The sequence below is a fragment of the Cellulomonas carbonis genome (assembly GCF_014636275.1).
Classification (GTDB): Bacteria; Actinomycetota; Actinomycetes; order Actinomycetales; family Cellulomonadaceae; genus Actinotalea; species Actinotalea carbonis.
Map to the genome: position 1 here is coordinate 1 of NZ_BMEB01000006.1, position 56,658 is coordinate 56,658.

General features: G+C 75.2%; 54 protein-coding genes (1 of these 54 only partly in view). 19 read left to right on the top strand and 35 right to left on the bottom strand.

Going from position 1 to position 56,658, the window contains the following annotated elements; translation table 11 throughout:
* The first annotated feature begins 247 nt into the window (after nt 1-247).
* The 6 genes from IEV86_RS15095 (at nt 248) to IEV86_RS15125 (ending at nt 6,428) form a co-directional block, all read left to right on the top strand.
* On the top strand, nt 248-787 hold the full coding sequence (locus IEV86_RS15095) for a PadR family transcriptional regulator (RefSeq protein ID WP_043610427.1): 540 nt from the start codon (nt 248-250) through the stop codon (nt 785-787).
* Nucleotides 784-1,077 carry a hypothetical protein gene (locus IEV86_RS15100; protein WP_052426589.1) on the top strand — a complete coding sequence of 98 codons (294 nt, stop codon included), beginning with the start codon at nt 784-786 and terminating at the stop codon, nt 1,075-1,077. Before IEV86_RS15095 ends, IEV86_RS15100 begins: the two co-directional genes overlap by 4 nt.
* 52 nt (nt 1,078-1,129) lie before the next feature.
* Nucleotides 1,130-1,786 carry a Maf family protein gene (locus tag IEV86_RS15105; RefSeq protein ID WP_043610426.1) on the top strand — a complete coding sequence of 219 codons (657 nt, stop codon included), beginning with the start codon at nt 1,130-1,132 and terminating at the stop codon, nt 1,784-1,786.
* 153 nt (nt 1,787-1,939) lie between these two features.
* Complete coding sequence (locus IEV86_RS15110; RefSeq protein WP_188484741.1) at nt 1,940-3,751, top strand: acetyl/propionyl/methylcrotonyl-CoA carboxylase subunit alpha; 1,812 nt, start codon at nt 1,940-1,942, stop codon at nt 3,749-3,751.
* Nucleotides 3,748-4,236 carry an NUDIX domain-containing protein gene (locus IEV86_RS15115; protein ID WP_043610710.1) on the top strand — a complete coding sequence of 163 codons (489 nt, stop codon included), beginning with the start codon at nt 3,748-3,750 and terminating at the stop codon, nt 4,234-4,236. Before IEV86_RS15110 ends, IEV86_RS15115 begins: the two co-directional genes overlap by 4 nt.
* Nucleotides 4,233-6,428, top strand: a complete 2,196-nt coding sequence (locus IEV86_RS15125; RefSeq protein ID WP_229734684.1) for an endonuclease/exonuclease/phosphatase family protein — start codon at nt 4,233-4,235, stop codon at nt 6,426-6,428. Before IEV86_RS15115 ends, IEV86_RS15125 begins: the two co-directional genes overlap by 4 nt.
* 40 nt (nt 6,429-6,468) lie before the next feature.
* Here the strand turns inward: IEV86_RS15125 and IEV86_RS15130 are convergent, their stop codons facing one another.
* On the bottom strand, nt 6,469-7,110 hold the full coding sequence (locus IEV86_RS15130; protein ID WP_229734685.1) for an MBL fold metallo-hydrolase: 642 nt from the start codon (nt 7,108-7,110) through the stop codon (nt 6,469-6,471).
* Nucleotides 7,111-7,222: 112 nt separating this feature from the next.
* Complete coding sequence (locus IEV86_RS15135) at nt 7,223-8,746, bottom strand: NAD(P)H-quinone dehydrogenase (RefSeq protein ID WP_229734686.1); 1,524 nt, start codon at nt 8,744-8,746, stop codon at nt 7,223-7,225.
* 81 nt (nt 8,747-8,827) lie between these two features.
* Between IEV86_RS15135 and IEV86_RS15140 the strand changes: the two genes are divergently transcribed.
* The 4 genes from IEV86_RS15140 to IEV86_RS15155 are packed head-to-tail and all read left to right on the top strand — an operon-like array spanning nt 8,828 to nt 12,937.
* The gene (locus IEV86_RS15140; RefSeq protein ID WP_043608076.1) at nt 8,828-9,673 is read left to right on the top strand and encodes a purine-nucleoside phosphorylase; all 846 of its coding nucleotides are present in this window, start codon (nt 8,828-8,830) and stop codon (nt 9,671-9,673) included.
* Nucleotides 9,673-11,496 (top strand): phospho-sugar mutase, encoded by a 1,824-nt coding sequence (locus tag IEV86_RS15145; protein WP_043608075.1) that lies wholly within the window; start codon nt 9,673-9,675, stop codon nt 11,494-11,496. Before IEV86_RS15140 ends, IEV86_RS15145 begins: the two co-directional genes overlap by 1 nt.
* A 1-nt stretch (nt 11,497) precedes the next feature.
* Nucleotides 11,498-12,337 (top strand): SDR family oxidoreductase, encoded by an 840-nt coding sequence (locus IEV86_RS15150; protein ID WP_043608074.1) that lies wholly within the window; start codon nt 11,498-11,500, stop codon nt 12,335-12,337.
* A 54-nt stretch (nt 12,338-12,391) separates the two neighbouring features.
* Nucleotides 12,392-12,937, top strand: a complete 546-nt coding sequence (locus IEV86_RS15155; protein WP_052426372.1) for a DUF8738 domain-containing protein — start codon at nt 12,392-12,394, stop codon at nt 12,935-12,937.
* Between the two features lie 142 nt (nt 12,938-13,079).
* On the opposite strand, the gene IEV86_RS15160 is transcribed toward IEV86_RS15155, so the two are convergent.
* Together IEV86_RS15160 and IEV86_RS15165 are read right to left on the bottom strand one after the other, a co-directional pair.
* Nucleotides 13,080-16,196, bottom strand: coding sequence for a S8 family serine peptidase (locus IEV86_RS15160; RefSeq protein WP_152605696.1), 3,117 nt, complete (start codon nt 16,194-16,196; stop codon nt 13,080-13,082).
* Nucleotides 16,197-16,368: 172 nt separating this feature from the next.
* A complete protein-coding gene (locus IEV86_RS15165) occupies nt 16,369-16,743 on the bottom strand; it encodes a DUF5997 family protein (RefSeq protein ID WP_043608080.1) in 375 nt (124 codons plus the stop codon).
* Nucleotides 16,744-16,887: 144 nt separating this feature from the next.
* Here IEV86_RS15165 and IEV86_RS15170 point away from each other — a divergent pair, with 144 nt between their 5' ends.
* Nucleotides 16,888-17,727, top strand: coding sequence for a LysR substrate-binding domain-containing protein (locus IEV86_RS15170; RefSeq protein WP_043608072.1), 840 nt, complete (start codon nt 16,888-16,890; stop codon nt 17,725-17,727).
* Nucleotides 17,728-17,825: 98 nt separating this feature from the next.
* Here IEV86_RS15170 and deoC read toward each other — a convergent pair whose 3' ends face one another.
* The 12 genes from deoC to IEV86_RS15230 all read right to left on the bottom strand — a co-directional run bounded on the left by deoC (nt 17,826) and on the right by IEV86_RS15230 (nt 30,854).
* Entirely contained in the window at nt 17,826-18,533 is a 708-nt protein-coding gene (gene deoC, locus IEV86_RS15175; protein WP_043608071.1) for a deoxyribose-phosphate aldolase, read from the bottom strand.
* Complete coding sequence (locus IEV86_RS15180; RefSeq protein WP_043608070.1) at nt 18,530-19,657, bottom strand: adenosine deaminase; 1,128 nt, start codon at nt 19,655-19,657, stop codon at nt 18,530-18,532. The genes deoC and IEV86_RS15180 overlap by 4 nt, the downstream gene beginning before the upstream one ends.
* A 79-nt stretch (nt 19,658-19,736) precedes the next feature.
* A complete protein-coding gene (locus IEV86_RS15185) occupies nt 19,737-20,045 on the bottom strand; it encodes an Rv3202a family protein (protein ID WP_043608067.1) in 309 nt (102 codons plus the stop codon).
* Nucleotides 20,046-20,162: 117 nt separating this feature from the next.
* Complete coding sequence (locus IEV86_RS15190; protein WP_188484744.1) at nt 20,163-21,023, bottom strand: hypothetical protein; 861 nt, start codon at nt 21,021-21,023, stop codon at nt 20,163-20,165.
* Between the two features lies 1 nt (nt 21,024).
* The gene (locus IEV86_RS15195; protein ID WP_043609616.1) at nt 21,025-22,329 is read right to left on the bottom strand and encodes a thymidine phosphorylase; all 1,305 of its coding nucleotides are present in this window, start codon (nt 22,327-22,329) and stop codon (nt 21,025-21,027) included.
* Nucleotides 22,330-22,338: 9 nt separating this feature from the next.
* Complete coding sequence (locus IEV86_RS15200; protein WP_438501610.1) at nt 22,339-22,743, bottom strand: cytidine deaminase; 405 nt, start codon at nt 22,741-22,743, stop codon at nt 22,339-22,341.
* A gap of 2 nt (nt 22,744-22,745) precedes the next feature.
* On the bottom strand, nt 22,746-24,038 hold the full coding sequence (locus IEV86_RS15205) for an ABC transporter permease (protein WP_043609618.1): 1,293 nt from the start codon (nt 24,036-24,038) through the stop codon (nt 22,746-22,748).
* Entirely contained in the window at nt 24,035-25,399 is a 1,365-nt protein-coding gene (locus IEV86_RS15210; RefSeq protein WP_043609619.1) for an ABC transporter permease, read from the bottom strand. Before IEV86_RS15210 ends, IEV86_RS15205 begins: the two co-directional genes overlap by 4 nt.
* Nucleotides 25,396-26,910, bottom strand: a complete 1,515-nt coding sequence (locus tag IEV86_RS15215) for an ABC transporter ATP-binding protein (RefSeq protein WP_043609623.1) — start codon at nt 26,908-26,910, stop codon at nt 25,396-25,398. The genes IEV86_RS15210 and IEV86_RS15215 overlap by 4 nt, the downstream gene beginning before the upstream one ends.
* Before the next feature lie 90 nt (nt 26,911-27,000).
* Nucleotides 27,001-28,098, bottom strand: coding sequence for a BMP family lipoprotein (locus IEV86_RS15220; protein ID WP_043609625.1), 1,098 nt, complete (start codon nt 28,096-28,098; stop codon nt 27,001-27,003).
* Between the two features lie 163 nt (nt 28,099-28,261).
* Nucleotides 28,262-29,599 carry an amidohydrolase gene (locus IEV86_RS15225; protein ID WP_188484745.1) on the bottom strand — a complete coding sequence of 446 codons (1,338 nt, stop codon included), beginning with the start codon at nt 29,597-29,599 and terminating at the stop codon, nt 28,262-28,264.
* A gap of 79 nt (nt 29,600-29,678) precedes the next feature.
* Nucleotides 29,679-30,854, bottom strand: a complete 1,176-nt coding sequence (locus IEV86_RS15230; protein ID WP_081978898.1) for a mannose-1-phosphate guanylyltransferase — start codon at nt 30,852-30,854, stop codon at nt 29,679-29,681.
* A gap of 239 nt (nt 30,855-31,093) precedes the next feature.
* Here IEV86_RS15230 and sdhC point away from each other — a divergent pair, with 239 nt between their 5' ends.
* Genes sdhC through IEV86_RS15250 form a run of 4 tightly spaced genes read left to right on the top strand, consistent with a single transcriptional unit; the run spans nt 31,094 to nt 34,533 of the window.
* Nucleotides 31,094-31,474, top strand: a complete 381-nt coding sequence (gene sdhC, locus IEV86_RS15235; RefSeq protein ID WP_043609193.1) for a succinate dehydrogenase, cytochrome b556 subunit — start codon at nt 31,094-31,096, stop codon at nt 31,472-31,474.
* A complete protein-coding gene (gene sdhD, locus IEV86_RS15240; RefSeq protein WP_043609194.1) occupies nt 31,474-31,929 on the top strand; it encodes a succinate dehydrogenase, hydrophobic membrane anchor protein in 456 nt (151 codons plus the stop codon). Before sdhC ends, sdhD begins: the two co-directional genes overlap by 1 nt.
* A 55-nt stretch (nt 31,930-31,984) precedes the next feature.
* The gene (gene sdhA / locus IEV86_RS15245) at nt 31,985-33,766 is read left to right on the top strand and encodes a succinate dehydrogenase flavoprotein subunit (protein WP_043609196.1); all 1,782 of its coding nucleotides are present in this window, start codon (nt 31,985-31,987) and stop codon (nt 33,764-33,766) included.
* On the top strand, nt 33,766-34,533 hold the full coding sequence (locus IEV86_RS15250; protein WP_043609199.1) for a succinate dehydrogenase iron-sulfur subunit: 768 nt from the start codon (nt 33,766-33,768) through the stop codon (nt 34,531-34,533). Before sdhA ends, IEV86_RS15250 begins: the two co-directional genes overlap by 1 nt.
* A gap of 58 nt (nt 34,534-34,591) precedes the next feature.
* Here the strand turns inward: IEV86_RS15250 and IEV86_RS15255 are convergent, their stop codons facing one another.
* The 6 genes from IEV86_RS15255 to sigE all read right to left on the bottom strand — a co-directional run bounded on the left by IEV86_RS15255 (nt 34,592) and on the right by sigE (nt 39,788).
* Nucleotides 34,592-35,131, bottom strand: a complete 540-nt coding sequence (locus tag IEV86_RS15255; protein ID WP_043609202.1) for a 2'-5' RNA ligase family protein — start codon at nt 35,129-35,131, stop codon at nt 34,592-34,594.
* The gene (gene trpS / locus IEV86_RS15260) at nt 35,128-36,144 is read right to left on the bottom strand and encodes a tryptophan--tRNA ligase (protein WP_043609211.1); all 1,017 of its coding nucleotides are present in this window, start codon (nt 36,142-36,144) and stop codon (nt 35,128-35,130) included. Before trpS ends, IEV86_RS15255 begins: the two co-directional genes overlap by 4 nt.
* Nucleotides 36,145-36,175: 31 nt before the next feature.
* Nucleotides 36,176-36,598, bottom strand: coding sequence for a twin-arginine translocase TatA/TatE family subunit (locus IEV86_RS15265; RefSeq protein ID WP_043609204.1), 423 nt, complete (start codon nt 36,596-36,598; stop codon nt 36,176-36,178).
* 78 nt (nt 36,599-36,676) lie between these two features.
* Nucleotides 36,677-38,152, bottom strand: coding sequence for a S1C family serine protease (locus IEV86_RS15270; protein WP_229734687.1), 1,476 nt, complete (start codon nt 38,150-38,152; stop codon nt 36,677-36,679).
* Nucleotides 38,149-39,168 carry an anti-sigma factor gene (locus IEV86_RS15275; protein WP_043602515.1) on the bottom strand — a complete coding sequence of 340 codons (1,020 nt, stop codon included), beginning with the start codon at nt 39,166-39,168 and terminating at the stop codon, nt 38,149-38,151. The genes IEV86_RS15270 and IEV86_RS15275 overlap by 4 nt, the downstream gene beginning before the upstream one ends.
* Entirely contained in the window at nt 39,165-39,788 is a 624-nt protein-coding gene (gene sigE / locus IEV86_RS18295) for an RNA polymerase sigma factor SigE (protein ID WP_043602576.1), read from the bottom strand. Before sigE ends, IEV86_RS15275 begins: the two co-directional genes overlap by 4 nt.
* Nucleotides 39,789-40,146: 358 nt before the next feature.
* Between sigE and IEV86_RS15285 the strand changes: the two genes are divergently transcribed.
* Nucleotides 40,147-40,779 carry an O-methyltransferase gene (locus IEV86_RS15285; RefSeq protein WP_043602577.1) on the top strand — a complete coding sequence of 211 codons (633 nt, stop codon included), beginning with the start codon at nt 40,147-40,149 and terminating at the stop codon, nt 40,777-40,779.
* Nucleotides 40,780-40,797: 18 nt separating this feature from the next.
* Here IEV86_RS15285 and IEV86_RS15290 read toward each other — a convergent pair whose 3' ends face one another.
* The 6 genes from IEV86_RS15290 to dapE all read right to left on the bottom strand — a co-directional run bounded on the left by IEV86_RS15290 (nt 40,798) and on the right by dapE (nt 46,851).
* Nucleotides 40,798-42,363, bottom strand: coding sequence for a leucyl aminopeptidase family protein (locus IEV86_RS15290; protein WP_043602517.1), 1,566 nt, complete (start codon nt 42,361-42,363; stop codon nt 40,798-40,800).
* Between the two features lie 80 nt (nt 42,364-42,443).
* Entirely contained in the window at nt 42,444-42,611 is a 168-nt protein-coding gene (locus IEV86_RS15295) for a DUF3117 domain-containing protein (protein ID WP_081802811.1), read from the bottom strand.
* Between the two features lie 140 nt (nt 42,612-42,751).
* On the bottom strand, nt 42,752-43,984 hold the full coding sequence (locus tag IEV86_RS15300; protein ID WP_052425809.1) for a hypothetical protein: 1,233 nt from the start codon (nt 43,982-43,984) through the stop codon (nt 42,752-42,754).
* 8 nt (nt 43,985-43,992) lie between these two features.
* Nucleotides 43,993-44,925: a dihydropteroate synthase gene (gene folP, locus IEV86_RS15305; protein WP_043602519.1), complete on the bottom strand. Its 933-nt coding sequence runs from the start codon at nt 44,923-44,925 to the stop codon at nt 43,993-43,995.
* The gene (locus IEV86_RS15310; protein ID WP_043602520.1) at nt 44,922-45,758 is read right to left on the bottom strand and encodes an LOG family protein; all 837 of its coding nucleotides are present in this window, start codon (nt 45,756-45,758) and stop codon (nt 44,922-44,924) included. The genes folP and IEV86_RS15310 overlap by 4 nt, the downstream gene beginning before the upstream one ends.
* 10 nt (nt 45,759-45,768) lie before the next feature.
* The gene (dapE, locus tag IEV86_RS15315) at nt 45,769-46,851 is read right to left on the bottom strand and encodes a succinyl-diaminopimelate desuccinylase (protein ID WP_043602521.1); all 1,083 of its coding nucleotides are present in this window, start codon (nt 46,849-46,851) and stop codon (nt 45,769-45,771) included.
* A 52-nt stretch (nt 46,852-46,903) separates the two neighbouring features.
* Between dapE and dapD the strand changes: the two genes are divergently transcribed.
* Both dapD and IEV86_RS15325 read left to right on the top strand, forming a co-directional pair.
* Nucleotides 46,904-47,899 carry a 2,3,4,5-tetrahydropyridine-2,6-dicarboxylate N-succinyltransferase gene (gene dapD, locus IEV86_RS15320; protein ID WP_043602522.1) on the top strand — a complete coding sequence of 332 codons (996 nt, stop codon included), beginning with the start codon at nt 46,904-46,906 and terminating at the stop codon, nt 47,897-47,899.
* A gap of 5 nt (nt 47,900-47,904) precedes the next feature.
* Nucleotides 47,905-48,789 (top strand): hypothetical protein, encoded by an 885-nt coding sequence (locus IEV86_RS15325; protein WP_043602523.1) that lies wholly within the window; start codon nt 47,905-47,907, stop codon nt 48,787-48,789.
* 100 nt (nt 48,790-48,889) lie between these two features.
* Here the strand turns inward: IEV86_RS15325 and IEV86_RS15330 are convergent, their stop codons facing one another.
* The 3 genes from IEV86_RS15330 to fdxA form a co-directional block, all read right to left on the bottom strand.
* Entirely contained in the window at nt 48,890-50,191 is a 1,302-nt protein-coding gene (locus tag IEV86_RS15330; protein WP_043602524.1) for a citrate synthase, read from the bottom strand.
* A gap of 343 nt (nt 50,192-50,534) precedes the next feature.
* Nucleotides 50,535-51,662 (bottom strand): succinyldiaminopimelate transaminase, encoded by a 1,128-nt coding sequence (dapC, locus tag IEV86_RS15335; RefSeq protein WP_043602525.1) that lies wholly within the window; start codon nt 51,660-51,662, stop codon nt 50,535-50,537.
* 37 nt (nt 51,663-51,699) lie between these two features.
* On the bottom strand, nt 51,700-52,026 hold the full coding sequence (fdxA, locus tag IEV86_RS15340) for a ferredoxin (RefSeq protein ID WP_043602527.1): 327 nt from the start codon (nt 52,024-52,026) through the stop codon (nt 51,700-51,702).
* Between the two features lie 83 nt (nt 52,027-52,109).
* On the opposite strand from fdxA, the gene IEV86_RS15345 reads away from it, so the two are divergent.
* Entirely contained in the window at nt 52,110-52,361 is a 252-nt protein-coding gene (locus tag IEV86_RS15345) for a putative acetyltransferase (RefSeq protein WP_043602529.1), read from the top strand.
* Nucleotides 52,362-52,458: 97 nt separating this feature from the next.
* On the opposite strand, the gene IEV86_RS15350 is transcribed toward IEV86_RS15345, so the two are convergent.
* The 4 genes from IEV86_RS15350 to IEV86_RS15365 form a co-directional block, all read right to left on the bottom strand.
* The gene (locus IEV86_RS15350) at nt 52,459-54,798 is read right to left on the bottom strand and encodes a VanW family protein (RefSeq protein ID WP_052425810.1); all 2,340 of its coding nucleotides are present in this window, start codon (nt 54,796-54,798) and stop codon (nt 52,459-52,461) included.
* 64 nt (nt 54,799-54,862) lie between these two features.
* Nucleotides 54,863-55,267 (bottom strand): DUF6113 family protein, encoded by a 405-nt coding sequence (locus tag IEV86_RS15355; protein ID WP_152605531.1) that lies wholly within the window; start codon nt 55,265-55,267, stop codon nt 54,863-54,865.
* A gap of 5 nt (nt 55,268-55,272) precedes the next feature.
* Nucleotides 55,273-56,160, bottom strand: coding sequence for an N-acetyl-1-D-myo-inositol-2-amino-2-deoxy-alpha-D-glucopyranoside deacetylase (gene mshB / locus IEV86_RS15360; protein WP_043602581.1), 888 nt, complete (start codon nt 56,158-56,160; stop codon nt 55,273-55,275).
* A gap of 40 nt (nt 56,161-56,200) precedes the next feature.
* Nucleotides 56,201-56,658: the 3' portion of a BCCT family transporter gene (locus IEV86_RS15365; protein WP_081978443.1), read on the bottom strand. The gene runs 1,264 nt beyond the window's last position; the window shows 458 of its 1,722 coding nt (coding positions 1,265-1,722); its start codon lies beyond the right edge, outside the window; the stop codon is at nt 56,201-56,203.

Genomic DNA, 56,658 nt, shown 5'->3' on the forward strand with positions numbered 1-56,658 from the left:
CCTGGCACACCGTCACCGGCACCGCCACCACCACCAGCACCCCCACCACCCTCACCGCCGAAGAAGCCCCCACCCGCCTCGTCGCCGACCGCTGACCCTGATCGACCACCGACCACCGACCACCGACGACCGACCACCGACGACGGGCGCATGGGGAACCGACGGACCAGTGCCCCTGCTGCTGACGTGCCGCTTCCCCGCACGCGCCCCCTTGCGCGCGTATATCTGCCAGATACATGCTGTCGTCATGGCGAAAGAGGCGACGACCCGGTACGCCGTCCTGGGGATGCTCACGCTCGAGCCCATGACCGGGTACGGGCTGCGTGAGGCGATCGCGCGGACCATCGGGCACTTCTGGCACGAGAGCTTCGGCCAGCTGTACCCGACCCTGCGCGCGCTCGAGGCCGAGGGGCTCGTCCGCACGCACCCGCTCGGGCCACGCAGCCGCGAGCACCGGATCACCGACCGCGGTCGGGACGAGCTGCGCAGATGGCTCGGCACGCCGCCGTCGTCGTCGGCGGCGCACCGCAGCGAGCTCCTGCTCAAGGTCTTCTTCGCACGGCACGCCGAGCCGGGCGCCGTCGCGGGGCTCGTCCGCGCGCACCGCGACACCCTCGTCGCGGCGCGCGAGCGGTACGGCGGTCTCGAGCAGGAGATCGCCGCGGACCAGTCACCGGACCGCCCCCACTGGCTCGCGACCGTGCGGCACGGCATCGCGATGGTCGACGCGGGGATCGCGTGGTCCGAGGAGACCCTGCGCACGCTGACCGACGAGGACTCCCGGTGAGCGCGGACGTCGCCGACCGGCACGCGCTGCGACGGCGTCGGCTCGGCGCCGCGGGTGCCGTGGTCGCCAGCGGGGCGGCCGCGCTGTGGACCGTCGTCGTCCCCGAGCGGGCCGAGACGGCGACGGGCCTGCGGGAGGTCGCGATCCGCTACGGGCACCCGGTGTGCTGGGGACTGCTGGCCGTCGTCGGGCTCCTCGTGGCGCTCGACGCGCCCAAGCGGGTGCGTGATGCCGTCGCCTACGCGGCGGGTGCGTCGTACGCGGCGTTCCTCCTCGCACTCGTCACCTGAGACCACCGGCCCCCGACGCGATCCGCCCGGCCCCGCGGGCTACCCTGCGCCGGTGACCGCTCTCCTGCTCGCCTCCGCCTCGCCCGCACGGCTCGCCACGCTCCGCTCGGCCGGGATCGAGCCGAGCGTGCGCGTCTCGGGCGTCGACGAGGACGCCGTGCTGGCGGCCGCCGAGCAGCGGCACGGTGCGCTCGACCCGGTCGACGCGGTCCTCGTGCTCGCCCAGGCCAAGGCCGACGACGTCGCGACGGCGCTCCTCGACGAGCCGGACGGGTCGGCGGCGGCGCTGCCGGACGACCTGCTCGTGCTCGGCTGCGACTCGTTGCTCGACCTCGACGGCCAGGCGCTCGGCAAGCCGCGCGACGCCGACGACGCCGTGGAGCGGTGGCGCCGCATGCGCGGACGCTCCGGCCTGCTCCACACGGGCCACTGGCTCGTCGACCTGCGCGCCGACCGCCCCGCGGCCACCCTCGGGGCGACGTCGACGACCGTCGTGCACTTCGCGGACGTGACCGACGCCGAGATCGCGGCGTACGTCGCCACGGGTGAGCCGCTCGCCGTCGCGGGCGCGTTCACGGTCGACGGGCGGGGCGGACCGTTCGTCCGCGGGATCGAGGGCGACCACCACGGCGTCGTCGGCCTCAGCCTGCCGGTGCTGCGCGACCTGCTCCGTCAGGTCGACGTGAGCATCACCGACCTGTGGGCCTGAGCGACCCGAGCGCCCACCCCGGGGGGCCGAGGCGCCGCGCGGCCCTCATCGATCCCGACAAACGCCCTCGGGCGCGTTGTGCGATCCCCACAGTCTTGGCGCGGCTCGGGTGCGGCGGGTGAACGGTGCGGGTGGCTGACGTTACGGTGAGCCGTGCCCGACATCCACAAGGTCCTCATCGCCAACCGCGGTGAGATCGCGGTCCGCATCACCCGGGCCTGCGCGGACGCCCGCATCGGCAGCGTCGCCGTCTACGCCGACCCCGACCGTGAGGCCCTCCACGTGCGCCTCGCCGACGAGGCGTTCGCGCTCGGCGGCTCGCGCGCCGCCGAGACCTACCTCGACATCGGCAAGCTGCTCGACGTCGCGCGCCGCAGCGGGGCTGACGCCGTCCACCCCGGCTACGGGTTCCTCGCCGAGAACGCCGACTTCGCGCGCGCCGTCATCGGCGAGGGCCTCACCTGGATCGGCCCGCCGCCCGGCGCGATCGAGGCGCTCGGGGACAAGGTCAGCGCGCGGCACATCGCCCAGCGCGCGGGCGCGCCGCTCGTCGCGGGCACACCCGACCCCGTGACCGACGTCGCCGAGGTCCACGCGTTCGCCGCCGAGCACGGCCTGCCCATCGCCATCAAGGCCGCCTTCGGCGGCGGCGGGCGCGGCCTCAAGGTCGCCCGCACCGCCGACGAGATCACCGAGCAGTACGAGTCCGCGGTGCGCGAGGCCACCGCGGCGTTCGGCCGCGGCGAGTGCTTCGTCGAGCGCTACCTCGACGCTCCGCGGCACGTCGAGACCCAGTGCCTCGCGGACGAGCACGGCACCGTCGTCGTCGTCTCGACGCGCGACTGCTCGCTGCAGCGGCGGCACCAGAAGCTCGTCGAGGAGGCGCCCGCGCCGTTCCTCACCGACGCGCAGGAGCGCACGCTCCTGGAGTCGTCGGTCGCGATCCTGCGCGAGGCCGGCTACGTCGGCGCGGGGACCTGCGAGTTCCTCGTGGGCCGCGACGGCACCGTCTCCTTCCTCGAGGTCAACACGCGCCTGCAGGTCGAGCACCCCGTGACCGAGGAGGTCACGGGCGTCGACCTCGTGCGCGAGCAGCTGCGCGTCGCGGCCGGCGAGCCGCTCGGCTACACGTCCCTCCCGGTGCGCGGCCACTCGATCGAGTTCCGCATCAACGGCGAGGACCCCGCCGCGGGCTTCCTGCCCGCCCCGGGCCGCATCTCGCGCCTGCGCATGCCCGCAGGTCCGGGCGTCCGCGTCGACAGCGGCGTCGTCGAGGGCGACACCGTGTCCGGCGCGTTCGACTCGATGATCGCCAAGCTGATCGTCACGGGCGCGACCCGCGCCCAGGCCGTGGAGCGGGCCCGCCGCGCGCTCGCGGAGCTCGAGGTCGAGGGCATCCCCACGGTGGTCCCGTTCCACCGCGCCGTGCTCGACTCGACGGACTTCGTGCCCACGGACCCCACCGAGCCGTTCCGCGTCCACACGCGCTGGATCGAGACCGAGTTCGCCGACCGGCTCGCCGACCTGCGCCCCGGCACGCCCGCGGTGCCGGCGGCCGAGGAGGACGAGTCCGCGACCGAGCGCGTCGTCGTCGAGGTGGGCGGCAAGCGCATCGAGGTCGTCCTCCCCGCCGGGCTCGGCGGGCTGGGCGGCGGTGCCCGCGGCCGGGTCGCGGGCCGCGGGGCACGGCCTCGCCGGGCCGGCGGCACGCGCGCGGGGGCGCCGACGACGAACGGCGCGTCCCTGACGTCGCCCATGCAGGGCACGATCGTCAAGGTCGCGGTCGAGGACGGCGCCGCCGTCGCGCAGGGCGACCTCGTCGTCGTGCTCGAGGCGATGAAGATGGAGCAGCCGCTCGTGGCGCACCGCGGCGGCGTGGTCCGCAGCCTCTCCGCCGCCGTCGGGACGAGCGTCAGCGCAGGGACCGCGATCTGCGAGATCGTCGACGCGGACGACGCCGGATGACGACCCGGCCGACCGGGCTGCACCGTCAGCCCGGGGACGGCTGGGTCGAGTGCCCGTGCGGCTCGCGGCACTGGGGGCTGCACGGCGCGGCGGGGCTCCTGCTCGCCCGCACCGACGCGTCGGGTCGCGCGACGCACGTCGTGCTCCAGCACCGGGCGGTCTGGAGCGACCACGGTGGCACGTGGGGCGTGCCCGGCGGCGCACTGGCCCCGGGCGAGGACCCGCTGACCGGCGCCGTCCGTGAGGCGGCCGAGGAGGCCGGCATCGACCCGGGTGCGGTCGCGGCGGTCGCCGAGCACGTGCTCGACCACGGCGCGTGGCGCTACACGACCGTGGTCGCCCGCGCGACCGCCGCGCACGACCCCCGGGCGACCGACCCGGAGAGCCTCGAGGTGCGCTGGGTCGGCGTCGACGACGTCGCGGGGCTCCAGCTCCTCCCCGCGTTCGCCACCGCGTGGCCCCACCTGCGGACCCTCCTGCCGTGAGGCACCCGCTCGGGCTGCTCGTCGTCGTCCTGACGGCGGCCACGCTCGAGCTCGTGCGGGCGAGCGGGCCGCTGCTCGACCTCGCGTTCGCGCAGGGCGTCGTGACCGCGGCCGGTGCGGCCCTCGCGACATACGCCCTGCCCGGACCTGCCGCCGTCGGCCTGCTCGTCGCGACCCGCCGGACGCCACGCGGTGCACGAGCAGCGGGGGCAGCGGGGGCAGCGGGGGAAGCGGGGGCTGCCCGGACGGCGGGGGCTGTTCGGACGGCGAGGGCTGTTCGGACGGCGAGGGCTGTTCGGACGGCGAGGGCTGTTCGGACGGCGGGGGCTGCCCGGACGGCGCGGGCTGCCGCGACGGGGGCGGTCGTCGTCGCGTGCCTGCGCGTCGCGCTCCCCCCGCTCGACGGCGGCGCCCGCTTCGTCGTCGGCCTCGCCGCGGTAGCGCTGGCGATCGCCGCGACGACCCTCGCGGTCTCGGCCCTCGCCGCCCGCGCGGGTGGCGACGGGGCCGCGCGGTGCGTCGCCGTCGGGCTGGCGCTCGCGGTGGCGCTCCAGCTCGCGCTCGGCACGTGGGACGCCGTCTGGCGCACCGACGTGGTGGGTTGGACGGTCACCGTCGCGATCGCGGCCGCGCTCGTCGGCGCGGCCCTGCGGGCGCTCCGCGGCCCGGCCGCCGACCCCGGCGACGGTGGTCGCGTGATGGGTGGCGGCGGTGCCACGGGTGCCACGGGTGCCACCGGTGCCACGGGTGCCACCGGTGCCGCCGGCGTGGCCGCGCTCGGCCCCGTTCTCGCACTGTCCGCCGCGGTCCTCGCGAACCCGGGCTACGTCGCTTCCCAGACCGGGGTCCCGCCTGCACCGGCAGGCGCCGTGGTGGTGGTCGGCCTGCTCGCCGCCGCCCCGCTCACGCGACGGCTCGGTGGACGACGTGCCGCCGCGGTCGACGCCGTCGGGGTCGCGGCGGCACTCGCCCTGGTGGTGCTCTCCCCCGCCCCCGGCCTGGTCGCGGCCGTGCCCGTGGTGACGGTGCTCGCGGTCCGCTCGCTCGCCCGGGGCGTACGGCCCGCCGCCCGGCCCGGAGGGACCGCTCGCACGGCCGCCGCCGCGAGCGCGGTCGGGATGGGCACGATCGTCCCGCTCCTCGTCTACCAGCTCGACTACGACGTCCCGCTGGGGGTGCCGAACGGGCTGGTGCTCGTCGCCACGGCGGTGGTCCTGGGCATCGCCGGTGTCGTCGCCGCCCGCAGGCGCACCGACGCCGCGCGCGAGGCGAGGGCCGAGTCGGCGGAGACGCCCGGCCCGACCCCGCAGGTCCCCGCCGTGACCCAGCACGTCCTCGCCGGGCCGCGCGCGACCTCGAGCGTCCTCGCCGGACCCCGCCGGACCTCGCGCCTCCTCGCCGTGCGCCGCGCGACCCCGCAGGTCGTCCTCGCGGTCGTCGTCGTCCTCACGACCGTGGGTGTGGTGCGCGTGGCCGCCGACCGCCCCGGAGCCGCCTCGCCCTCCGGGCCGCCGACGGTCCTGTCGTGGAACCTGCACTACGGCGTCAGTCCCGCGGGGCGCGTCGAGCTCGAGCAGGTCGCGCGGACCGTCGAGCAGACCGGCGCGTGCGTCGTGCTGCTCCAGGAGGTCTCGCGCGGCTGGGTGATGGGCGGCGGTGCCGACATGGCGACGTGGCTCGCCCACCGGCTCGACATGCACGTCGCGTTCGCGCCCGCGGCCGACCGTCAGTTCGGCAACGCCGTGCTCGCGTGCGCACCGCTGGACGACGTCGTCGTGCACGAGCTGCCGTTCGGTCAGGGACCCCAGCGCAGGTCGGCGCTGTCCGCGACCGTCGAGCTCGACGACGGGCCGCGCCGTTTCACCACGGTCCACCTCCAGCACCGCGAGTCCGCGACCCCGACGAGGCTCGAACAGCTCGACGTGCTGCTCCGCGCCGACGACCTCGGCGTGCTCGCGGGCGACCTCAACGCCGAGCCGGGCTGGCCCGAGCTCGAGCGCCTCGCCGGAGCCGGGTTCGTCAGCGCGCAGGACGCCGTCGGCGACCCGTCCGCGCTCACGAGCCCGAGCGTCGACCCGCAGCACCGCATCGACTGGGTGCTCGGCCCCGCGTGGGGTCCCGGTGACCGGCTCGAGGTGCTGCCCCTGACGTGGTCGGACCACCGGCCGCTGCTGCTCACGCCCGGGCGCTGACCGCCGGGCGCACCGCGGTCGTCCGGACGCGCGTCGCCGCTCAGCCCACCGCGAGGCTCTCCCCCGGCGCGAGACGGCGGTACTCGGCACCGCCGAGCGAGCCGACGATCCGGTCCGCGAGCCCTCGGCCCGCGTCGCTCAGCACCGCGTCGTGGATCGGCACGGCGGTCCGCGGCCCGACCGCGCGCACGAGGTCGACGGCGTCCGCGACCCGCAGCCACGGCCCGCCGACCGGGACCAGCAGCACGTCGACGCCCGGGTGCGCGGTGAACGAGTCGCCCGGGTGCAGCACCGCGCCGCCGATCACGTAGGCCAGGTTCGTCGCCCGGGGCAGGTCGGGGTGCACGACCGCGTGCTCCCCACCCAGCGCCTCGACGGACGTGCCGGCCGCCCGCCACGCGTCGCCCGGCGCAGCGGCGTGGACGCGGTCCGCCGGGGCCTCCGCCGCGGTGAGGGCCTCCACGACGCTGCGCGGGCCCCACAGCTCGAGCGCGGGCCGGTCCGCGAGCGCCGCGACCACCCGGTCGACGGCGAGGTGGTCGGGGTGGTCGTGCGTGACGAGGACCGCGTCCGCCCCGGCGAGCGCATCCAGGTCGCTCCACCCTCCGGGGTCGACGACGATCGTGCCGCCGTCACCGGCGAGGCTGACGCACGCGTGGCCGTGCGAGGTGAGGGTCATCATGACCCCAGCATGCCGAGCCGCGCCGCGGCGGGCACCCCCGCGCTCGGCCGGGCGCGAGCGTGGCGGTCCGCGACGACGCGCGGGCCCGGAGCGGCGCGTCGGACCGCGGACGTCAGACCGCGCGGTTGTGCAGCGTGCGCGCGACCTCGGCGATCGACCCCGACAGCGACGGGTACACCGTGAACGACTGCGCGACGTCGTCGGCGGTCAGGCGCTGGGACACCGCGAGCGTGAGCGGGAAGACGAGCTCGCCCGCGCGCGGCGCGACCACGACGCCGCCGAGCACGATGCCGGTCGTCGCGTGCGCGAAGAGCTTGACGAAGCCGTCCTTCATCCCGAGCATCTTCGCGCGCGGGTTGCGGGCCAGGTCCAGGCGGCTCGTGACGTAGCGGACGCCGACCTCGTCGAGCGAGCGCTGCGAGGCCCCGACGGTCGCGATCTCCGGTGCGGTGAACACGTTGGACGCGACGACCTGGAGGTCCAGCGGGACGACGGCGTCGCCGAGCGCGTGCGCCATCGCGATCCGGCCCTGCATCGCCGCGACCGACGCGAGCGGCAGCACCCCGGTGCAGTCGCCGGCCGCGTAGACCCCGCGGGCGCTGGTCCGCGAGACCCGGTCGACCTCGATGTGGCCGCTGCGCGTGGTGCGCACCCCGGCCGACTCGAGACCGAGGCCCTGCGTCGACGGCACGGACCCGACGGCCATGAGGCAGTGCGACCCCGTGACGACCCGGCCGTCGGCGAGCGTGACCTCGACCCCGTCGTCGGTGCGCCGCACCGAGGCGGCCCGCGAGCGCGAGAGCACCTCCATGCCGCGCTCGCGGAAGACCTGCTCGATGACCTCGGCCGCGTCCGCGTCCTCGCCCGGCAGCACGTGGTCGCGCGACGAGACGAGCACGACCTCGGCGCCGAGCGACCGGTAGGCGCCCGCGAACTCGGCGCCCGTGACGCCGGAGCCGACCACGACGAGCCTGCGGGGCAGGTCCTCGAGCCCGTACAGCTGCGTCCAGGACAGGATGCGCTCACCGTCGGGCATCGCCTCGGGGAGCTCGCGCGGCGTGGCACCCGTCGCGAGGAGCACCACGTCGGCCTCGAGCGTGCGCGACGCCCCGCCCGCCTCGTCGACGACGACGCGCTGCGGCCCGTCGAGCCGGCCGCTGCCGACGACGACCTCGACGCCCTCGTCCCGCAGCCGCGTCGCGATGTCCTGCGACTGCGCCGCGGCGAGCTCGACGACGCGGCGGTTGACGGCGCCCAGGTCGACGACGTGCCCGCGCGCGGGGCCGTCGGGCGGAGGCACGGCGGTGCTCCGGATGCCGAGCTCGGGCGCCCGGTCCGCGATGGTCATCCACTCCGCGGTCGCGATGAGGGTCTTCGAGGGGACGACGTCCGTGAGGACGGCCGCACCCCCGAGGCCGGTCCGCTCGACGAGCGTCACGCGCGCGCCCGCGCGCCGCGCGACGAGCGCCGCCTCGTACCCGCCGGGCCCGCCGCCGACGACGACGACGTGCGCCGTGGGCGCCGTGGGCGCAGCGGGCGCGTCGGACGCGCCCGTGCCGCCGGGGGCCGCGCCCGGCGTGCTGGTCGAGGTGCTGCTCGGGCCGGGCTCGGCGATGCCGGGGGTCGTCGCGGTCACCCCCGCATTGTGCCGTGCGTCGCAGACGCGGGCAGCACGACCTGCGAGCGCCGCACGGGTGCTGCCCGATAGCCTCCCGGCATGACCAGCCAGACCGGTGACGCCGGCGTCCCCACCCTCGACGACCCCGCGACCGACCCCTTCGACGTGGCCCGCCAGGCCGCCGCAGCGCTGCGCGAGAGGACGGGTGTCGAGCGCCACGACGTCGCGCTCGTCCTCGGCTCGGGCTGGGGTGCCGCCGCCGACCTCCTCGGCGAGGAGGTCGCGTCCGTCCCGAGCCACGAGCTGCCCGGCTTCAGCGCGCCGGCCGTCGCCGGCCACGTCGCCACGACGCGCTCGATCCGCCTCCCCGACGGCCGCCACGCGCTCGTCCTCGGGTCGCGCACGCACCTGTACGAGGGTCGCGGGGTGCGGCGCGTCGTCCACGGCGTCCGCACGGCCGCCGCGGCCGGGGCGACGACGGTCGTCCTGACCAACGGCTGCGGGGGTCTGGACCGGTCCTGGCGGCCGGGCACGCCCGTCCTCATCCGCGACCACCTCAACCTCACCGCGACGTCCCCGCTCGAGGGCGCGACGTTCGTCGACCTCACCGACCTGTACTCGCAGCGCCTGCGCGACGTCGCCCACGCGGTCGACCCGAGCCTCCCGGAGGGCGTGTACGCGCAGTTCCGCGGGCCGCACTACGAGACGCCCGCCGAGGTGACGATGGCCGGCCGCCTTGGTGCCGACCTCGTCGGCATGTCGACCACGCTCGAGGCGATCGCGGCACGCCACGCCGGTCTCGAGGTGCTCGGCATCTCGCTCGTCACGAACCTCGCAGCGGGGATCAGCGACGAGGCGCTCTCGCACGAGGAGGTCCTCGAGGCCGGGCGCGAGGCCGGCCCGCGCATCAGCCGCCTGCTCGCCGACATCGTGGGGAGGATCTGATGACCACGTCCGCGAAGCCCGCCCCCCTGCCCGACGACCTCGTGCAGGCCGTCCGGGCGTGGGTCGACGACGACCCCGACCCGACCACGTCGGCGCACCTCGCCCGGCTCCTCGAGATCGCGCAGGACGAGGACGGCACGGACGACGAGCTGCGTGACGCGGCCCGCGTCGAGCTCGCCGACCGGTTCCGCGGCACGCTCGAGTTCGGCACCGCGGGCCTGCGCGGCGCGCTCGGCGGCGGGCCGAACCGCATGAACCGGGCCGTCGTGATCCGCGCGGCGGCGGGGCTCGTCCGCTACCTCGTCGAGCGGCTCGGTGAGCTGCACGACGAGGGCGCCTCCACCGTCGAGGGCCCGCGCGTGGTCATCGGGTACGACGCGCGGCACAACTCCGACGTCTTCGCGCGCGACACCGCGGCCGTCGTCACGGCTGCGGGCGGCCACGCGCTGCTCCTCCCCGAGCCGCTGCCGACGCCCGTCCTGGCGTTCGCGGTCCGTCACCTCGGCGCCGACGCCGGCGTCATGGTGACCGCGAGCCACAACCCGCCGCAGGACAACGGCTACAAGGTGTACCTCGGCGGACGCGTCGTCACCGACTCGGGGCAGGGCGCGCAGATCGTGCCGCCGTACGACGCAGGGATCGCCGCGCACATCGCCGCCGTCCCGTCCGTGCGCTCGGTGCGCCGCAGCGAGGGCGGGTGGACGGTGCTCGGCGAGGAGGTGCTCGAGGCGTACCTCACGAGCCTCGCTGCGCTGCGCCGCGACGTCCCGACCGACCTGCGCGTCGTCCTGACGCCGCTGCACGGCGTCGGCGGACCCACCGCCGAGCGCGTCCTGCGCGGCGCGGGTTTCGAGGACCTGCACGTCGTCCCCGAGCAGGCGCTGCCCGACCCCGAGTTCCCGACCGTCGCGTTCCCGAACCCCGAGGAGCCGGGCGCGATCGACCTCGCCCTCGCGCTCGCCGAGGTGGTGGGTGCCGACCTGGTCGTCGCGAACGACCCCGACGCCGACCGGTGCGCGCTGGCCGTGCGCGACGCGCGGCACGCGCACGCGTCCTCGACGTCCGGGCCGCCCACCGCCGCGGCGAGCGGCTGGCGCATGCTGCACGGCGACGAGGTCGGCGCGCTCCTCGGGCAGGACGTCGCGCGGCGCAGCACCGCGACCGGCGGCGTGCTCGCGAGCTCGATCGTCTCCTCACGCCTCCTCGCCCGGATCGCGGCCGACCACGGCATGTCGCACCGCTCGACGCTCACGGGGTTCAAGTGGATCTCGCGCGTCGAGGGCCTCGTCTTCGGCTACGAGGAGGCCCTCGGCTACTGCGTCGACCCCGCCCACGTGCGCGACAAGGACGGCCTGAGCGCCGCGCTGCTCCTCGTCCAGCTCGCCGCCGAGCTCCACGCGCAGGGCAGGACGCTCGTCGACGAGCTCGACGACCTCGCCCGGCGCCACGGGCTGCACCTCACCGACCAGCTCTCCGCGCGGTTCGCCGACCTCGACCAGATCCCCGCGACCATGGCGCGCGTGCGCACCGACCCGCCGCGCGAGCTCGCCGGGTCGCGCGTGGTGGAGGTCACCGACCTGTCGACCGGTGCCGACGGGCTCCCGCCGACCGACGGCCTGCGGCTGGTGGCCGAGGACGGCACGCGTGTGATCGTCCGGCCGAGCGGTACCGAGCCCAAGGTCAAGTGCTACCTCGAGGTGATCGTCCCCGTCCCCGTTCCCGCGGACGCCGACGCCGACCCCGTCGGCGAGGCGCGGCGCACGGCGCGCGAGCGCCTCGACGCCGTCCGCGCCGACGTCGCCGCAGCGCTCGGGCTCGCCTGACGTGGCACGCGGTACCGCCCTGGCCGGCGCCCGCGTCCTCGTCACGGGCGGCGGCAGCGGCCTCGGACGCCGCACGGCCCTCCTCGCGGCGGAGCGCGGGGCGCACGTCGTCGTGTGGGACGTGTCGGCCGCGCGCGGCGACGCCGTCCGCGACGAGGTGCTGGCGACGGGCGGTTCGGTGGAGGTGCACCGCGTCGACGTCACCGACGCCGACGCGGTGCGCACGGCCGCGGACCGGGTCGGCGACGTGGACGTCGTCGTCAACAACGCCGGGGTGGTGAGCGGACGGCGGCTCCTCGACACGACCGACGACGCGGTCGAGCGGACCATGGCCGTCAACGTCCTCGCGCTGTACTGGGTCACGCGGGCGTTCCTTCCCGGCATGGTCCGGCGGCGCCGCGGCACGGTCGTCACGGTCTCGAGCGCCGCGGGCCTCGTCGGCGTCGCGCGGCAGACCGACTACGCGGCGAGCAAGTGGGCCGCGGCGGGCTTCGCCGAGTCGCTCCGTGCCGAGATGCGCGCCGAGCGCACCGGGGTCCGGACCCTCGTCGTGCACCCGTACTACATCGACACGGGCATGTTCGACGGCGTGCGCACCCGGTTCCCGCGGCTGCTGCCCATCCTCGCCGAGGCCGACGTCGCGACGGCGGTGCTCGACGCGGTCGAGTCCGGCCGAGAGAGGCTCGTGCTGCCGCCCCTCGTGCGCGTGCTCCCGGTCGCCCGCGCGCTGCCCGTCCCGGTGTTCGACCGGCTCATGGACGTGCTGGGCGTCAACCGCACGATGGACCACTTCACGGGGCGGCGCGACGACGTCGTCGGCGGGCCCACGACGTCCGTCTGAGAGCCGGGTGCTGCCTGCCTGGCCCGCGGCGGGACCGCGGGCGAGGATGGGGAGATGACCCTGGACGTCCGTCGGCGTGGCGCGCGCCGCTCCGGCGTGCGGCACCCGGCCGCCGCCGCGGCCGCGCTGCTCGTCGCGGTCGCGCTCGTCGGGTGCGGGCCGCAGGCACCCTCCTCGCCCTCGGGACCCGCGACCGACGCCACGACGGGCCCCGGACCCACCACCAGCAGGGAGCCGCTCGTGACGACCGAGCCCTCGCAGGAGCCCACCCGTCCAGCCGAGCCGCCCACCGGCACGGCACCGCCCACCACCACGCCGCCCACCGCGGGCACCCCCGCGGCGGTCGCGGTCGCGGACCTCGCGGCGCGCCTCGACGTCGCCCCCGAGCAGGTGACGGTCGTCCGGGCCGACGCGGTCACCTGGCGCGACGGCTCGATGGGCTGCCCACGACCGGGGATGTCGTACACGCAGGCCCTCGTCGAGGGCACGCTCGTGGTGCTCGAGGTCGACGGGCGCCGCTACGAGTACCACTCGGGAGGACGGCGGGCACCGTTCCTCTGCGAGAGCCCCGAGGCCCCCGTCGGCGGCGACGTCAGCTGACCCGGTCCGGGCACCGCGCCCCGGACCGGGCACGGTGGTCCCGCGCGGCGCCGTGCCCCCGGCCGGCACCCTGCCCGACGCACCGCGGGGACGCCCGTCCGGACGTCCCCGCGGTGCGCCGACGCGTCGGCGTGACGCGCGCTCAGCTGCGCGGCGCCTCCGGTGCCTCGCCGTCGGCACCCGTGGTCACCTCGACGAGCGTGAGACCGAGCCGCTCGCCCTCGCGCAGGTGCGAGACGGCGCCGAGGTACTCGGCGTCGGCGTCGAGGCCGCTCCATCCGACGACGACCTCACCGGTCGCGCCGATGGCCGCGGCGTCGGGCGCCTGCTCGACCGTGAGGGTCGTCGCCTCGAGCGGGACGACCCAGCTCGTCAGGTCGTACGGCGCGGAGCCGCCGGGGACCTGCCAGCCGTGCACGAACAGCGTGTACGTGCCGTCGGCCGGGACCTCGAGCGTGATCTCCTCGTCCGTGCCGCCGTTCGTGCTCGCGGCGACGATCTCGCCGTCGGGCCCGGCCAGGAAGAGGTCGAGGTCGAGCTCCTCCGACGGGTCGACCACACGCCACCGCGCGACCGCGGTCGCCGTGAGGTCGAACGCGTGCGCGACGAGACCCGCACCGTCGTCGGCGGTGAACGCCGTCTGGTCCGGGTCCTGCGCGACGGTCCCCGGGTCGACCTGCGCGGGCGCGAGCCCGTGCGGGGCGGCCGCGTACGGGCCGTCGTAGCCGAACACGAGCGGGATCGTCGCCGTGCCCTCGGTCCCGGTGCCGCTGACCGACCCCGGCGTGTCGAGGGCGACGCCCCGGACGGCGATCGGGCTGCGGACCTCGTAGCCGCCGTTGCGGTCACGTCCGTAGCCGTGGCCGCGACCGTTGCCGTGCTGAGGACCCTTGCCCCAGCGGTTGCCGTGCCGCGACTCCCACGTGAGCGAACCGAAGGACCACTCACCGAGCTCGGCACCCGCCGTCGTCGTGACGGTGATGGCGACCGTCGCCGACTCACCCGGACCCAGGCGCAGCGTCGACGGCTCGACCGTGACGGTGTAGCCCTCGGGCGCGTCGACCTTCGCCCGGTAGGCGACCCGCTCGTGCGCGACGCTCGTCACGGTGCGCGTGAGGGTCTGCGTGCCCGCGAGCTCGGCGATGCCGATCGACGCGAGGTTGAGGTCGCTCGGATCGGTCGGGACGCCGGCCTCCTCGAGTGCGGCGCACGTCGCCGCCGGGTCGCCGAACACCGAGTCGTCGGCGCCGCAGAGGAACCCGAGGTAGTCCTCGAAGCCCGCGTCGTAGACGAGGCCCGGCTGGAACGTCGAGCCCTTCGTGATCCGCCCGCCCGGGTCGATGTGACCCGCACCCATGTCGAACGGGTCGGCCGGGGTCGTCCCGTCCTCCTTGGTGACGTCCTGCCGCGCCGTCGTCATGATCGCCGACTTGGCCGCGGCCGGGCTCCACTCGGGGTGCGCCTGCTTGAGCAGCGCGTACACGCCCGCGACGTGCGGCGACGACATCGACGTCCCGCTGATGGACTGGAACAGCTGCCCGGGCGCCCCGAGCGCCGGGGTGGGCGTGTGGCCGGCGAGGATGTTGACGCCCGGTGCCGTCACGTCGGGGACGATGACGTCCGGGGCCACGGCGTTCGGGCCGCGCGAGGAGAAGTCCGCCATGACGGACCCCTGCGCGCGCACCTTGCGCCCGCCCTCGATGCTCGCGGTCGGCTCCTCGGTCGCGGCGACGTACGCCTTGATCGCGAGGCCGTCGCTGAGCGTGACGTGCACCGACGGGACCCAGTGGTTGTCCGTCACGAGGCTCGCCTCGTCGGAGACGTCGTAGAGCACCATGCCGGCGCCGCCGGCCTCGTGCACCGCCTGGCTCTTCTCCACCCGGGCGGTCTCACCACGCTTGCACAGCACGATCGCGTCCGTGACGTCACCGGTGAAGCCGCCCACGAGGCACAGCTCGTTGCCGACGTCGGCGGCGTCGACGAGCCGCTTGGACGACACGCCGGCGGTCACCGAGGCGCCCGTGAAGCGCGACCCGTCACCGAGGACGACGGCGCCCTCGAACGCACGGTCCTGCGTCGAGGCGCCGACGCTCGTGACCCACGGGTACACCGCGGGGCTGCCCACGGTCCCCGCGCCGGGGCCGTCGTTGCCGGCCGACGTCGCGACGAACACGCCGGCGTCGTTGGCGAACAGGAACGCGAGGTCGTCGATCGAGATCGCACCCGCCCCGCCGCCGATCGAGTAGTTGATGACGTCGACGCCGTCGGCGACGGCCTGGTCGATGGCGTCGGCGAGGTCCGCCGTGAAGCAGCCCTCGTTGCCGCACGCCTTGTACGCGACGAGCTGCGCGCGCGGCGCGACGCCCGTGACGCGGCCGAACGAGCTGCCGAAGATCTGGGCGTCCACGCGGGCGTTGCCGACCGCGGTCGACGCGGTGTGCGTCCCGTGGCCGTCCTCGTCGCGCGCCGAGTCGTAGAGCTCGGGGCCGACCAGGGCGTTGTACTGCGTGCGCATGTCGCGCGCGCCGATGAGCTTGTTGTTGCACTCGAACGCCGCGTCGTCGGGGTTGCCGGGCGTCGTGCCGAACTCGCACGGGATGTCGTCGGCGACACCCGTCGGCTCGGGGTAGCTGCCGTCGTCCGCGAACGACGCGTGCTCGGGCCAGATGCCCGTGTCGATGACGCCGACGACGACGCCCTCACCCGTGTACCCGCGCGACCACGGACCACCGCGCGCGTCGAGGTCGAGGAACTCGCCCGAGTTGTCGGTCTGCGGCTGGCGCAGCTCCTCGGGGCGCACCGAGAGCACGCCCTCCTGCTTCGCGAGGCGCTTGGCCTCGTCCTCGCTGAGCTCGGCCGCGAAGCCGTTCACCGCGAAGGCGTACTCGACCGTCACGGCGTCCTCGTCGACCCCGGCCGCGTCGAGCACCTCCTTGCGCTCCTCGGCGAGGTGGTCCACGTACTCCTGGACCTCGGGTGCGGCGCTGTCGACCGCCTCACCCTCGGTCGGTGCCGTCGCGGCGAGACCCGCGACGTCGCCCTCGTACGCGACGACCGGCTCGGACTCCAGGACGACGACGTAGCGTCCCTGGACGAGCTGCGCCTCGCGCTCGGGCGTGACCGGTGCGACGTCGATGTCGGTGGGCGTCGTCGTCACCGCTGGTCCGGCGGCCACGCCGGTCTGCGCCGCCGCGGGCACCGTTGCCCCGACGATCGCCACGGAGGCCGCGAGCGCGACCACCACTCCCCTACGTGCCATGTGTATCCCCCAGGCGAATAGCCCTGTGACGGCCGCCACAGGTGGGGGCATTCGACCACCGATGTCCGGTTCGCGGAAGAGGCAGCGTGTCCCGGCACCGGTGACGGCGGGGTCGGTGTCCGTCAGCCGGTCGGCGCGTCCCGCCCTGCGGACGGTGGCGAAGGGCGCGTCGTCAGGCCTGCGGGCCCTCGGCGGGCTTCCGTCGCGCGTCGCGCTCGCGGATCCGCTCCTCCTCGCGCTGGACCTGGGCGAACGTCTCGCGCTCGCGCACGAGCCACTCGGGCGGGTCGTCGCGCAGGGCGTGGATCTGCTCGGTCGTGAGCGCGTCGGTCACGCCCGCGCGGGCGAGCCCGCTCGTGGAGACCCGCAGGCGCGACGCGACGACCTGCCGCGGGTGGGGGCCGTCGCGACGCAGGTCGACGAGCCACTGCGGAGGGTCGTTGCGCAGCCGCTCGAGCTCGTCGCGCGTCACCGTGCCCCGCTGGAACTCCTCGGGCGTCGCGGGCAGGTACACGCCCAGCTTCGCGGCCGCCGTCGCGGCCTTCATCGTCTGGGAGTCGCGCCTGCGCGGGGCGGGGGTGTCCGTCACCGCGCCAGGATACGGTCGTCGCCGGCGGCCCGTGCGCGCGGGACGCGGGACGTGCGCGTCGGCCCCTCGCCGCGCGCCATCGCGGAGCCTGGAGGAGACACCGTGCCCGAGGACAGCACCGCCCCGTTCCGGCTCCTCGTCGTCCCGGGGACCACGCCGGCCCGGTGGGTCGCGACCTGGGTGGCGCGGCGTCCGGGCACCCGGCTCGAGCTCGTCCACGCCACCGTGCGGGAGCAGCTCGCCGTCCTCGAGGAGGGCCGCGCCGACCTCGGCCTCGTCCGGCTCGACGCGCGCCCCGACGGGTGGAGCGCCATCCCGCTCTACACCGAGACGACCGTCGTCGTCGTGCCCAAGGACCACGTCCTCACGGCGCTCGACGAGGTCGAGCCGCACGACCTCGCGGACGAGACGCTCCTCGTGCCGGACGACGACGTCATCGGCTGGACGTCCCCGCCCGGGGAGGCGAGCCTGCTCCCGCCTCCGCCGACGACGGAGGCCGCGCTCGAGCTCGTCGCGGCCGGCGTCGGTCTCGTCGTCGTGCCGCAGTCGCTCGCGCGCCTGCACCACCGACGCGACCTGACGTACCGCACGCTCGTCGGCGCGCCGGCGTCCACGGTCCACCTCGCGTGGCGCCAGGACCGCACGACGCCCGACGTCGAGACGTTCGTCGGCATCGTGCGCGGCCGGACGGAGAACAGCTCACGCGGCGCCTCGGCCCCGTCGGGCGCATCCGCCGACGACGCCTCGCAGAGCACCGGCCGGTCGGGCGGGCGGAGCGGGTCGGGCGGCGTGGACGCCGGGCGGACCGGGGGCACCGGTGGTCGCGGGCGGGCCGGTGGGCGGACCGCCACGGGCGGTGGCCGAGGCACGGGCGGAGGCAGGGGCGCCGGGGGCGGCGCGGGACGCGGCTCCAAGGGCAGGCCCCGGGGTCCACGACGCTGACGTCGGGACCCGCGGCACGCGGGCGCGGCCAGAGGTCGACGACGCTGACGTCGGTAGCCGCGGCCCCCGGGCGAGGCCCGGGAGCCGCGACGCCGGCGTCAGTAGCCGGAGGTCGCCCCCGCGGCCTCGCCGCCGTCGAGGGTGTCGAGCACCGCCGCGGTCCCGGAGAGCCCGAGCCGGGTCGCACCGGCCGCGATCATCTCGCGCGCGGCCTGGCCCGTGCGGATGCCGCCCGACGCCTTGACGCCGAGGCGACCGCCGACCGTCTCGGCCATGAGGCGCACCGCGTGCGCCGACGCGCCGCCCGCCGGGTGGAAGCCCGTCGACGTCTTGACGAAGTCCGCGCCCGCCTCCTCGGACGCCCGGCAGCAGCCGACGATCTCGTCGTCGGTCAGCGCCGCCGACTCGATGATGACCTTGAGGACCGTCGGCGCGGGCACCGCCGCGCGCACCGCGGCCACGTCCGCGCGGACCGCGTCGAAGTCGCCGGCCTTCGCCGCGCCCAGGTCGATCACCATGTCGACCTCGTGCGCGCCGTCGGCGACCGCGCGCGCGGCCTCGGCGGCCTTGACGTCGCTGTGGTGCTTGCCCGACGGGAACCCGCACACCGTCGCCACGAGGACGTCGCCCGCGTCCACGGGGAGCATCGAGGGCGACACGCAGATCGAGTAGACGCCGAGGGCCTGGGCCTCGGCGACGAGCGCCTCGACGTCAGCGCGCGTGGCCTCGGGCTTGAGGAGCGTGTGGTCGACCATGCGGGCGACGCCCTCGCGGGTCAGCGGGGCGGGGGTGCTGTCGGTGGTCATGCGCGGTGCCGTCCGTTCGAGCGCTCGGTGAATCCGGGGATGATGACGTCCTCGACGAGCTCTGCGCGCTCGTCGTGGTGGATGAAGCCGTTCCAGGCCGCCGTGAGGGTCACGTCGCGCAGGTCGTCGCGGGTCCAGCCCGCGTGCTCGACGAGCGCCGCGAGCTCCTGCGTGAGCGACGTGCCCGACATCAGGCGGTTGTCCGTGTTGACCGTGACCGCGAAGCCGAGGCGGAGCAGCGGTGTCACGGGGTGCTGCGCGATCGACGGCGTCGCACCCGTGTGGACGTTCGACGTCGGGCACACCTCGAGCGGGACCTGCTGGTCGCGGACCCAGTGCGCGATGTCCCCGAAGCGCGCCTTCTCGACGCCCCACGGGTCGTCCTCGGTGGGCTCCCCGAGGACGACGTCGTCGATGACGTGCACGCCGTGGCCGATCCGGATGGCCCCGGCGATGTGCAGGGCCTCCGCGACCGAGCCGGCGCCGGCCGCCTCGCCCGCGTGCACGGTGACGGGGAAGCTCGCGTAGCGCAGCGTGCGGAACGCGGCGGCGTGGCGCGACGGCGGGTGGCCCGCCTCGGCGCCCGCGAGGTCGAAGCCGAGCACGCCGCGCAGGCGGTTCTCGAGCGCGAGCCGCGCCACGTCGGCCGCGTTGCCGCCCGTGCGCATCGCGGTCAGCACCTGTGCGACGCGGATCCGCCGGCCTGCCCCGGCGGCCGCGGCGACGCCCTCCTCGACTCCCTCGGTCACCGCGTCGACGACCTGCTGCGGCTCGAGCCCACCGGAGACGTGGAGCTCGGGCGCGTAGCGCTGCTCGGCGTACACGACGCCGTCGGCGGCGAGGTCCTCGACGGCCTCGCGCGCGATGCGGCGCAGCGCGTCGGCCGACTGCATCACCGCGAGCGTCCGGTCGAACGTCGCGAGGTAGGCCTCGAGCGAGCCCGCGGCCGCGCTGGTCACGAACCACGAGGCGAGGCCCTCGGCGTCGTCCGCGGGGAGGACGAGACCCTGCGCGTCGGACAGCTCGAGGAGGGTGCTCGGACGCACTCCCCCGTCGAGGTGGTCGTGCAGGAGGACCTTCGGCAGCTCGGCGATCGTCCCTGCGTCCAGCGGCTGCCCGGTCATGCCGCCAACGCTACTGCCCGCCGACGGCTGACCCGCCCGTCCGAGGGCCCGGACGGGCGGGTCGAGGAGGAGACGGACGTCACGGCGCCCGGTAGTCGTCGGTCCCGTCGTCGGGCACCTCGATGGCCTGCTCGAGGACGTCGCCCTCCGCCGCGTCGTCCCGGGCGGCCGACGGCGGCAGCCGGTCACCGGTGTCGCCGTCCGCGTCCTGCGCCTGCTCGAGCGCGTCGCCCTCCGAGGCCTCCTCGAGGAGGTCGGGCTTCGGCGCGCGCGGGAGGTCGTCGGGGTCGACGGGGGTCGTCGTGCGCTCCGAGCCCGGGACCGCCGAGCTGTCGGGGGGCACCAGACCGGCGTCCGCCCACGTGCTGTCTCCGGGTGTCGTGCTCATCGGCTCACCTCTCGCTGGTCGGGCGTGCCTCCCCATCCTCACCCGCACCGTGTGGGCCCGCGACCCTGGGACGCGCGGCGGTGACGCCCGGACGGGCGACGACCTCGCGACGGTGCGTCAGGACGGCTCGCGCGGCGCGCCGTCGTGCGCGACGGGCAGGACCGCCCAGACGACGTGCTCCCAGCCGCCCAGCCCCGGGTGGGGACCCGCGCGCCCCGCCAGCGCCTCGGGCTCCGTCGGGACGACGCGGCCGCGCGACGGCTCCCAGACGTCCAGCCCGCCGTCCGGTCGGTCCGCGACCGCGAGGACGACGTGGCGCGGGACCGCCGTCGACCAGCCGCGCGCGGTGTCCCCGCCCGTGTAGAGAGGGACCGGCACACCGGCCGCGAGCCATGCACGGACGGTCCCGAGCACCCGGTCGAGGTGCGACCGGTCGGTGTCGTCGACCGGCAGGTGCGCGTAGCGGACCCCCGGGAAGCGCGCGACACGAGCGGCGCCCCACGGCGGCGTGCCGAGGGACTCGGGCCACGGCAGCCCGAGCGCGGCACGCGCATTCGTGCGCCGCTTGAGGATCCGCTGCAGCACGGCCGCGCGGTCCTCGACGCGGGCGCCCGCGAGGCGGCGCAACGCGCTCTCGGGCGCGTCCCGCAGCTCGGGCGGACGGACGTCCGGCACGTGACCCGTCGCGAGCCACGTCACGAGTCCGTCGTCCCCGCACGCCGCCAGCATCGTCAGGACGGCCGAGCCGCACGTCGTGCCGTCGGCCTGGCGCAGGCCCCGTGCGAGGCGGCGCACCGTGGCGCGGACCTCGCGCGGCGTCGGGCCGACGGCGTCCGGCGTGGGGCCGCCGACGGGGCCGCTCAGCCCCGCCGCGCCGCTCGACCCGACGGGGGCGACCGCCGCCGCACGTGCGAGCGCCCCGCCCCACACCCCCGCGCGGTGCAGGAGCGTGCTGAGCCGGGCGCCGCGCGCGGACACGTCAGCCCGCGGCGACCCGGTCGATGACGAGCGGCTGCTCGGGAGGGCGCGAGCCCTCGGGCGCGATCGTCACGGCGTCGGCGAGCGCGTCGAGCGCCCGCGCGAACCGGTCGGGGGTGTCGGTGTGCAGCGTCATGATCGGCTCACCCGCGCGCACGACGGCGCCCGGCTTGGCGTGCAGCTCGACGCCCGCACCGGCCTGCACGACGTCCTCCTTGCGGGCCCGGCCCGCGCCGAGCCGCCACGCGGCGACGCCGACCGCGAGCGCGTCGAGGCCCACGAGCACGCCGTCCGCGGGGGCCAGCACCTGCTCCGTCTCGCGCGCGACGGGCAACGCCGCGTCGGGGTCGCCGCCCTGGGCCGCGATCATGCGCCGCCACGCGTCCATCGCGCGACCGTCGGCGAGAGCGTCCGCCGGGTCGACGTCGTCCTTGCCCGCTCCCGCGAGCATCTCGCGCGCGAGGGCGAGCGTGAGCTCGACGACGTCCTGCGGCCCGCCGCCGGCGAGCACCTCGACGGACTCCCGCACCTCGAGCGCGTTGCCCGCCGTCAGGCCCAGGGGCGTCGACATGTCGGTGAGGAGCGCGACGGTGCGCACGCCCGCGTCCGTCCCGAGGTCGACCATCGTCCGGGCGAGCTCGCGGGCCGCGTCGACGTCCTTCATGAACGCGCCGCTGCCCACCTTGACGTCGAGGACGAGAGCGCCCGTGCCCTCCGCGATCTTCTTGCTCATGATCGACGACGCGATGAGCGGGATCGCCTCGACCGTGCCCGTCACGTCGCGCAGCGCGTAGAGCTTGCGGTCGGCCGGCGCGAGCCCGCTGCCCGCCTGGCAGATGACGGCGCCGACGTCCTCGAGCTGGCGCAGCATCTCCTCGTTGGACAACGCCGCGCGCCACCCGGGGATGGCCTCGAGCTTGTCGAGCGTGCCGCCCGTGTGGCCCAGCCCGCGCCCCGACAGCTGCGGTACCGCGACGCCGCACGCGGCGACCAGCGGCGCGAGCGGCAGCGTGATCTTGTCCCCCACACCCCCGGTCGAGTGCTTGTCCGCGGTCGGCCGCGAGAGGGACGAGAAGTCCATCCGCTCACCCGAGGCGATCATCGCCGCCGTCCACCGCGCGATCTCGGCACGCTCCATGCCGTTGAGCAGGATCGCCATCGCGAGCGCCGACATCTGCTCGTCCGCGACGACGCCGCGCGTGTAGGCGTCGAGCACCCAGTCGATCTGCTCGTCGGGCAGGCGACCGCCGTCGCGCTTGGTCCGGATGACGTCGACGGCGTCGAAGGGCTCGGTCCGGTCGGTCACTGGTGCTCCTCAGGCTCGCTCGACGAGGTCGTCCGGGCCGAAGGCGTCGGGCAGGACCTCGTCCATGGTTCGGATGCCGCGCACGGTCTCGACGAGCAGCGTCGCCCCGCCGTGCTCCCACAGGAGCTGGCGGCAGCGGCCGCACGGCATGAGGACGTTCCCGTGCCCGTCGACGCACGTGAAGGCGACGAGGCGGCCACCGCCCGACGTGTGGAGCGCACCCACGAGGGTGCACTCGGCGCACAGCCCCACGCCGTACGACGCGTTCTCGACGTTGCAGCCGACCACGACGCGGCCGTCGTCGACGAGGGCCGCGCAGCCCACGGGGAACTGCGAGTACGGCGCGTACGCGGTCGCCATGGCCTCGCGGGCCCGGGCCCGCAGCGCGTCCCAGTCGACGTCGTGCTGGTCCACCGTCACTCCTTGACGTACGGCTCGCCGTCGGCCGCGGGTGCGCGCGACCGGCCGACCAGGCCGGCGACCGCGAGCAGCGTCACGACGTACGGGAGCATGAGCATGAACTGGCTCGGGACGGGTGCCCCGACCACGCTGAGCGCACCCTCGAGGTTCGACGCGAAGCCGAACAGCAGCGCGGCGAGCGCGGCGCGCACGGGGTCCCACTTGCCGAAGATCACCGCGGCGAGCGCGATGAAGCCGGCGCCGGCCGTCATGTTCTTCCCGAACGACGACACGGACACGACGGTGTAGAACGCACCGCCGAGGCCCGCGACGGCGCCCGCGATCATGAGGGCGCGGTAGCGCGTCCGCTCGACCTTGATGCCCACCGTGTCGGCGGCCTTCGGGTGCTCGCCCACGGCGCGGACCCGTAGGCCCCAGCGCGTGCGGTACAGCGCGAACCACACCGCGGGCACCGTGAGGTACATGAGGTAGACGACGATCGTCTGCTCGAACAGCGCGGGACCGACGACCGGGATGTCGGACAGCAGCGGGATGCTGATGCGCGAGAACCGCGTCGTCTCGTTGAGCTGGGCGTTGGGCACGAGGACCTGCGAGTACAGGAAGCTCGTGATGCCCAGGACGAGGACGTTGAGGACGACGCCGACGATCACCTGGTTGACCTTGTGCGTGATCGTGAACAGGCCGAGCACGAGCGCCACGAGCACGCCAGCGACGACGGCGGCCACGAGGCCCACCCACGGGCTGCCCGTCACCGAGCCGGCCACGGCCGCGCTGAACGCGCCCGCGAGCAGCTGCGCCTCGATCGCGATGTTGACGACTCCCGCCCGCTCGCCGATCACGCCGCCGAGCGCGCCGAAGACGATCGGGACGGCGAGCAGCACGGCTCCGCCGATGAGGCGGACCACCGGGAAGTCGCGGTCGCTGCCCGCGCCCGCCCACGCGAGGAACGCCACGAACGCGACGAGCACGAAGATCAGCGTGAGCCACGTCGGGATGCGCCGAGCCGCCCGGACGAGCCAGAAGGCGACGGCCGTGAGGACCGCCAGCACGACGACGGACACCCACGCGAGCGGCATGCCGGGGACGGCCATGTCGGGGATCCGGACGAGGTCCCCCTCGGCCGAGAAGCGGAAGTTGGTGTTCCCCTCCCGGCCCTGGAGCGCCAGAAGGAGCGCCAGGAGCGCCGTCACCACGGCGAACGCGATCGGCGCCTTCCGGCTGACGACGGCGACCGTGCGGACCTCGTCGGTCGCGGGTGCGGGGCTGGGGGTGGTGGCGAGGGCGGTCATGCCGACACCGCCTTCCGGTCACGACGGGGCGCGCGGGGCCGACGCGGGCCCGGCTGCGGCAGACGGAACACCGCGCGCACCAGCGGGGGGGCGGCGATGAAGAGGACGATGAGCGACTGCACGACGAGGACGATCTCGATCGGCACGCCCTCGGCGGCCTGCATGACCGAGCCGCCCGCCTTGAACGCGCCGAACAGGATCGCGGCTGCGAGGACCCCGAAGGGCGAGGACCGGCCGAGCAGCGCGACCGTGATCGCGTCGAAGCCGATGCCCGCGTCGATGTCCGACCCGAAGCCCGTGGTGACCGTGCCGAGCACCTGCGTGGTCCCGGCGAGGCCGACCAGCCCACCCGCGACGAGCATGACCGACACGGTGGTGCGCTGGACGTCGATGCCGGCGACGCGTGCCGCGTGCGGGTTCTCGCCCACGGCGCGGAACATGAAGCCCGCGCGGGACCGCTGGAGGATCCACCACACGAGGACGACCGCCGCGAGCGCGAGCAGGAAGCCGAGGTGCAGGTTGTACCGGGCGCCGAGCAGGTCCGGCATGACCGCCGTGTCCTTCATCGGCGCCGTCTTCGGGTTCGCCGAGCCGGGCGCCTGGAGCAGCCCGGGCGTCGCGAGCAGCCACGACAGCAGGTAGAAGGCGATGTAGTTGAGCATGATCGTCACGATGACCTCGTGCGCGCCGGTGTAGGCGCGCAGGAGGCCCGCGATGCCGGCCCACAGCGCACCCGCGGCGACACCCGCCGCGACGGCCACGACCAGGTGCAGCACGACGGGCAGGTCGAGCCCGAAGCCGACCCAGCCCGCCGCGGCCGCGGCGATGAGGATCTGCCCCTGGCCACCGATGTTGAACAGTCCGGCACGGAACGCGAGCGCCACGCCGAGCCCCGCCCCGATGAGCGGGGTCGCGTAGTTGAGCGACGTCGTGAGCGGGCGGATCGCGAGCGCGAACGAGTCCGCCCGGAAGTCCCAGACCGCACCGCGGAAGAGCGCGGCGTACGCGTTGCCGACGGCCGCGCCGATCGCACCGAGCATGTCGGTGGGGCGCGCGAAGAAGTACCCTGCGGCCTCCTGCACGGCCTCGTCGGTCGCGGCGATCATGATCGAGCCGGCGAGCACGGCGAGCACCACGGCGCCGACCGAGACGCCCCAGCTGCCCGAGGCGATCCGACGGAAGGCCTCGGCCCACCGGTCGTCGCGCCCCACCGGGGGGACGGTCGTCGTGGTGCCCGGTCCCTCGGCGCCTGCCGGCGCTCCGGTGCCCTCGTCGGCGACCGGGACCGACTCCGCGGCGCGGGAGAGCCCGCTCGTCGGGCTGTCCGTGTGCGGGTCGCGACCCGCGTCGGGGGCGTTCATGCCGCCTCCGTCCCCTCTGCCGGGATCCCGGCCATCATCAGACCGAGGACGTCGCGCGGCGTCGTCGCCGGGACGATCCCCACGACCCGCCCCCGGTACATGACCAGGATCCGGTCACCGAGCGCCACGGCCTCGTCGAGCTCGGTCGAGACGACGACGACGGGCACACCGGCGTCGCGCGTCGCGACGATCCGCTTGTGGATGAACTCGATCGAGCCGACGTCGACACCGCGCGTCGGCTGGCACGCGACGAACAGCCGCAGGTCGCGCGACAGCTCGCGGGCGACGACCACCTTCTGCTGGTTGCCGCCCGAGAGGCGGCCGACGGCGGTGTCGATGCCCTGCGTGCGGATGTCGAACTCGTCGACCTTCTCGCGTGCGAACTCGTCGCGGAAGCCCAGCTGGAGCACGCCGTTGCGCACGAACGGCTCGCCGCCGAGGCGGTCGAGCATGAGGTTCTCGGCGACCGTGAACTCGCCCACGAGGCCGTCGACGTTGCGGTCCTCGGGCACGAACCCGACGCCCGCGTCGAGCACCTGGCGCACGCTGCGACCGAGGAGCTCCGTGCCGTCGAGGCGGATGCTCCCGCCGCTCGCGCGCTGCAGTCCGACGAGCGCCTCGGCGAGCTCGGTCTGGCCGTTGCCCTGGACGCCGGCGACGACGAGGACCTCGCCGCCGCGGACGCTGAAGCTGACGTCGTCGACGAGGACGGCGCCGCGCGGGTCGGTGACCTCGAGGCCGGAGACCTCGAGCGAGTGCTCGCGCAGCTCAGGGGCGCCCTTGCGCACCGTGAGCTCGACCGCGCGGCCGACCATGAGGGACGCGAGCTCGGTGTCGGTCGACGTCGGGCTCGCCTCGCCGACGACCGCGCCGCGCCGCATGACCGTGATCCGGTCCGCGACCTCGCGGACCTCGCGCAGCTTGTGCGTGATGAAGACGATCGCGGCGCCCGACGCCTTGAGCTGGCGCATGATGCCCATCAGCTCGTCGGTCTCCTGCGGCGTGAGCACCGCGGTCGGCTCGTCGAACACGAGCACCTTCGCGTCGCGCGAGAGCGCCTTGATGATCTCGACGCGCTGCTGGACGCCCACGGGGAGGTCCTCGACGACGGCGTCGGGGTCCACGTGGAAGCCGAACCGCGCCGCGATCTCGCGCACCTTCGCGCGCGCCGCGTCGATGTCGAGCCGCACGCCCTTGGTCTGCTCGTGGCCGAGCATGACGTTCTCGGCGACCGTGAAGACGGGGATCAGCATGAAGTGCTGGTGCACCATGCCGATGCCGGCGGCCATGGCGTCGCCCGGGCCGCGGAAGTGCTGGGGGGTGCCGTCGAGGAGCACCTCGCCCTCGTCGGCCGTGTACAGGCCGTAGAGGACGTTCATGAGGGTGGACTTGCCAGCGCCGTTCTCACCGAGAAGGCAGTGGATCTCACCGGGCTCGACGGTCAGGTCGATGTGGTCGTTGGCGACCAGCGCACCGAAGCGCTTGGTGATGCCGCGAAGCTCGAGCTTCATCGCTGTCGATCCTTGGGCCGGAGATGGGGGACGAGAGCATGCCGCTCCCCCGGGAGGGCCCGTCGGGCGCCTCCCGGGGGAGCGTACGCGTCACTCGGCCAGGTACGAGGTGACCGGCACCTCACCCGCGATGATGGCCTCCTGCAGCGCCTCGACCTCGGCGACGAGCGCCGGGTCGACCTTGTCCTCGAAGTTGTGCAGCGGGGCGATGCCGACGCCGCCGTTCTCGAGGGTGCCGACGTACGCCTCGGCGTCGAACGTGCCCTCGCCCGCGGCCGTGACCGTCTCGGCGACGGAGACGTCCATCTGCTTGAGGATCGAGGTCAGGACGAGGTCCTGCGTGCTCGGGTCGGTCTCGTAGAAGTCGGCGTCGACACCGATGATCGCGATCTCGCGGCCGGAGTCCGCGATCGCGTCCATGGCCGACTGGTAGATCGGGCCACCGACGGGCAGGAGCACGTCCACGCCCTGGTCGATGATGCCCGCGGCGACGCCCTTGGCGGTGTCGTTCGCCTCGAAGCCACCGGTGAAGGAGCCCTGGTCGCCGCCCTGGTAGCCGATGACCTCGACGGCGGTGCCGTTCTGCGAGTTGTAGTAGTCGACGCCCTGCTTGAAGCCGTCCATGAAGATCGTCACGGTCGGGTACGGCTGGCCGCCGAAGGTGCCGACCTTGCCGGCCTCCGAGTAGCCCGCGGCGAGGTAGCCCGCGAGGAACGCGGCCTGCGCCGTGTCGTACAGGAGCGGCTTGATGTTCTCGGCGTCCTTCTGGCCGTCGAAGTCGTTGTCCGCCGCGTCGTCCACGAGGACGTACTGGATCTCGGGGTTCGCCGTCGCGGACTCGACCGTCGCCGCGGAGAGCGCGAAGCCGACGGAGACGATCGTGTTGCAGCCCTCGGCCACGAGCGACTCGAGGTTGCCCTGGAAGTCGGTCTCGGAGTCAGACTGGACCTCGGCCATCTCGGCACCGAGCTCCTCGGCGGCCTGCTGCACGCCCTCGTACGACAGCTGGTTGAAGCTCTTGTCGTCGAAGCCGCCCGCGTCGGAGACGATGCAGGGCTTGTAGTCGGTCGACGCCCCGCCCTCACCGGCCGACGACGTCTCCTCGGTCTCCTCGGGTGCCGATCCGCACGCCGCCAGCGCAAGCGCCGCAGCCGTGGCCAGGGCAGCTGCTCGGGTCACACTCTTCACGTCGTCACTCCTGTTTTCTTGACGCTCGTGCCGGACCGGGACCGATCGGTCTGTCTGCCACGCGTCGTTGCGTGCGGTCCGGGCTCACCGGCTGTTGTAACGGGCACAGTAGCCGCGCCGAGGTGACGTTCTGGTTACCGACCGGTACGCACGGCACGGGTCGTTACCCAACCGGAATGTTGCCGTCCGGGTCGGTCGGCCGCCCGGGTGACGCCGCGCCGCGCGGGCCCGCGGCGGACGTCGCGTGCGCGCGCGTGCCGGGGCGGCCGTCGAGCGCGTGCGCGTCGTCGTCGGCGGGCAGCCCGGCCAGCTGGGCCACGCGGGCGAGCACGCGGACGCCCACGCCGATCGCCCGCTCGTCGACGACGAAGTCGCCCTGGTGGATGTCGTACGTGCGCCCACCAGGCGTGCGCGTGCCGAGCCGCGCCATGGCACCCGGTGCACGCGTGAGCAGCCACGCGAAGTCCTCGCCGCCGAGCGACTGCTCGGTGAGGGTCACGCCCGACGGGCCGAGCACGTCGCGCGCCGCGACGTCGAGCACGCGCGTCGACGCCTCGGCGTTCTCGACCGGCGGGACCCCCCGCTGGTGGTGCACCTCCGCCTCGACCTGGTACGGCGCGACCACGTGCTGCACGGCCTCCCGGACCACGCGCACGGCGTCCTCCCACGCGCGCGCCTCGAGGCACCGCAGCGTCCCGCGCACCGTGCCCGTGGACGGGATCGCGTTGGACGCGGTACCCGCGTGGACGACGCCCCAGGTCAGGTTGACGCCGGCGCGCGGGTCGAGCCGCCGGCCCACGACCGCCGGAACCTCCGTGAGCACCTTCCCGAGTGCGAAGACGACGTCACCGGTCAGGTGCGGACGCGACGTGTGCCCGCCCGCACCCGTCACGGTGACGGTGATGTCGTCCGAGGCCGACGTGATCGCGCCGATCCGCGTCCCCACGTGCCCGACGTCGAGGCGCGGGTCGCAGTGCACCGCGAAGACCTGCGCGATGCCGTCCATGGCACCCGCGTCGATCGCGTCGAGCGCACCGCCCGGCTGGACCTCCTCGGCCGGCTGGAACAGCAGTCGCACACCGGTCGCGAGCCCGCCCTCGGCGGCGATGCCGGCCAGCACGAGCCCCGCCCCGAGCACGACGGTCGTGTGGACGTCGTGGCCGCACGCGTGGGCGACGCCGGCGACGGTCGAGCGCCACGGCAGGTCGCAGCGGTCGGCGAGCGGGAGCGCGTCGAGGTCCGCCCGCAGCATGATGCGGCGTCTGCCGGTCACGACCGCGCCCGGCCCGATGTCGCACACGAGGCCGGTCCCCGGCAGGAGCCGCGGCTGCAGGCCCGCGGCCCTCAGCCGCGCGGCGACGAGGTCGGTCGTGCGGCGCTCGGTGCGGGCGAGCTCGGGGTGCGCGTGGATGTCCCGACGGATGGCCACGAGCTCGTCGTCCAGGGCCGCGGCAGCGGCGTCGATGCGGTCGACGGACGCGGGGCGGGCAGGCTGGGGCACCCGCCGAGCCTAGTTCGTCGGCCTCGCGCGCTCGTGCCCACGTCCGGTCCGTGTCGGTCGGACGGCGGGGCGGCGGAGGTCAGACGAGGTCGTCGCGCCCCGCTGCCCGCACCGCGTCGACCACGCCCTTGACCTGCTGCGCGTGCGCGCGGGTCGTGACCAGGAGCGCGTCGGGCATGTCGACGACGACCGCGTCGTCCAGACCCAGCACCGCCACGAGCCGGCCGGAGCCGGGGACCACCACGGGTCGGGCGGCGTCGAGCGTGAGCACCGCGTCCGCGTCGCCCAGCACGTGGCGGCCCTCGGCGTCGGCGGGCACGAGATCGCCGAGGGACGCGAAGTCCCCGACGTCGTCCCAGCCGAAGTCGCCCGGGACCACGGCCACGCCGCCCTCGGCCGCGACCGGCTCGGCGATCGCGTGGTCGATCGCGATCCGCTGGAGGCCGGGCCACACGCGGGCGAGCACGTCGTCGCGCGCGTCGGTGTCCCACGCGCGGGCGATCTCGCGCAGCCCGTCGTGCAGGACGGGAAGGAGCCGTGCGAGGTGGTCGAGCAGCACCGAGGCGCGCACGACGAACATCCCCGCGTTCCAGCGGTACTCGCCCGTGGCGAGGTAGGCCGCCGCGGTCGCGGCGTCCGGCTTCTCGGTGAAGCCCGACGCGCGGCACGCGTCGGGCGCGTCCGCCAGACCCAGCGGCTCCCCCGTGCGGACGTAGCCGAACGCGGTCGAGGGGCCGGACGCGCGGATCCCCACCGTCACGACGTAGCCCGCGCGCGCCGCGACGACCGCCTGGCGCACCGCCTCGCCGAACGCGGGACCGGCCTCGACCACCTGGTCGGCCGCGAACGACCCGATCACGGGGTCGTCCTCGCGCTCGGCGAGCACGGCGGCGGCGAGCCCGATCGCCGCCATGGAGTCGCGCGGCGAGGGCTCGGCGAGCACCGAGCCGCGGAGGTCGGGGAGCTGGTCGAGCACCGCCGCGGCGTGCCGCTCCCCCGTGACGACGACGACGCCGTCCGCCAGCGGCGCGAGGCGGTCGACCGTCTGCTGGAGCAGGCTCCGACCCGCCCCCGTGAGGTCGTGCAGGAACTTGGGCGAGCCCGCCCGCGAGAGAGGCCACAGGCGCGTCCCGGCACCCCCCGCGGGGACGACCGCGTGCAGCCCCGGGACCCGGGCGGCCGGTGCGGCGGAGGAGCGAGGGGGCACGGACGACCCGGCGCTCGACCCGGCGGACGACTCTGCGGACTCGGTCATGGCGGTCATCCTGCCGCAGACCGGGCACAGCACCCGAGACCGGTCGCGGCCGCTGTGGCATTGCTCACACGCCGTGCGTGGAGGGACCGGCGTCCCTTGCCGCAGGGCCCGCTGTGTGCGTCGGGAGGGCCGTGCGGAGTCGTACAGTGTCGCGCAGGGTGAGCAGCAGCGACGCGGCCCCCGAGGCCCGCGTCCGCACGCCCACCGACGACGTCGTCCCCTCGACCGGAGGTCAACCAGTGCCCGAGAAGCCGGCCGGCACGCTCTACCGAGGCCGCGAGGGGATGTGGTCCTGGGTCGCCCACCGCGTGACCGGCTTCCTCATCTTCTTCTTCCTCCTCGTCCACGTGCTCGACACGTCGCTCGTGCGCGTGTCGCCCGAGGCCTACAACGCCGTCATCGGCGCGTACAAGAACCCGGTCATGGGGATCGGCGAGGCCGGCCTCGTGGCCGCGATCGTCTTCCACGCGTTCAACGGCATCCGCGTGATGCTGGTCGACTTCTGGTCCCAGGGCACGCGCTACCAGCGGGTCATGCTGTGGGTGGTCGTCGGGCTCGTCGTCGTCACCATGGCGGGCTTCCTGCCGCGCCACCTCATGAACGTGTTCGGAGCGCACTGATGGCCACCGTGACCGTCCCCGCCCCCCGCAGCCCGCGCAGCACCCGCACGCGCCGGACGACGCGGACCAACGTCGAGATGCTCGGCTGGATGTTCATGCGCCTGTCGGGCGTCCTGCTGCTCGTCCTGATCTTCGCCCACCTCTTCGTCAACCTCATGGTGGGCGACGGCATCAAGGCGATCGACTTCGCCTTCGTCGCGGGCAAGTGGGCCTCCCCGTTCTGGCAGGTCTGGGACCTGCTCATGCTCTGGCTCGCGATGATCCACGGAACCAACGGCGTGCGGACGATCATCAACGACTACGCCGAGCGGGACGGGACGCGCCTCGTCCTCAAGACGCTCCTCTACCTCGCGTTCGTCGTGACCGTGGTCCTCGGCACCCTCGTGATCTTCACGTTCGAGACGTGCCCCGCCGGCGCCCCGACCGAGCTCCTGCCCTCCTTCTGCACCGAGTGACGGCGCGGCCGTGACCCGAGCACCCCACCGACCGACGAAGGACTGACGAGAACCGATGCAGACCCACCAGTACGACGTCGTGATCGTCGGCGCGGGCGGCGCGGGCATGCGGGCCGCGCTCGAGTCGTCGAGCCGTGCGCGCACGGCCGTCATCTCCAAGCTCTACCCGACGCGCTCCCACACGGGCGCGGCGCAGGGCGGCATGTGCGCCGCGCTCGCGAACGTCGAGGAGGACAACTGGGAGTGGCACACGTTCGACACGGTCAAGGGCGGTGACTACCTCGTCGACCAGGACGCCGCCGAGGTCATGGCCAAGGAGGCCATCGACGCCGTCCTCGACCTGGAGAAGATGGGCCTGCCGTTCAACCGGACGCCCGAGGGCAAGATCGACCAGCGCCGGTTCGGAGGCCACACGCGCGACCACGGCAAGGCGCCGGTGCGCCGCTCGTGCTACGCGGCCGACCGCACGGGCCACATGATCCTCCAGACGCTCTACCAGCAGTGCGTCAAGCAGGACGTCGAGTTCTTCAACGAGTTCTACGTGCTCGACGTGGTCCTCACGCACGACCTCACGCGCGGGCCGGTGCCCGCGGACGAGCAGGTCGCGGTGAGCGGTGTCGTGGCCTACGAGCTCGCGACGGGCGAGATCCACGTGTTCCGGGCGAAGGCCGTCGTCTTCGCCACCGGCGGCGCGGGCAAGATCTACAAGACGACGTCGAACGCGCACACCCTCACGGGCGACGGCATGGCGGTCGCGCTGCGCCGCGGCATCCCGCTCGAGGACATGGAGTTCTTCCAGTTCCACCCGACCGGCCTCGCGGGCCTGGGCATCCTCCTGTCGGAGGCGGCGCGGGGCGAGGGCGGCATCCTGCGCAACAGCGAGGGCGAGCGGTTCATGGAGCGCTACGCCCCCACCATCAAGGACCTCGCGCCGCGGGACATGGTCGCGCGCGCGATGGCGAACGAGGTGCGCGAGGGGCGCGGCTGCGGCCCGAACAAGGACTACGTCCTCCTGGACCTGACCCACCTCGAGCCCGCGCACATCGACGCGAAGCTGCCCGACATCACCGAGTTCGCGCGCACGTACCTCGGCGTCGAGCCGTACACCGAGCCCGTGCCGGTCTACCCGACCGCGCACTACGCGATGGGCGGCATCCCGACGACGATCGACGGCGAGGTGCTGCGCACCAACACCGACGTCGTCGCCGGCCTGTACGCCGCCGGCGAGGTCGCGTGCGTGTCCGTGCACGGGTCGAACCGCCTGGGCACCAACTCGCTGCTCGACATCAACGTCTTCGGCAAGCGGGCCGGGATCGCCGCCGCGGCGTACGCGACGACCGCCCCCCTGCACGAGATGCCCGAGGACGCGTCCGCGCCGATCGTGGGCTACATCGAGCGGCTGCGGGACCACGCCGCGGGCGAGCGCATCGCCGACATCCGGCGCGACCTGCAGGAGACGATGGACCGCAACGCGCAGGTCTTCCGCACGGCGGCGTCCCTCGAGGCGGCGCGCGACGACATCGTCGAGCTCAAGAAGCGCTACCGGTCGGCGAGCGTCCAGGACAAGGGGCGGCGCTACAACACCGACCTCATGGAGGGCATCGAGCTCGGCTTCCTGCTCGACCTCGCCGAGATCGTCGTCGCCGGGGCGCTCGCGCGCGAGGAGTCCCGGGGCGGCCACTTCCGCGAGGACTTCCCCACGCGTGACGACGAGCGGTTCATGCTGCACACCATGGCCTACCTCCGTCCCGACGACAGCCCCGGCGGCAGCCGGGTCGACCTCGACTACAAGCCGGTCACCGTGACCCGTTACCAGCCGATGGAGCGCAAGTACTGATGACCGCCGTCGCCGAGAACAGCACGAGCGCAGCCGAGACGAAGGCGGGCGAGATCCCGAGCTTCGACGTCACGCTGCGCATCCGTCGGCTCGACCCGGACCGCTCGGACGAGCCGTTCTGGGAGGAGTTCACCGTCACGGCCCACGCGACCGACCGGGTGCTCGACGCGATGCACAAGGTCAAGTGGGAGGTCGACGGCTCGCTGACGTTCCGCCGCTCGTGCGCGCACGGCATCTGCGGCTCGGACGCCATGCGCATCAACGGCCGCAACCGCCTCGCCTGCAAGACGCTGCTCAAGGACCTCGACCCGTCCAAGCCGATCGTCATCGAGCCGATCAAGGGCCTGCCGGTCCTCAAGGACCTCGTCGTCGACATGGAGCCGTTCTTCGCGTCCTACCGCGAGGTCATGCCGTTCCTCATCACGGGCGGCAACGCGCCGACGGCTGAGCGCCGCCAGTCCCCCGAGGAGCGCGCGCGCTACGACGACACCACCAAGTGCATCCTGTGCGCCGCGTGCACGTCGTCGTGCCCGGTGTTCTGGACGGACGGCCAGTACTTCGGACCGGCCGCGATCGTCAACGCGCACCGCTTCATCTTCGACAGCCGCGACGAGGGCGCCGCGCAGCGCCTCGAGATCCTCAACGACAAGGAAGGCGTGTGGCGGTGCCGCACGACCTTCAACTGCAGCGAGGCGTGCCCGCGCGGCATCGAGGTCACGAAGGCGATCCAGGAGGTCAAGCGCGCGATGATCACCCGCGCCTTCTGACCCGGCAGCACCAGCGAGGGGTCCCGTCCGTCGGACGGGGCCCCTCGTCCGTGCCGGCTCAGCGACCGAGCGGGAAGTGCTCGACGGGGCGCCACACGCCGTCGTCGCCGTGCTCGTACATCTGCACCGTGTCGACGGCGAACACGGCCTCGAAGTGCGCGAGCTCGTCGAACGCCCGGTCGAGCGCGTCCTCGGCGACGTCGTGCGCGACCGTCACGTGCGGGTGGTAGTTGAAGCGCAGGTCCTGCGCGAGCGGGCCGGACCGGACCGCGCGCTCGAGCTGCTCGCACTCGGCGATGCCCTGGACCACCTGGACGAACACCACGGCCGAGACGGGCCGGAACGTCCCCGTCCCGCGCAGGTGCAGCGTGAACGGCTGGTGCCCCGCGACGACGTCCGCGATGTGCTTGCGGACGACCGGCAGGTCCTCGGCCTCGACGACCGTCGGCCCCACGATCGTCACGTGCGGCGGGATGTCGGTCGCGAGCGGGTCCCCGAACGCCGCGCGCGCACGCTGCAGACGCGGGCCGAACGGCGGCGGGACCTGGATCGCGACACCGATGCGCACCTGGTCGCCGACCCGCTCCGGAAGCCTCATCCGAGCGTCCCGCGCGCGGGCAGGAGGCCCACGCGGTCGTAGACGCGCGCGAGCGTCTCGCGCGCGACGACGCGGACGCGCTCGGCGCCCTCGGCCAGGACGTCGTCGAGCGACGCGGGGTCGTCGAGGTACCCGTGGACGCGCTCCTGGAACGGCTCGAGGAACCCGACGACCACCTCGGCCAGGTCCTTCTTGAGGTCGCCGTAGCCGCGACCGGCGTAGTCCTGCTCGAGCTCGGCGACCGTGCGGCCGCTGAGGGCCGAGTGGATCGTCAGCAGGTTCGACACGCCCGGCTTGGCGACCGGGTCGAAGCGGATCTCGCGCTCCGCGTCGGTCACGGCCGAGCGGATGCGCTTCGCGACCACCTTCGGGTCGTCCAGCAGCTCGATGAGGCCGTTCGGCGACGAGGCGGACTTGCTCATCTTCGCGGTCGGCTCCTGCAGGTCGTAGATCTTCGCGGTCGCGCGCACGATGTGCGGCTCGGGCACGACGAAGGTCTGCCCGAACCGCGCGTTGAAGCGCTGCGCGAGGTCGCGCGTGAGCTCGAGGTGCTGGCGCTGGTCCTCGCCGACGGGCACGAGCGCCGCGTCGTACAGCAGGATGTCGGCCGCCATGAGGATCGGGTAGGTGAACAGGCCGACGTTCGTGGCGTCGTTGCCATGACGTGCCGACTTGTCCTTGAACTGCGTCATGCGCGCGGCCTCGCCGAACCCCGTGTGGCACGACAGGACCCACGCGAGCTGCGCGTGCTCGGGCACGTGGCTCTGCACGAACAGCGCCGACCGGGACGGGTCGACCCCCGCGGCGAGGTACTGCGCGGCGGTCCGGCGGGTCCGCTCGCGGAGCAGCTGCGGGTCCGTCGCGACCGTGAGCGAGTGCAGGTCGACGACCGTGTAGATCGTCTCGTACGAGTCCTGGAGGCCGACCCAGCTCGTCAGCGCGCCGAGGTAGTTGCCGAGGTGGAGCGAGTCGGAGGTCGGCTGCATGCCGGAGAGGATTCGGGCGTCGGGCATGCGGTGCATTGTGGCAGGTCCAGCCGGACCCTCAGGTCGCGTCCTCGTCGAACAGCACCGCGGGCGGCGCCGCGTCGTCGGGCTCCGCCGTCGTCCGTCGCACCGGCCCGCGCGCCGCTGCGGCGGCACTCGCGGCGGCGGCGCCCGCTGTCGCGCGGCCTGCACCGGTCGTGTACCGCCTGCCCGTCACGGGGGCGGGCTCGTCCTCGAGCAGCGCCTCGCGGACGATGCGTCGCGGGTCGTAGCGCCGAGGGTCGAGCGTCGCCCAGTCGAGGTCGACGACGTCCTCCCCCATCTCGCTCGCGACCCGGTCCTTCGTCGTGCGGACGAGCGTGCGGAGCTGGCGGACCCACCCGCCGAGCTGCTCGGCGTACGCGGGGAGGCGTTCGGGGCCCACGACGACGACCGCCACGAGCAGGAGGATGAGCACCTCCGCACCGTTGATCCCGAACACCGCATCATGCTATCCGCAGGGGGCGGGCACGGGTCGGTCGGGTACGGGTCGGTCGGGTACGGGTCGGTCGGGCACGGGTCAGTCGGTCGGCACGACGTCGAGCACCACGCGGACCTCGCGCGCGTCGTCGTCACCCGTGCGGACCGTGAGCGTCACGGCGTCGCCCGGCGCGCGCGCCCGGATCGCGACGATGAGCTCGTCCGCGTCCGTGACGGGACGCCCGTCGATCGCGGTGATGACGTCGCCGGGCCGGATCCCCGCTCGGTCGGCGGGGCCGTCCGGGGTCACGGGCTGCTGCCCCTGCTGCTCCTCGGTCGCGACCTGGACACCCTCGCCCGTGTACCGCTGGTCGAGCAGGACGCCGATCACCGGGTACGTCGCCTCGCCGGTGGCGATGAGCTCCTCGGCGGTCCGCCGGGCCTGGTTCGACGGGATCGCGAAGCCGAGACCGATGCTCCCGGCCGCCTGGCCGAGACCCGGTGCCTGCGCGATCGCCGAGTTGATCCCGACCACCTCGCCGGCGGCGTTGACGAGCGGCCCGCCCGAGTTGCCCGGGTTGATGGCGGCGTCGGTCTGGATCGCGTTGATGAACGCCGTCTCGACCGCGTTGCCCGCGGAGACGGGCCGGTTGAGGGCGCTGACGATCCCGGTCGTCACGGTGCCCTGCAGCCCGAGCGGGGCGCCGATCGCGACGACGGGGTCGCCCACGACGACCTCGTCGGAGTCCGCGAGCGCGAGCGGCGTGAGGCCCGTGCGGTCGACCCGGATCACGGCGAGGTCGTACTCGGGCGTGCGGCCGACGACGGTCGCGTCGGCCTGCGAGCCGTCCGCGAACACGACGACGATCCGCCCGGAGTCCGCCGCCGCCGACACCACGTGGTTGTTGGTGAGGATGTGCCCGTCCTCGCGCAGCACGAACCCCGACCCCGTGCCGCTGCCCTCGGCGCCGGCGACCTCGATCGACACGACGCTCGGCAGCACCTCGGCGGCGATGCGCGCGACCCCGGTGAGGTCCTCGACGTCCCGGCTCCCCGTGACGGACGCCGGCAGCGCCACGTCCTGCGGGGCGTCGGCGCGGTCCTCGAGGCGGCCGCCCACCCACCCCGCGACGCCGCCCGTGGCGAGCGAGAGCGCGACGAGGCCGGCGACGGCCCGCGCACCCAGGCGACCGCGCCGGCGCGGCTCACGCCGCTCCGGGAGGGGCCGCCCCCAGCTGTCCGCCACGGGCGTCGGCGGTCCCCACGGCGTGCCGCTCGGCGGGGGCGGCGCGGGCGGCAGACCGGCGGGGCCGGACGGCGCGGAGAACCCGTGCGGCGCGCGCACGCCTGCCCCGGCGGGCTCGCCCGGCTGCGCCACCGGCCACGGGTCGCGCGGACCGTCCGGCCGGACCGGCTGCTGGGGTGCCGACGGGTGCGGCGGGGCCTGCAGCGGCTGCGCCTGCAGCGGCGGCCGGGGAGCGGCCGGCGGCGCGTCGGCCGACTGCTCGGGCTCGGCGGGACGCTGCGGCTGCCGCGGCGCCCAGGGTGCCGCGAAGGGGTTCGGCTCGTCGCTCACGGGGCCAATGATCCCGCGAGCGCGTGCCATCCGCGCGCGAGCCTGGCGGGGACGCCGTCGTCGTACGCGGCACCCGGGTGGGCGCCGACGAGGTCACGTGTCGCGTCCGAGGCGCCCTCGGCGACCACGGTCACGACCGTGTCGCCGTCCTGCCACACGACGTACCAGGGCTCGGCCGACACGAGGTGGACGTCACGACCGCGCACGTGCTGCACGGGCAGGCCCTCGACGGCGCCGTCGTCGAGACGACCGGGCTCCTGGAGCACCACGACGGTGCCGCCGTCGTGCTCGAGGTCGAGCTCGAGCCGTCCTGAGCCCTCGTCCAGACGCAGGCCGGTCACGCGCAGGCCGTCGGGCAGGTCGACGGGCGACACCCAGCCGTGCCCCGCCATCCACGAGAGCACCTCGGCGTGGGCCGCGTCGCCGTCGAGATCGAGCCCCGGAGCCGCGGGTGCGAGCGCGGGCGTCCCGTCGCGCGAGGAGACGACGGCGCCGACGGCGTCGGCGCCGTGCCCGGCGGTCCGACGCTCGGCCGGTCCGGTGCCGGCCGCCTCGGCCAGCACGGACAGCGCGTAGGAGCGGTCCGTCTCGGGCACGACGGGCGGCTGCCCGCCGACCACGACGAGGCCGGTCGCGACGACGCCGACGCCGCCCGCGAGGGCGGCGAGGACGGGCCGCGGCACGAGCGCACGGCGACGGACGACGTCCCCGCGCAGCGGGCCGTGCGGGACCTCGCCGCCGTGACCCGGCAGGGGGACGCTCCAGCTGTGCCACCGCTCGCCGTCGCGCGGCGCGTCGGCAGGCGGCAGGGCACCCAGCGCGAGCAGTCGCGCCGTGAGGTCCGGCGCGGGGAGGACGTCCCCGGCACCCGCGAGCGTGCGACGCGCCTCGCGGGCCGCCTGGAGCTCCTCGGCGCACGTGCGGCACACCGCCACGTGGGCGAGAGCGCGCTCGGTCGCGCCGGGCGAGAGCTGGCCGTCGGCGAGCGCGGACACCTGGGTGCCGAGGTGGTTCATGCCCCGCCTCGTGCGGCGTGGACGGAGCGAGGGGCGGCCGGCCCCGAGCCGAGGTCGGGCACGCCGTCGCGCGGGGAAGGGACCCCGGGGGCGCGGTGCGCGAGCGACTCGCGCAGCTGGGCGCGCGCGCGGTGGATGCGCGACCTGACGGTGCCGAGCTTGATGCCCAGCGTGACGGCGATCTCCTCGTACGACAGCCCCTCGATGTCGCACAGCACGACGGCGGCGCGGTACTCGGGCGACAGCGCGTCGAGCGCGCGTTGCACGTCCTGGTCGAGGTTCGCGTGCTCGAAGCCGCGCTCGGGCGTGCCGAGACCCGCGGCACCGGGCACGTCACCCGCGTCCTCGCCGAGGGGGTCCATCCGGATGCGGCGTCGACGCCGCGCCTGGTCCAGGAAGAGGTTCGTCGTGATGCGGTGCAGCCAGCCCTCGAACGTCCCGGGCTGGTAGGAGGACAAGGACCGGAACACCCGGATGAACGTCTCCTGGGTGAGGTCCTCGGCGTCGTACCGGTTGCCCGTGAGGCGGTACGCGAGGCGGTAGACGCGCGCCGAGTGCTCGGTCACGATCGCCTCCCACGTGGGGGGCGCCTCGCCCGGGCGTCGCGCGGCCGGGTCCACGGGCGCGTGGGGCGCGTCGGTCGTGCGGTCCGCGGTGGCGTCCGTATCCGAGGTGGGGGCACGCAGGACGGCGACCGCTCCGGCGCTCTCGTCGCCCGGGCGTCGCCCTCGCAACGCTCCTCGCACCGTGCTCTCCCGTCCACGCCGGCTGTCGGCCCGACGCCCGTCGACCGTCGGCGACCCGTCCCGCCCCAGTGTGCCCGGCGCCGGAGGGTCGCGCCCTCGTCCGCCACAACGCGCGGGGGCCCGTGGGTGTTCCACGCGTGCGGGTGACCGGGCGTGCGTCCGCGTGTGCCCCACGGCCGACGGCGCGCTCCGCGTTAGCATCGGGGCACCCGCGACCGCCCAGGAGGACACCATCGCACCCGACAAGTCCGTGAGCTGGGCCTACAGCGAGGACTTCCTGCCCGCCGACGACGTGCTGCTGCGCGCCTACGACCGCGCGTCACAGCTGGGCGTGCCCGCGGTGTCGACGGGCACGGGCGCCGTCCTCCGGCTCGTGGCCGCGGCGCTGCGGGCCGGTGCGGTGGCCGAGGTCGGGACCGGGGCCGGCGTGTCCGGCCTCTGGCTGCTGCGCGGCATGGCACCCGACGGCGTGCTCACGACGATCGACACCGAGGTCGAGCACCAGCGCGCGGCCAAGGACGCCTTCGCCGAGGAGGGGGTCCGCAGCACGCGCGCGCGCACGATCACGGGCCGCGCGCTCGACGTCCTGCCGCGGCTCACCGACGGCGGCTACGACATGGTGCTCGTGGACGGCGACCCCCTGGAGACCCCCGCGACGGTCGAGCACGCGCTGCGTCTGCTGCGCCCGGGCGGGGTCCTCGCCGTCGCGCACGCTCTCTCGGCCGACCGGGTCCCCGACCCCGCGCGGCGCGACGAGCTGACGACCACGCTCCGCGAGGTCACTCGCTCGCTGCGCGACGACGAGCGCGTCGTCCCGGCGCTGCTCCCGAGCGGAGACGGCCTGCTGCTCGCCGCTCGGCGGTGAGGCGGCGCGGCCGACGCGTCAGCGCAGCTCGCCGAGCCACCTGAGCAGGGCGCGGGCACCGAAGCCGGTCGCCCCCTCGGGCACCTCGTGCGTCGCCGACGACGACCGCGCGGGTCCGGCGATGTCGAGGTGTGCCCAGCGACGGGCGCCGACGAACCGCTGGAGGAACAGCGCCGCCGTGATCGAGCCACCGCCGGTCGTGCTGTCGGCAGGGACGTGGCGCACGTCGGCGACGTCGGACCGGATCGCGGTGCGGTAGTCCTCGACGAGCGGCATGCGCCACAGCGGCTCGCCCGCCGCCGCGCCGGCGTCCGCGAGGGCGCGCGCGAGGGCGTCGTCGGGCGAGTACAAGGCCGCGTTCTGCTTGCCGAGGCCGAGGGTCGCGGCGCCCGTCAGCGTCGCGACGTCGACGAGGACGTCGGGGTCGAGCTCGGCGTCGGCGTACGCGAGCGCGTCGGCGAGCACGACCCGTCCCTCGGCGTCCGTGTTCGCGATCTCGACGGTCGTCCCGCCGAACACCGTCACGACGTCGCCCGGCCGGTAGGACGCGGCGCCCACGGCGTTCTCCGCGAGCGGCAGCACCGCGGTGACCCGGTGGGGCACGCGCGCCTCGGCGGCCCCGAGCACCGTGGCGAGCGCGACCGCTGCGCCGGTCATGTCGGTCTTCATGGGGACCATCGCCTCGCGCGGCTTGATCGACAGGCCGCCCGTGTCGTACGTGATGCCCTTGCCGACCACGACGACGTGCCGCGGCGGCACGCCCGAGCTGACCGGTTGCTCGGGCGTCCAGCGCACGACGACCAGGCGCGGCTCGCGCGCCGACCCGCCGCCCACGGCCAGGACGCCGCCGAAGCCGCGTCGCGTGAGCTCCTCGACGCCGAGCACCTCGACGTCCAGGCCGAGCGCTGCGGCGAGCAGGCGCGCCTGGTCCGCGACCCACTGGGGGTCCTTGACCGACGACGGCGTCGCCGAGAGGGCGCGGGCGACCCACGTCGCACGCGCCGAGCGCGTGGCCGTCCCGACCGCGGCCTCGGCGTAGCGCCCCAGCAGGACGAGCTCGTCCGCGGCCGGCTCGCCGGCGTCCTTGCGGCGGACGGGCTGACGGTAGGCACCGAGCAGGTACCCCTCGACGAGCGCGGCGGTGCCCGAGGGCCCCGAGTCCGAGCCCACGGTGCACACGACCCGCCGCAGGCGCCGCGTGACGCGGGCGACGGCCGCGCCGGCCCGGCGCAGGTCCGTCGTCGTGCCGTCGCCGATGCCGACCAGCACGACGCGCGGGGGGAGCCCGGCCCACGGGAGGTCGGCCGAGCCGGCGATGGGACGCGGCAGGTGCACGACGTGCGCCTCGCCCGCAGCACCCGTGAGCCGCGCGCGGTCGGCGAGGTCGGGCAGGTCGACACCCAGGCGCACGGCCGCGTCGGTCGTGCCGGAGCGGGGCTGGACGCCCTCGTCCTCGTCGGTGGCCGGTGCGACCGGCAGGACGAGCGCGTCGACGTCGTCCTCGGTCAGGAGCGGTGACGTCGCGACCGTGCCGCGCACCACCGTGACGTCGGGCAGGGCTGCGGGGACGACGTCCCAGGACATGGACTCGCCCGCCGCGGCGCCCCGGCGACCGGCCGGGGCACGACGACGAGCGGGAGGTGCGGCGGGAGTCACCGCGTCGTTCAGCTGACGACCGAGGTCAGCGCCTCACCGAGCTCGCTCGCCTCGGTCGCGTTGAGCTCGACCACGAGCCGACCGCCCCCCTCCAGGGGGACGCGCATGACGATGCCCCGGCCCTCCTTGGTGACCTCGAGCGGCCCGTCACCCGTCCTCGGCTTCATGGCGGCCATCGATGGCTCCCCTTCCGGTGCGTCGTGTGCCGCCTGCGGGCTCGTCGTCCGGCGGTGCCGGCCGGCCCGCCATGGCGGTCGTCCGAGGGAAGTCTAGTTCACCTGCGATGTTGGTCGCTCCCCCGCGTGGACCTGAGGTCTCACGGGGGCCAGCCCGACGGCGGCACGAGCCGCCACAGGAGCGCGACCCAGGCGACCTGGGCGAGGACGCCGGCGGTGAGGACCGCCGCGAGGGCCGCGCGCCGGGCCGTCGTCGGCAGCCGGTCGAGGAGGGCCGCCGCCGCGGCCGCGACCGGGAAGGCGAGCAGCGTGAAGCGCACGAGGCTCGTCCCGGGCTCGAGGACCACGACGAGGTAGCCGAGGTACGCCGCGGTCCAGGCCCACGGCTCGGGGCCGAGCCGGCGCAGCGGCCGCGCGACGACGACGCCGAGCACCGCGATCCACACCAGGACGACGAGGACCGGTCCCCACGAGCCGACCAGCCAGCGCCCGACGTCGAACCACGGCACGAGCGGGACGACCTCCTGCCGTCCACGCCACGCCGCCTGCGTCTGCGCGTACGCGTCGGGCACGCCCGTGGCGAGCCCGACCATGGCCGGCCACAGGAGACCCGCGACGACGGACACGGCGCCGAGCGCCGCCAGCCCGACGCGTTCGCGCGTCGGCCACGGGTCCGCCGCCCGGGTCCGCCACCGGTGCGCCGCGTGGACCACGACCACCAGCGCGAGCGGCAGCGCGACCGCCCGCGTCAGCCCGAGCGCGACGACGAGCGGGACGGCGAGCAGGTAGCGGCGCGTCATGACGGCCCACAGGCACGCCGCGACGAGGAGCAGCGCGAGCGACTCGGTGTACGCGACCTGCAGGACGGGCGCGGCCGCGTGCGCCTGCACGAGGGCGACCGTCGTCAGCGCGACGCGCTCGGACGCACCGGTCAGGCGCACGACCCGGTGCACGACCACCGCCGCGGCGAGGCCGAGACCGGTCGCCACGACCGGCGCGGCCACGTGCCACGGGACCCCGGCGGCGAGGGGGACGCGGACCAGGAGCGGGAAGAGCGGGAAGAACGCCCACGCGTTCTGGACCACGCGCCCGTCGGGACCCGTCGGCAGGCCCACGGGGTAGCCCTGCTCCGCGATCCCGCGGTACCAGCTCGCGTCCCACATGAGCCCCGCGTACTCCAGGTACGACGGCGACGCGGCCGTCCATCCCGTGGCCGCCTGCGTGCGGGCGACGACGGCGAGCACGACGGCACCCACGAGCCGCCCGGCCGCGGCGACCGCGAGCGCCTGCAGCCACCACGGCGCCCGGCGCCACCACGCCGTGGGGTCCCCCGTCGGCCCGTCGGGCGACGCGGTGACGCTGCCGCCGCGCACGTCCCGGGTCAGGCGAGCCCCCGGACCACCCGCGCGGGCGCGAGGTCGCCGCGGAGCACCGCCACCATCTCGACGGTGCGTCGCGTCGCGAGCACGTCGTGCGCGCGGAAGACCGTCGCGCCGTGCCACGCCGCGACGGTGGTCGCCGCGAGCGTCCCCTCGAGCCGGTCGTCGACGGGCAGGTCGAGCGACTCGCCCACGAAGTCCTTGCGACTCAGGGCCATGAGCACGGGGTGCCCCAGCTCGACCAGGCGCGCCGTCCGCCGGGTCAGGTGCAGCGAGTGCCACGTCGTCTTGCCGAAGTCGTGGGTCGGGTCGACGAGCACCGACCCGGGGGCCACGCCCGCCCCGACGGCGCGGGACGCCGCGGCGGTGAGCGTCGCGAGGACGTCGAGGAGCACGCCGTCGAGCGGGTCCGTCCCGGCTGGGACGTCGGACGGCAGGGGGTACTGGGGACGCCACGGGTCGGTCCGTGGGGCCAGCCCGCCCGTGTGCGAGCAGACGACGCCCGCCCCGTGGGCCGCCGCGACCTCGACCAGGCGCGGGTCGTGCCCGGCCCACGTGTCGTTGACCAGGTCCGCACCGGCCTCCAGCACCGCCTCCGCGACCTCGGCCCGCCAGGTGTCGACGCTGATCGGCAGGTCGGGGAACTCCGCACGCACGCGGCGCACGAGCGGCAGCACGCGGCCGACCTCGGTGTCGACGTCGACGTCGGGACCGCGGCCCGCGCGGACGCCTCCGATGTCGACCAGGTCGGCGCCGTCTCGCACCGCGCGCTGCACGGCCGCGAGGGCGACGTCGTCGTCGGTCGAGCGCGCGGCCGCCCAGAACGAGTCCGGGGTCCGGTTGACGACGGCCATCACGGCGGGGCGGTGCGGGGTCAGGACGCGTCCACGCAGGACGAGCGGGACCCCCGCGGGCGGGACGCCGCCCGTCGTCACCGGCCGGTGGAGGCCTGCTCGGCCTCGCGCTCGGCGCGCGCGTTGGCCAGCACGGCCGCCTCCTCCTCGGCGCGGAGCTGGGCGCCGCGCTCGCACACGAGCCGGACCGCCTCGTCGGCGCTGTCGACGACCTGGAGCAGGTCCAGGTCGGACGCGCTGATGGTGCCGGCGTCGAGCACGGGCCCGGACAGCCAGTCGAGGAGGCCCTGCCAGTAGGACGACCCGACCAGCACGATCGGGAACTCGGTGACCTTGTGCGTCTGGACGAGCGTCAGCGACTCGAAGAGCTCGTCGAACGTCCCGAAGCCGCCGGGCAGCACCACGAAGCCCTGCGAGTACTTGACGAAGCACGTCTTGCGGGCGAAGAAGTACCGGAAGTTGACGCCCAGGTCGACCCACTCGTTCATGCCCTGCTCGAACGGCAGCTCGATGCCGAGGCCGACGGACAGCCCGCCGGCGTCGCACGCGCCGCGGTTCGCCGCCTCCATGATCCCGGGACCGCCGCCCGTGATGACCGCGTAGCCCTCCTCGGCGAGCCCCCGGCCCACGCGGCGACCGAGCTCGTACTCCGCGGTGTCGGGCTTGGTCCGGGCCGAGCCGAAGACGCTCACGGCGGGACCGACCTCCGCGAGCGCGCCGAAGCCCTCGACGAACTCGCTCTGGATGCGCATGACCCGCCACGGGTCGGCGTGCACCCAGTCGGCCCCCTCGCTCTTGGCGAGGAGCCGCTGGTCGCTCGTCGAGCCCGGGATCTGGTTGCCGCGGAGCAGGACCGGGCCGCGCCGGTAGCCGTCGCCGTCGTCCCGACGTCCGCCGTGGGTTCGCTGACTCATGACGACGAGCCTACGAGCACAGCCAGGTGCGCAGCGCGTCGACGCACGTCCGGAGGTCGCCGACGGGGCACCGCTCGTCGTCCGCGTGCGCAAGAGCGGGGTCGCCGGGACCGAAGTTCACGGCGGGGACACCGAGCTCGGAGAACCGGGCCACGTCGGTCCAGCCCTCCTTGGCCGCCGGAGGGCGTCCCGTGAGGCGGCGGACGGCGTCCGCGAACCCCGCGGCGGCCGGGTGGTCGAGACCGGGACGTGCCCCGGGCGCGAGGTCGACGACGGTCACCTCGTGCCCGTCGAACAGCTCGCGCACGTGCGCGACGGCCTGCTCGGGCGTCCTGTCGGGCGCGAACCGGTGGTTGACGGTCACGACGCACTCGTCCGGGACCACGTTGCCCGCGATGCCACCCCGGATGCCCACGGCGTTCATGCCCTCGCGGTAGCGGAGCCCGTCGACCACGGCCTCGCGCGGACGGTACGCGGCGAGCGTCGCGAGGACCGGCGCGGCGCCGTGGATCGCGTTGACGCCGCGCCACGCGCGCGCCGAGTGGGCCGCACGTCCGGGCACGCGGACCTCTGCGCGCAGCGTCCCGTTGCAGCCGCCCTCGATCGCGGCCGACGTCGGCTCGCACAGCACCGCGACGTCGGCGGTGAGCCACTCGGGGTGCTCGCGCACGAGCCGCCCCAGGCCGTTGCGCGAGCCCTCGACCTCCTCGTTGTCGTAGAAGACCCACGTGACGTCGCGCGTAGGCTCCGCGACGGTGGCGGCGCACGCGAGCTGGACCGCGACGCCGCCCTTCATGTCGACCGTGCCGCGGCCCCACAGCTCCGCGTCGTCCCCCGAGCCGACGAGGCGCGTCGGCAGGTTGTCCGCGATCGGCACCGTGTCGAGGTGCCCGGCGACGACGACGCGCTCGCGCCGGCCGAGCTCCGTGCGCGCGACGACGGCGTCCCCGTCGCGCAGCACGCGCAGGTGCGGGACGCCCCGCAGGGCGGTCTCGACGGCGTCGGCGATCGCGCGCTCGTCGCCGCTGACCGAGGGGATGTCGCACAGGGCGCGGGTGAGGTCGACGATGTCGCCGGTCAGGTCGAGTGCCACGTGGCGACACTACCGACGGCGACCCCGTCCGCGTTGTCTAGGCTCGGAGCCCATGAGCGCACCGCAGAGGACCGCGTGGGGGCACGGTCTCGCCACGACGACGACGGGCGGGGGCAACGGCGCCACGGCGACCGTGCTCGACGTCTGGTACCCCTCCCCCGCACTGGGCGAGCCGCCCGCCGGCACGGACGGGGCTCCCGCCCCCGAGCCGCCCGCCGAGCTCGCGGCGCTCGCCGGCACCGACGACGCGCGGGGCGTACGGACCGAGGTGGTCACGACCCGGATCGACCTCGACGAGGCGCCGAGGGACACCGCCGACGCCTACCTTCGCCTGCACCTGCTGTCCCACCGCCTCGTCGCTCCGCACGGGCTGTCGGTCGACGGGATCTTCGGCGTCCTGCCCAACGTCGTGTGGACCGACCGCGGCCCGTGCGCCGTCGAGGGCTTCGAGACGACCCGGCTCCGGCTGCGCGCGCGCGACGGCGTCGCGCCCACGGTGCACGGCGTCGACAAGTTCCCCCGGATGGTGGACTACGTCCTCCCGTCCGGGGTGCGCATCGCCGACGCCGACCGCGTCCGGCTCGGCGCGCACCTCGCCGAGGGCACGACCGTGATGCACGAGGGGTTCGTCAACTTCAACGCCGGCACGCTCGGCGTCTCGATGGTCGAGGGCCGGATCTCGGCCGGCGTCGTCGTCGGGGACGGCAGCGACATCGGGGGCGGCGCCTCGATCATGGGCACGCTCTCGGGCGGCGGACGCGTGACGATCTCGATCGGGCGGCGCTCGCTGCTCGGCGCGAACGCCGGGCTCGGGATCCCGCTCGGCGACGACTGCGTCGTCGAGGCGGGCCTCTACGTGACGGCGGGGACCAAGGTGACGCTCCGCGGCGAGACCGGCCCCGACGGAGGGCCGCTCGTGGTCGCGGCGCGTGAGCTCGCGGGACGCGACGGTCTGCTGTTCCGCCGGAACTCGGTGACCGGTGCGGTCGAGGTCGTGGCCCGCGCGGGCACGGGCATCGAGCTCAACCCGGCGCTGCACGCCAACTGACGCCCGTGACCACCCGTCGCCGCCGCTCTCGGCTCGGCCCCGTCGCCGGCGTCGCGGCGTTCGCCGTGCTCGTGGCGGGCGGGGCTGCGGCCGTCGTCGGGCTCCTGGACCGGCTCGACGTCGAGCCGCCGCGTCCCGTGCGGTGCTCGGCGCTCGCGGACGGGACGCCGTGGCACCTCGCGACCGACCAGGCCGAGACGGCCGCGCTCCTGTCGGCGACGACGGTCCACCGCGGGATGCCCGCCCGCGCGGCGACGATCGCGATCGCGACGGGTCTGCAGGAGTCCAAGCTGCGCAACATCGACTACGGGGACCGCGACTCCCTCGGCATCTTCCAGCAGCGGCCGTCGCAGGGCTGGGGCACGGTCGAGCAGGTCCAGGACCCGGTGTACGCGACGGGTGCCTTCCTCGACGCGCTCGACCGCGTCGAGGGCTACGAGGACATGGAGATCACCGTGGCGGCGCAGACGGTCCAGCGCTCGGCCTACCCCGACGCGTACGCGCAGCACGAGGCGACGTCGCGCGCGTGGGCCTCGGCGCTGACCGGGTGGAGCGCGGGCGCGGTCACGTGCAGCCTCCCCGAGCCCGACGCTCCGGGGGACGCGACGGGGCTCGTCGAGCGCGCGGGGCGCGACTGGGCCGGGACGGTGCCCGCCGTCGTCGGCGAGGACGGCACCGTCGTGCTCGACCCGGCCCCGCTCGGGGCGCTCGACGGCGGTGCGCAGCGGGTCGGGTGGGCGGCCGCGCAGTGGGCCGTCGCCGTCGCCGAGCCGTTCGGCGTGACCCGCGTCGCCCACGCCGGCCAGGTCTGGGACCGCACGACGGGCACGTGGGCGGCGTCCGACGACGTCGTCGTGGACGGGCGCGTCGTCGTCACGCTCGCGGGCTGACACCCCGCGAGCCCCGGCGCCGCGAGGGCACCGGGGCTCGGTGGGCCGGGAGGACCGGCGGCGGGTCGTGCCGCGTCGTGGCGCGTCGCCGACCGCGGCGTCAGCGCTGGTCGAGCGGGACGACGTCGCGCGTCGTCGGACCCGTGTAGATCTGCCGCGGGCGGCCGATCTTCGTCGCCGGGTCGTTCATCATCTCGCGCCACTGCGCGATCCAGCCGGGCATCCGGCCGACGGCGAACAGCGGGGTGAACATGCGCGTCGGGAAGCCCATCGCCTTGTAGAGCAGGCCGGTGTAGAAGTCGACGTTGGGGTACAGCTTGCGCTCGATGAAGTAGTCGTCGTTGAGCGCGATCTCCTCGAGCCGCATCGCGATGTCGAGCATCTCGTCGCGCTTGCCCAGGGCCGAGAGGACCTCGTCGGCGGCCTTCTTCACGATCGCCGCGCGCGGGTCGTAGTTCTTGTACACCCGGTGGCCGAAGCCCATGAGCCGGACGCCCTGCTCCTTGTTCTTCACGCGGCGCATGAACTCCGTCGCGTCGCCGCCGGTCTCCTGGATCGACGTGAGCATCTGGAGCACCGCCTCGTTGGCCCCGCCGTGCAGCGGACCGCTGAGGGCGTTGACGCCCGCCGAGACCGACGCGTAGAGGTTCGCGTGGCTCGAGCCGACGATGCGGACGGTCGACGTCGAGCAGTTCTGCTCGTGGTCGGCGTGCAGGACCAGGAGGAGGTCGAGCGCCTTGACCATCGACTCGTCGGGCTCCCAGATCTGGCCGTTCGGCTGGAACGCCATGCGCAGGAAGTCGGCGACGTAGCCGCGCCCGCGGTCGGGCCCGATCATCTCCTGGCCGAGGGCGCGCCGGTGCGCGTAGGCCGCGATCGTCGGGGCCTTCGCGAGCAGCAGCACGGTCGCGAGCTCGACCGTCGCGGGGTCGAACGGGTCGACGCTCTCGGGGTAGTAGCCGGGCAGCGCCGAGACCGCGCTCGACAGCACCGCCATCGGGTGCGCGTTCTCGGGGAACGCGCCGATGAGCGCCTTGAAGTTGTCGTGCAGGTGCGTGTGCCGCTCGATGCGCTCGACCCAGCCGTCGAGCTGGTCGGACGTCGGCAGCTCGCCGTGCGTCAGCAGGTACGCGACCTCGAGGAACGACGCGTGCTCGGCCAGCTGCTCGATGGGGTACCCGCGGTAGAGCAGGACGCCCTCGTCGCCGTCGATGTAGGTGATCTCCGACTCGCACGACGCGGTGTTCATGAACCCCGGGTCGACGGTGACCAGGCCGGTCTCCTTGAGCAGGGACGAGACGACGATGCCGTCGTTGCCCATCGAGGCGGACCGCACGGGCAGGGGCAGCGAGCGCTCGGCGACGTGGAGCTCGACCGGGGTCGTGGTGGCGGTCTGGGTCATGCTTCCTCCTCGAGCAGACCGGCACGAGGGTCCTCGGCGGGTCCGGACGTGCTGGGCGGGCGTCTTCGGCCACCGACGACGGTACCTGCGGCACGAGCGCCGGGGTAAATCGATCCTGGGCGGAAGGTCCTTTTGGGTGCGTGATCCCTGTCACACCCCTGCACCCGTGTGCGGCTCGACCGGCGGCCAAGCCGATGCCAAGACTAGATCAACACACCCTATCCCGCGCCCCATTCATGGGACGAGGTGGCGGGGCGTGGCGGGTCCGGGCGGGCGGGCCGGGCGGGGCGTGCGTGCGGGCAGGGCGGGGCGTGCGTGCGGGGCGTGCGGGTCCTGCGCGCGGTCACGCACCCGCGAGACGGGCCGCGGCGCGGGCGACGTCGTCGTCGGACGCCGTGAGCGCGACCCGCACGTGCCGCGCTCCCGCAGGGCCGTAGAACGCACCGGGGGCGACGAGGATCCCGAGGTCGGCCAGGTCCCCGACCGTCGCCCAGCAGTCCTGTCCCGCACCGGCGGCGCGTGCCCACAGGTACAGCCCCGCGGGGGACCCGTCGACGACGAGGCCCGCGGCCTCGAGCCCGGCCTTGAGCACCGCACGACGGCGGCGGTAGCGCTCGCGCTGGGCGTCGACGTGCGCGTCGTCGTCGAGCGCGGCCGCCGTCGCAGCCTGCACCGGTGCGGGGACGATCATCCCCGCGTGCTTGCGGACCTCCAGCAGGCGGCGGACGAGCCGCAGGTCCCCGGCGACGAAGGCCGCCCGGTAGCCCGCGAGGTTCGACTGCTTCGACAGCGAGTGCACGGCGAGGACCCCGTCGTGGGATCCCTCGCACACGCGGGGGTCCAGGACGCTCGGCACGCCGGTCGTCGCCCACGGCTCGTCCCACGCGAGGAGCGCGTAGCACTCGTCCGAGACGACGACGGCGCCCCGCTCGCGCGCCGTGCGCACGACGTCGCGCAGCTGCTCGACGCCGAGGACGGCACCGGTCGGGTTCGACGGCGAGTTCACCCAGACGAGCCGCACGTCGTCGCGATCGGCCCATGACGCGACGTCGTCGGCGGGCAGGGGCGTCGCACCGGCGAGGCGTGCGCCCACGTCGTAGGTGGGGTACGCCGCCTCCGGGTGGACGACGACGTCGCCCTCCCCCAGCCCGAGCAGGGACGGGAGCAGCGCGACGAGCTCCTTGGAGCCGACGGTCGGCAGCACCGCGTCGGGGTCCAGGCCGACGACGCCCCGCCGGCGCGCGAACCACTCGACGACCGCACGGCGCAGGCGCGGCGTGCCGTGCGTCGTCGGGTACCCCGGCGCGTCGGCGGCCTCGGCGAGCGCGGCGCGCACGAGCGGCGGCGTCGGGTCGACCGGGGTCCCCACGGACAGGTCGACGATGCCGTCCGGGTGGCGCCGGGCGCGGTCGCCGTACGGGACCAGGGTGTCCCAGGGGAAGTCGGGCAGCGTGCCGGTCAGCAGGCCCACGTGCGCCCCCGCGCGGTGCGGACGGTCGAGCCGACCCTCACGCGCCGGTGTTCTGCGGCGGAAGCGCGGCGACGATCGGGTGGTCGGCGTCGATCTCGCCGAGCTTCGCCGCACCACCCGGCGAGCCGAGCACGTCGAAGAACTCGACGTTCGCCCGGTAGTACTCGCTCCACTGCTCGGGGACGTCGTCCTCGTAGTAGATCGCCTCGACGGGGCACACCGGCTCGCACGCCCCGCAGTCGACGCACTCGTCGGGGTGGATGTACAGCGAGCGCTTCCCCTCGTAGATGCAGTCGACCGGACACTCCTCGATGCAGGCCTTGTCCTTGACGTCCACACAGGGCTGAGCGATCACGTAGGTCACGGGCGATCCCTTCTGGAGAGCTGCGCGTGCGCGCACGCCTAGTATCCCCCAGGTCGGAGGCCGCGCAGCGGAGGAGGTCGGTCATGGGGACGCCGGGGCGCCCGTGGACCCGTTGGCCGGTCGGTGTGCGGGTCGTCGTGCGCCGCAGGCTGCCCGAGGGTGGGCTCGGCGACGTGCTCGGCGAGCTCCTCTCGACGGACGACGACGGTGTCGTCGTGCGCACGCGTCGGGGCGACGTCGCGGTCGCGGCCGCGGACGTGGTGCTCGGCAAGGTCGTCCCGCCCGCGCCACCCCGCCGCCGCCCCGGTCCCCCGCCCGGGGCGGGCGAGGACTGAGTCGGCCGGGGTTCGCCGGACGCGCGTCCGCACGCGCCGGGAGCGGACCTGCCGAGGGCGCCGGACCTGCTCGGCGAGGGCGCTGCGTGCGTCCCCGTCAGCCCTCGGGCGCCTCGGTCTGCTCGGGTGCGGCCGACGGCGGCGGACCGCACACGATCGCGTTCTGGGGCTCGTACCGCCAGGTGTCGGAGTCCTCCTCCTGCACGACGCCCTCGAGCAGGAGCCGGCGGGTCACCGTGACGCGGAAGCCGGGGCTCCCGGCCGACTGGGCGATGCAGCCCGGCGAGGTGTTGTAGACGGTCTTGGGCCGCACGACCGCGCTGCGCCCCGACGTCGAGTGCTCGACGGTCCAGTAGGGGGTGCTCCAGGCGGCGACGTGCAGCCGGCCGTCGGCCACCCAGGACTGCAGCAGCACGCCGTGGGGCGTGTTGTTGCCGATCTTGACGTCGAGCACGCCCTCGTAGATCGTCGCCTCGCGCCCCTCGGGGTACCGGCTGAAGTAGTAGCTGTGGGGGCGGTGCTCGACGTCCTCGAGCCCCGCGAGGAAGCCCACGTTGTAGACGGTCGTCCCCATCTGCGAGAGGCCGCCCCCGACACCCTTGGTGAGCACGCCGTCGACGACGACGCCCGCACCGCGGTAGCCGTTCTCGGTGCTGATCGGGCCGATCGTGTCGGTCAGGCTGAAGACGTCGCCCGGGCGCAGCAGCGAGCCGTTGACCCGGCTCGCACCCAGCGCGAGGTTGTGGTTGCGGTCGGCGTCGTTCGTCAGCGCGGTCGAGAACTCGGCGATGCGGGTCGTGACCCCGAGCGCCTCGAGCTCGGCCGTCGACTGCTCGGGGTCGATCTCGACGAGCTCGACCCGTGCCGTGCGGTCCGCGCCCGTGGCGGCCTCGGCGACGCTCTCGGCGAGCGCGTCCGCGTCGATCGTCGACCCGGCCACGCCCGGGACGACGACGGGGACGCCGCCCTCGAACGCGAACGACGCGTCCTGCGCGGGCGTGAGCAGGTCGGTGGTCCGGGCGATGACCGCCTCCGCGAGCGCGTCGCCGTCGAGCCGCAGCTCGAGCGCGCCGTCCTCGGGGGCGAACGTCGCGGCGCCGGCCAGGACGTCGACGGGCAGCTCGGCACGCTGCTCGGCGACCACGACCGTGACGGGGGCGTCCACGAGCGGGCGGGCGAGCGCGTCGAGCGCCGCGTCCGCGTCGGCGTCGTCGACCTCCGGCACGACGTCGCGCGACGGCAGCTCGAGGGGCCGCGCGGCGGTCAGCCAGCCGTCGACGAGCGCCTGGGGCCCGGTGTCGGGGTCCAGCTCGGTCCCGGTCTCGCTCGCGGTGGCGACCGGCTCGCCGTCGACGAACGCGAGCGTCGCGTCGACCGCGGGGGTCAGGAGCGCCGAGCTCACCTCGTCGACCACGCGGTCCAGCCGGGCGGCGTCGACGCTGGTCACGGGCTCGACCTCGCCCGCGCCGAACGCGTGGCGCCAGAGACGGCCCGGCTCGAGGCCGAAGCCCGTCAGGGACTCGACGGTCGCGCGGGTGTCGAGGGCGAGGCCCGCGTCCTCGGGGTCGACGGTCGTGCGCTTCTCGCCCACCGCGACGGCGAACGGCTCGGTCACGACCGAGGACAGCTCCTCGTCGAGCCGCGCCACGGCGGCGTCCGCGGAGAGCCCGCCGACGTCGACACCGGCCACGGTCGCACCCGGCGGGACCCTGTCCCCCAGGAGCCACAGCGCACCGACGTACACGGCGCCGAGCACGACGACGACGGCAGCGGTGATGCCCAGGGCGCGCGGCCACGTCCGGCGGTGGGGCTGGGCGGGGAACACGTCCATCGGGGAACCGGCTCTGTCGGTGCGCTGCGGTCCGGAGGCGTCCGCCGGGGTCGACGGAGTCGCGGCGACGGCGACTGCGGGCTCGGCGACCGGCGCGGGCTCCCCGGCGGGTGCCGCTGGGCCGGCCGGTGGGGCCGGCGGCACGGGCGCCATCTCCGCCGTGGCGTCGGCGTCGGCGTCGGTGTCTGTGTCGGCGTCGGTCGCGGCGGGCTCGTCGTCGTCGGGCTCGGCCTCCGTGACGGGCTCGTCGTCGTCGGGCTCTTCGTCGTCGGCGGCCACGGCGTCGGCGACCTCGCCGTCGCCGGCGTCGTTCCTGGCCTCGTCGTCGGCGCCGGGCGCGTCGTCCGCGACGGGCTCAGCGTCGGCGGTGGGCTCGGCGTCGGCGGTGGGCTCGGCGTCGGCGGCTCCGGCCGCACTGGGCTCCTCGTCCTCGCCGGACTCGTCGTCGCCGGCGTGCTCGCCGGGCTCGGCGGACTCGTCCGTGCCGTCCGTCTGGGTGGTCCCGGCATCCGGGGTCGTCGGCGCGTCGTCCTGCGCCTGCACCTCGTCGGCGTCGCGCGGCGGGCCGTCGACCTGCGCGCCGGAGGAGGTCCGCCCCTCGGTCATGCGTGTGCCTTCCCCTGCTCGGTCACGTCCGCGGGGATTCTACGGGCCGCACCTGCTCGGGCGGTCACGTGCGCGCGGGCGATGCCCCCGCGGTCGCGGACGGCTCGACGGCCGCCGCGCCGTGCTCGCCGAACCACCGTCGCGGCGCCAGCCCGGCGAGCGCGACGGCGAGCCCCCCGAGGTACCACGCGTAGCCCACCGGCTGCGCCGCGACGACGACGTCACCGCCCGGACCTGACTGCCCCAGCAGGCTCACGACCCCGAACACGCCGAGGGCGAGCGCGAGCATCCCGACCCAGCCGGTCCACGCCCGGACCAGCACGCCGGCCGCCACGACGGCGGCGAGCGCGAGGACGAGGCCCCACGGCTGCTGCCAGCGGTGGACGCCCGTGCCGGCGACGCCGACGACGACCCCGAGCAGGAACGCGCCGAAGGGCCGCGCGAGCGCGCGGGCGGTGAGGGGCTCCACGGCGATCACGCTAGCGCGTGCACGCCGTCGGGCCAGGTCACGTCCCCTACCGCGCCGCGCGCGACGCGGTAGCCCTCGGACCGCAGGACCGGCTGGGCGACGTCGTTGCTCAGCGCGAGACGCGCGACGGCGTCCGTCGCACCCTCGACGCGCTCGAGGGCGTGCACCTGCGTCGCGTGCGCCGCGAGGGCGTCGAGCAACCGGTCGAGCACCGGCACGACGTCGACCTCGAGGTCCACCGCGTCGACGACGGCCGACGGCCGGCCGTCGGGGAGCGTCAGACCGGTCGGGACGCCCGCGCGTCGCAGGTCGTCGACACCCCTTCCCCACGCGTCGGCGGGAACGGCGGCCCAGAGCACCACGGGCACGGCCCACCGGGGCCGGGCGAGCTCGACCGCGCGGTGCATGACCTCGTGCGCGCGCACGTGGTCGGGGTGACCGTAGCCGCCGCCCGGCTCGTACCCGACGACGACGGCAGGGCGCCGCTCGGCGACGACGTCCGCGAGCCGGCGTGCGGCGTCGTCGAGGTCGGCCGCGACGAACGCGTCGTCGGGCAGGACCGCGGCGCGTGTCGCCTGCGCCCCGCCCGCCCAGGCCATCCCGGAGTCGGCGTAGCGCGTCGCGGGCGCGACGCGGTCGAGGAAGACGTGGTCCTCGACGCCCAGCGCGGCGAGCGCCCGGGCGAGCTCGCCCTCGCGGTGCTCGGCGAGGGCGGCGACGGCACCCTCGAGGTGCCGCAGCGCGGGCGGGATCACCTCGCCCTGCTCGCCGCGCGTGCACGTCACGACCGTGACGGGGCGTCCCGCACGGGCCCATGTCGCGAGCAGCGCACCCGTGCTGAGCGTCTCGTCGTCGGGGTGCGCGTGCACCGCGAGGAGGCCTCCGGTGGTCACCGCACCCTCGGGAGCGACACGGTAGGTACGGCGGACACGGTCACCGTGGCCACCGACGACGGCGCGTCCCGGCACCCGGCTCCTGCGTGCCGCTGACACGCGCCGTGACCCGCTCCGTGACGTCGTCGGCCACGCGCTGGGCGACGTGCTCGGTGAGCGTCGTCCGCAGTGCGCGACGTTCGGCCTGGAGGAAGGCGCGGTGCTCGCGGTTGAGGGCGCGTGCGGTCGCGAACACCATCCCGATCATCACCACGCTGAACGGCAGCGCGATGAGCACGGCCGCGGTCTGCAGTGCGACGAGCCCACCGGCGACCAGCAGCGCGATCGCCAGGACACCGCCGAGGGTCGCCCAGATGACGCGCTGGCGCGTGCTGGGGTCGGGGTCGCCGTCCGAGGCGAGCATCGCGACCACGAGCGAGCCGGAGTCCGACGACGTGATGAAGAAGACCGCCACGAGGACGATGGCGAGGACCGACAGCACGGGACCGGCGGGCAGCT

What these genes read in the sequence shown, in the direction of transcription:
- IEV86_RS15185 (WP_043608067.1), bottom strand. Translation starts at nt 20,045, where the DNA reads ATGAGCACGACACCCGGAGACAGCACGTGGGCGGACGCCGGTCTGGTG.
- IEV86_RS15215 (WP_043609623.1), bottom strand. Translation starts at nt 26,910, where the DNA reads ATGAAGCTCGAGCTTCGCGGCATCACCAAGCGCTTCGGTGCGCTGGTC.
- IEV86_RS15210 (WP_043609619.1), bottom strand. Translation starts at nt 25,399, where the DNA reads ATGAACGCCCCCGACGCGGGTCGCGACCCGCACACGGACAGCCCGACG.
- IEV86_RS15275 (WP_043602515.1), bottom strand. Translation starts at nt 39,168, where the DNA reads ATGAACCACCTCGGCACCCAGGTGTCCGCGCTCGCCGACGGCCAGCTC.
- sdhD (WP_043609194.1), top strand. Translation starts at nt 31,474, where the DNA reads ATGGCCACCGTGACCGTCCCCGCCCCCCGCAGCCCGCGCAGCACCCGC.
- IEV86_RS15205 (WP_043609618.1), bottom strand. Translation starts at nt 24,038, where the DNA reads ATGACCGCCCTCGCCACCACCCCCAGCCCCGCACCCGCGACCGACGAG.
- IEV86_RS15140 (WP_043608076.1), top strand. Translation starts at nt 8,828, where the DNA reads ATGACCAGCCAGACCGGTGACGCCGGCGTCCCCACCCTCGACGACCCC.
- dapD (WP_043602522.1), top strand. Translation starts at nt 46,904, where the DNA reads ATGAGCGCACCGCAGAGGACCGCGTGGGGGCACGGTCTCGCCACGACG.
- IEV86_RS15310 (WP_043602520.1), bottom strand. Translation starts at nt 45,758, where the DNA reads ATGAGTCAGCGAACCCACGGCGGACGTCGGGACGACGGCGACGGCTAC.
- IEV86_RS15255 (WP_043609202.1), bottom strand. Translation starts at nt 35,131, where the DNA reads ATGAGGCTTCCGGAGCGGGTCGGCGACCAGGTGCGCATCGGTGTCGCG.
- IEV86_RS15145 (WP_043608075.1), top strand. Translation starts at nt 9,673, where the DNA reads ATGACCACGTCCGCGAAGCCCGCCCCCCTGCCCGACGACCTCGTGCAG.
- IEV86_RS15160 (WP_152605696.1), bottom strand. Translation starts at nt 16,196, where the DNA reads ATGGCACGTAGGGGAGTGGTGGTCGCGCTCGCGGCCTCCGTGGCGATC.
- deoC (WP_043608071.1), bottom strand. Translation starts at nt 18,533, where the DNA reads ATGACCACCGACAGCACCCCCGCCCCGCTGACCCGCGAGGGCGTCGCC.
- IEV86_RS15290 (WP_043602517.1), bottom strand. Translation starts at nt 42,363, where the DNA reads ATGTCCTGGGACGTCGTCCCCGCAGCCCTGCCCGACGTCACGGTGGTG.
- IEV86_RS15165 (WP_043608080.1), bottom strand. Translation starts at nt 16,743, where the DNA reads ATGAAGGCCGCGACGGCGGCCGCGAAGCTGGGCGTGTACCTGCCCGCG.
- IEV86_RS15115 (WP_043610710.1), top strand. Translation starts at nt 3,748, where the DNA reads ATGACGACCCGGCCGACCGGGCTGCACCGTCAGCCCGGGGACGGCTGG.
- IEV86_RS15330 (WP_043602524.1), bottom strand. Translation starts at nt 50,191, where the DNA reads ATGACCCAGACCGCCACCACGACCCCGGTCGAGCTCCACGTCGCCGAG.
- IEV86_RS15130 (WP_229734685.1), bottom strand. Translation starts at nt 7,110, where the DNA reads ATGATGACCCTCACCTCGCACGGCCACGCGTGCGTCAGCCTCGCCGGT.
- IEV86_RS15295 (WP_081802811.1), bottom strand. Translation starts at nt 42,611, where the DNA reads ATGGCCGCCATGAAGCCGAGGACGGGTGACGGGCCGCTCGAGGTCACC.
- trpS (WP_043609211.1), bottom strand. Translation starts at nt 36,144, where the DNA reads ATGCCCGACGCCCGAATCCTCTCCGGCATGCAGCCGACCTCCGACTCG.
- IEV86_RS15345 (WP_043602529.1), top strand. Translation starts at nt 52,110, where the DNA reads ATGGGGACGCCGGGGCGCCCGTGGACCCGTTGGCCGGTCGGTGTGCGG.
- IEV86_RS15095 (WP_043610427.1), top strand. Translation starts at nt 248, where the DNA reads ATGGCGAAAGAGGCGACGACCCGGTACGCCGTCCTGGGGATGCTCACG.
- IEV86_RS15180 (WP_043608070.1), bottom strand. Translation starts at nt 19,657, where the DNA reads ATGACCGGGCAGCCGCTGGACGCAGGGACGATCGCCGAGCTGCCGAAG.
- IEV86_RS15350 (WP_052425810.1), bottom strand. Translation starts at nt 54,798, where the DNA reads ATGACCGAGGGGCGGACCTCCTCCGGCGCGCAGGTCGACGGCCCGCCG.
- sdhA (WP_043609196.1), top strand. Translation starts at nt 31,985, where the DNA reads ATGCAGACCCACCAGTACGACGTCGTGATCGTCGGCGCGGGCGGCGCG.
- IEV86_RS15155 (WP_052426372.1), top strand. Translation starts at nt 12,392, where the DNA reads ATGACCCTGGACGTCCGTCGGCGTGGCGCGCGCCGCTCCGGCGTGCGG.
- IEV86_RS15250 (WP_043609199.1), top strand. Translation starts at nt 33,766, where the DNA reads ATGACCGCCGTCGCCGAGAACAGCACGAGCGCAGCCGAGACGAAGGCG.
- IEV86_RS15230 (WP_081978898.1), bottom strand. Translation starts at nt 30,854, where the DNA reads ATGACCGAGTCCGCAGAGTCGTCCGCCGGGTCGAGCGCCGGGTCGTCC.